The sequence below is a fragment of the Luteibacter sp. 1214 genome, assembly GCF_031455395.1.
Classification (GTDB): domain Bacteria; phylum Pseudomonadota; class Gammaproteobacteria; order Xanthomonadales; family Rhodanobacteraceae; genus Luteibacter; species Luteibacter mycovicinus.
Genome location: NZ_JAVDSQ010000009.1, coordinates 57672 through 114674, shown reverse-complemented (window position 1 = coordinate 114674; position 57003 = coordinate 57672). Strand labels below are relative to the sequence as shown.

Sequence of the window (57003 nt, the reverse complement as noted above, 5' to 3'; positions counted from 1 at the left end):
TCCAGGGCGGCGCGGTCGATCTGGCCGGCCAGCGCGGGCTCGCGCATCAGTGCTGTCAGATGCTGGCCGATGGCGGTCCGTGGGCCGACTTCGAGGAATTCGCCGAGAGCCGGGTTGATCCATGCCACGTGGCCGTCGATGGAAACGACCGCCAGGCCGGTGCCCAGGAGGGTTAAGAGGTCTGCCTGATCGGGTGCATGCATTGCACCAATGTAGGGAGAGGCGGAGGTTGGTGCAATGGGATAAATTCCGGGGGTCGACGGAATCCGCAAGGCCAATCCCTAATGAACATGTCGCTCAACGATGAACAACTCCTGCGACGCATCGACGAAGTTCTGCACTACCGCTGGGACCCACTCGGCGTCTCCGATAGTCCCGAGGCCAGAGACGAATACGAAAGCTACGTCCCCCGGACCTTCCAGCTACTCAAAGCCACCACCGATGGCAGCGATGTTGCCGACTACCTGCACTGGTTGAATACCGAACAGATGGGCGTAGGCGCCAACCGAAAGCACGATGCGGAAATCGTCGATTTGCTTCTGCGTTGGCGCGACCAGCTGTCGGACTAGCGTTACACCGGTGGCAGCGACGCAAGCCCGTGCCGTCGCCGCTGCCACCGCTTTGTCTCCGACGCCTTACCTCGACGGCAGGCGCTTTGCCATCTTCAGGTGATGCTGGAGCGTCGGGAGGGTCGTCGTCGCGAAAGATCGGATCGCCCCGGCCCGCTCAGTTGAAGGTGCCGCGGAATTCCTGGGCGGCATCCGCGCGGGTGGTGAATTCGACCATCACCCCGCCCGGCGCGCGCAGGAAGAAGCGCGATCCGCGATCGTTGTGTACATGGTGTGAACGATGACTTGTATAGATGGCGCCACGACACCCGCGCTCGGTCGCAACAGTCAATAGACCGAAATCAGGAGACGGCCTCACCGAAGCACGGTTTCAGCGAGGCCTCTTACTACTGAACCGTGCTATCCGTCGGCAAGGGCACAGGATGTGCCGACACCCAAATACATCATCCTGGCCCGGTACTATCGTGGTGTGGCGTCGTAACTCACGCCTCCGGAAGGCGTCTTCATCCCAAAGGCGAGGCGCAGCCATGCGAACCTTCGCACGCATCCTTCGTACAGGACGAAGGATGCGCCCATGCTTAAGGCCACGATGGCGAAGTACTTTGTCCAGGGCATCCACGCGTACTGGACGACGTAATACCCAACGCCGACGATGACCGTCTGATGCAGGATGTAAATAGGATAACTGGCCTCCCTCGCCCAGATGAGCAGCGGATTGGCAAAAGAAAGGTAACGATAGCCATAGCCAAGGAACACCATGACCCATAACCACGTAAAGATATTAGCTCCGAGGTGATCGGCGATCGAATCATGGCTGATGACTCCGGTATTGAAGCCGGAGATAAGCAGGACGAACACCGCCATCCCCATAACTAATGACCACCGCCGAAACTGACATAGCCACTTCCACATATCCGGCGTCGAGGCCATAAGGTATCCGTAGGTAGTCAGTAGCAGGTAGTGATTGAAGATGTACCAGTCACCGACTAGGTTATGTGTTTCCGGAAACAGTGGTTTCAGGAGGTGCTCGTTGATGCCGAGGGGCGCCCCTAGGAGGAAAAGCCAGGTTCCTGGTGCTCTATGTCGCGCCGTCCGCTTCCACCAGAGCGTCAACGGAAGCAGCAACAGGCTGTAGACGTAGAGATAAAGGATGAACCAGAGGTGGTGCCAGCTCAGATTCCACTGTCCCTGAAGCCGCCATTCGTAGTAGACCTGCGGCGGCAAGACAAGGGACGCGCCCGCTATGAGAGGCAGGACCAGTTTCTTTGTCCGCTCCCGCAGGAATTGCTCCGTGGTGCGTCGTCTGAGTGCAAACCACATGCCGGCGCCGGCGATGACGAACAGAAGTGGCATGCGCAGCCGGTGAGTGATGTCCATAGGCCATTGCAGGGAGGGAATAGTCTCGTCGTTGACGATGTGCCAGCCCCAGCCGACAAAAATCATTCCCGCATGAAAGAAGAACAACACGGAGATGGCGATGACACGCAGCCAGTCCAGGAAGTCGTATCGGTCGCGCAAATCGTCGGTAGCAACCATGGCTCGCGTCTCCTGTCTCGATGATGAGAAGGAGCCTGACCGACGGATCGCTGGCTGGCAGCAGATGAGGGGCGGATAGCGACGGTGGCGGGGTGAGGTGGGGTTACCGGCCCATGAGTGCGAAGAAGGCTTCGCGATATCGCCGGCTGAGCCGGAGAGCAGGACCGTTGCGAAGATGAATCTCGTAGTCACCCTTGAAGAGCGGCGAGAGCGATCCGATCGCCCCAAGATTCACCGCTGTCGACCTGTGGATTCGCACGAATCGCGTTTCGCCCAATTGCGACAACAGGTCCTGCAGCGTCCTGCGCAGCAAGTAGGTGCGCGTCGTGGTGTGTACACGGACGTAGTTATCGTCGGCCTCGAGCCACTCGACGGATGTAGCATCGACCAGCTGAAGTCGTTCACCATCCGGCACAAGCAGACGCTCGCACGGGGCCCGTGCCCGTCCGATCGCCACGGCTGTTGAGCCGGACTCGCGGGAGTGCAGTCGCTCGCGGACACGCTGCACGGTGCGCGCCAGGCGGCCCCTATCGTAAGGCTTGAGCAGGTAGTCGATGGCGTTAAGATCATAGGCCCTCACGGCATGCTCGTCGAAGGCCGTGACAAAGACGATCAGCGGCGCGCTCGCGAGCTCGAGCTGCGCGGCCACTTCGAGCCCCGACAGCGTTGGCATCTGAACATCCAGAAAGGCCACATCGGGGCGGAGCTGCTCGATACACCGCGCCGCAGATAGCCCATCCTCCGCCGATCCGACAACGGTCATGTCCGGTTGCTCCGCCAGCCAGCGTTCGAGCTTCTCGCGGGCGGGTGCTTCGTCATCGGCGACCAAGGCGCGAATCACGGCATGACCCCCGCCAGCGGTATCGCGATGCGCGCGGCAACGCAATCGCCCTCGTTGCGGATAACCAGGGACGCAGCAGCGCCATATATGATGCTCAGCCGCTCCCGGCAGTTGCGCAGTCCCACCCCGTCCTGCTGATCCTCCGCGAGGAGGGTGCCCGAGTTGCTTACGACGATTTGCAGCAGGCTGCCTGCGCGCCGGGCACCAACTTCGATATGGACGGGCGTCGTCGTGCGCTCGACGCCGTGCTTGAAAGCGTTCTCAAGCAGAGGTTGGAGCAACAGTGCGGGCACAGCGACACTTAGAATCGTATCGTCGGTCTGCCAGCTGAGTGTCACGCGGTGACGGAACCGCTCGCGCATGATCTCCGCGTAAAGCGCTAGCGTGCGGAGCTCCTCGGTGAGCAGCGTCATCTCATTCCCGTGAGTCCTCAGACTTATGCGAAGCAGGTCGCCGAGCGTCGTGACCAGCCGGTCCGCCCTTGCCACGTCGGTGTGCATCAGCGAGGAGACAGTGTTGAGTGCGTTGAACAGGAAGTGCGGTCGCAGCTGGCCTTGAAGTTGTGCGAGCTGTGCTTCGGCCAGCGCCCTCTGGGTTTGCAGCAAGCGGTGCCGTTGGACCCGCCATTGCGCATAGGAGTCGACGCCAAAGAGCACGCCTAACCAAAGACCCGTGAAGATCGTCAGCTTGACGCTTTCATACACCACAACGAAGCCCCAGCCGGGATGCTGGTAGCTAAGACCCATCATGGCGTAGACGCCCGTTCGTATCGCGTAAGCCATCGCGATCCACGTGACGACAACCACTGGGAGCCATCGCAGGTAAGCACCAAACCATCGGAGGGGCTTCGCTAAATACGGGGCATAGCGCCCGCGCACGCGAATCGCGAGCAACATCCAATTCGTCGCGATCAGCGCCGAACTCCCCTCCCAAAGGACGGGTTCCCACCAGTGGGTCGCTGGATTCCGGAGCGCATCCTGGAGGGAGGCGCTGATCATGAGCAGCCAGAAGGCCGCCCAGAACGCGGCGAAGGTTTTCGCGGGGAATGTCGTGCCGTTCGTCATGGGTGAGAGTGTAGCCATCCCCGGGGGGCGGGGTGTCGACTATGGGGTGAGCGGGACGCCGCCTGCACGCCACGGGACACGACGCCTTCTCCGCTACCGTTGGGACCCACCCGGCGTCCCGTCCATGCGACTTCAATCACCACGCGCTCGTATCTACATTCTTCGTGCATCCAACAGCGGAACGTCGACTCTAGCCCGTGCGGTCGGTAGCAAATGGCAAGGACCCGTCACCCATCTCGACCGTCCTGCCATCTTCCGGGCAGATCACAGGAACTTTGCCGCCATGCCGGAGGCAGCCAGCGGCTCGACCGTTTGTCTGCACAGCGGCTGCATCGCCGTGATGGATCGCGCACATCGCCGCTGCTACTGCTGTCTCTCCCGATTCGGAGACATCATGGACATCGCCGCCCACCTTATGAGCCCGGAGCCGCTTGGCTGGCTCGCCTCCCTCATACTGCTCGGGACGATCGGGCGACAAATCTGGCGACAGGCGCACGCGCCCACCGTCGAGGGCGTTTCGAAATGGCTTTTCATCGGGCAGATGGCGGCTTCGCTGCTTTATCTCGTCTACAGCGTTCTCGTGAAGAACCCAGTGTTCATCGCGAGTAACGCTGCCTTGCTGATCGCCGGCATCACCGGTCAGATCATTTACCTCAAACGAAAGCACAGGGACGAAGCCGCCAGGGAGTGACTAAGCTTACTTCGACGGCAGCTGCTTTGCCATCTCGAGGTGATGCTGGAGCGTCGGGAGGGTCTTCGTCGCGAAGGCCTTCAGTTCGGGGTCTTTGCCGGTGCTGGACTCCGTCGTGAACAGCTTGATGACTTTTTCGTGGTCCGCGACCATTTTCGTTTTGAACGCCGCGTCGAAAGCCGCGCCGTCCTTCTTACCGATCGATGCGGCCGCTGTTGCGTCCGCGGGCATCGGCGCGGTCGATACAGGAATGGACTTGGCCGCGGCGATGGTCTTGAGTTCATCGCCCGCCTTTGTATGGTCGTCCACCATCGTCTGGCCGAATGTCTTGACGTCGCTGGACGCGCCCTTCTCCGCCCCGAGCTTTCCGAGGGTGACTTCAGCAAGCCCTGCCGCGCTGGCCTTCTTCACGAAGGCCGCATCCGGCGCTGTCGACGCTGCCGTGTCGGCAGGGGGTTGGGCGAACGCGGCCGCGCCGAATGAGATTGAAACAGCGGCAGCAAGAATGAGGACGCGCGAACGGGACTGGCTCATGATGAAACTCCGTCGGAAGGTGCATACGGTTTGGCACCTATGGCATGAAGTACCCGTGCACGAACGGTCGTGGCCTGTGACGCAGACGCTCGGCGAATAGCCACTCACACAAAGTGAGCCGGCGCAACCGTACCTTTACCTACCGTATTTCATCCATGTCCATGGCGCCGTCACGCGCGTCGTCCCGGTTGAACACACGGCATGGCGGACACTCGGTACTCAGTCAGCCAGCACACAGGTGCAAGCCAATGTTCAGTCACAACAAGCGACTTCAGTACACCGTTCGCGTTTCGGAATCCAATCCTGCACTTGCAAATCTGCTTCTCGAGCAGTTTGGCGGACCGCAGGGTGAGTTAGCCGCCGCTATGCGGTACTTCACGCAGGCTCTGGCTGAAGAAGATATGGGCCGGAAAGACATGTTGCTCGATATCGCCACCGAGGAACTGAGCCACCTCGAGGTGATTGGTTCGCTCGTCGCCATGCTCAACCGGGGCGCGAAAGGCAGGCTGGCAGAAGCGGTCGAATCGGAAGCCGAGCTTTTCCGCTCCCTGCAAGGCGCTGGCAATGACAGCCATGTCACCCAGGTGCTGTTCGGTGGCGGTCCCGCGCTGATCAACTCCGCCGGTGTGCCGTTCTCGGGTGCCTATGTCGACTCCATCGGTGAGCCGACCGCCGACCTGCGATCGAACATCGCTGCGGAAGCGAGGGCCAAGATCGTCTACGAGCGCCTGATCAATGTGACCGAAGACGTCGGCGTCAAGGATGCACTGACTTTTCTCATGACCCGCGAAATCGCGCATCAGAAATCGTTCGAAAAGGCGCTTTACTCCATGGACAAGAGCTTCCCGCCGGGTAAGTTGCCGGGCGATCCGCGCTTTACCAGCCTGTACGTCAACACGTCTACGGGTGAAGGCGACGCGGCGGGTCCCTGGAACCGCGGTGAGCAGTGGGAAGTGATGACGCCGGATGACACGAACATTCCCGTCGATGGTGGCAATGGGAAGGCGTCGGTTGACCTGTCGAGTGACGAGGAATCAGTGGTCGGGCTCTTCGCCACCCGCGGGGCGTCGGATCCGTCGCGGGATCCAGTGACGGGTGCCGATCTGGGCGTCCTTCAGCAGGAACCGAAAAAGTAAGCGCGCGTTCCTCACGTTTGCTTTAAGCGACAGCGCGAAAAAAAGGTGCCCGCGATATCGCGGGCACCTTTTTTACATGAGCTGTCCGATATCGACCGGTGAGCCGTCACTCGATGACGTAGTGGATGGGCTTGAACCGGAAGTTGTTCGACATGCCCGCCGAACATGCGGTCAGTCCGATGATGAGATCCATGTGCGCTCTGAAGCGCGTCTTATCGCCTGGTTTACTCAACGGCGGCTCGACAGTAAGCGTACCTGTCTCGCCGTTGACGGGAACATTCATGAAGACGTTGAAGGCCGTCGGAATCTGATCTCCGACGATGCCGTGTGGCTCAAGTGCGGCGCGCAGATTGCCGAAGCAGCCACGATGAGGCTCGGTGTGTCCGTAAAGCTTCCGGAACATCTCCGCCGAGCATGGCGCAAGCAAGAAGTCGTGACGCCCCACGTCGTCCTCGGTGATTTCCAGCATCACCGAGCTGCGGTTGGAATAGAGAAGATCGCCGGTGGACAGGTAGATCTTGCTCGCATAATCGAGCGTCCGACCCGATGACAGGACCTCGGCTTTATCCGCCAGGGCAAAGGCGATGAGGTCCGCCACCTGCTCACCCTCGGGATCGATGACGGTCAGCGTCTGTCCGGCCCTCAACACGAAGGCGACACCGCTCTGAGGTTCGATCACCGTCGTCATTGCTTGCTCCCCACTGGCTTAAACGGGCACTCCCATGACCCCTCGATGTGGCGGCCGCTGTATTGCAGGGCCTCGGAGCTCTCGCCATGGACAGCGAGCATGGGGTTTGCGGAGCCATTCAGTTCCACGTCTCGCTCGATGATGGCTTCGCGTAGCCTGTCGTAGCGTCCCTGCTGGCGCAGGAATTCAAATTGAGCGTGCAGATTGAACACCATGGCCGGATGCGCCAGGCGCCGCGCCGCACGACTGGCGCCCGGGTGAAGACCGATCACGTAGAAACTCTTGCCGCCGACGCTCATGGAAAACTTCTCGGAGGTGGGATCGGCACTGACCGTCTCGTCCCACGCGAAGCGCTTGCTGTCGACCTCATGAATACCCTGGAGGCGCGCGAACAAGTGCGTTTCGAAGGCTTCTTCGTCGAGCGACGGCGTCCGGGGGAAATGCACCACCAGGCTATGAAACACGTGCTCGGGCTTGCGACGCGTGGCAAAGTCCTCGATCGCGGCGGCGATGGCCGCATCGTCTTTGCCGCAGCGCAGGTCGGTCGCCTCGAAGTGAGTGACCTGATCGCGGGCATGTGCCGTTTTTGCGGCAAGACACGGGAACTGCTGGCTGGAAAGGTGCGCTGCGAATACTGAAGTTACTGATGAGACCGACATGAGTGCGCCCGCTTCTGTAAGGCTCTCATGGTCAGGCTGTGCCCGTGAAATGGCGGGCGGCTCGTCGTGAGCGCCTCGCGATCAATGTGGTCGCACGCTTTCATCAGGGGCACGCGCTGTTCACATGGGCCGATGCTCTGAGCCGCGCCCGCGTTGCCTCCTCGCGCCCCGGGCAGCATGCACTTCTCCGCCCGTCACGGCCACGGCTGAACAAGCAACCTAGTCTTCTTCCGCCGCCTCACGTCCCTGCTGGCGGATCAGCGCCTCTTCCCGGGCGTCATTGATCGACTGCCGGATACTGTCGAGATCGACTTCGCTTTCGTCCGGCTCGAAATGGCCCGTCAGCTCGGTATCGGGCCGGAGCTCGCCAGCCTGGAACAAAGCCCACATCTCCTCGCCGTACCATGTTTCCAGCAACTCCGGCGCCGAACGTCCAAGGTAGGCCGTGAGATTGTTGACGTCACGCAGGAGCATCGTGCGCGCCGCATTGTTACCCGCCGCACTGACGACCTGCGGAAAATCGATGACGACCGGGCCATCCGGCCCGATCAGAACGTTGTACGCGGAGAGATCGCCGTGGATCAGTCCGGAGCACAGCATCAACACGACCTGCCGGACCAGAATCCGGTGATATTCCAGGGCATCCGCGGTGCTGAGATCGACCTCGCCCAGGCGGGGCGCTGACAAGCCATCGGCGTCCGTAACCAGCTCCATCACCAGCACGCCGTGGAAATACCCAAACGGTTCGGGGACGCGAACGCCTGCGTCGCGCAACTGGTAGAGCGCGTCGACCTCGGCGTTCTTCCAGGCGACTTCCTGCTGCTTGCGGCCGTACTTGCTGCCCTTACCGATGGCGCGCGCCTCGCGGCTGCTGCTTACCTTGCGGCCTTCCTGATACTGGACACGCTGCTGAAAGCTGCGGTGCGCCATGTCCTTATAGACCTTGGCGCAGCGCACGTCGTCGCCACTACGGACGACGTACACCGCCGCCTCCTTGCCACTTTTGAGGGGCCGGAGCACGTCGTCGATGATGCCGTCGTCGATCAACGGCTGCAGGCCTTGGGGGATCTTCAATTTATTTACGGGTCGGTGGCATGGCGGAGACTGCCATTAACCCTTAATTCTCACATTTTCCTGTACTTAGCGCCAATTCACCTCGCAGTGGTGGCGCGGCGCCCAATCAGCCGTTCAAGGCGTCCCTTGGGGGAGCGGCGCTGGCCAGCGAAGAGAGCAGGCAGGTTACGACCAGGACAACCCGGCGGTATCGGCGACAAAACGGCATACTTCCGACCTTGATCTGGCGGTGCGTTGAGCGCGGCTATCGCGCAAATCAGGCGAATCATGCGAACGCGGGTAAATCTCGACATCGATGTGCTACGGACGTTCGTCACCGGCATGGAGCTGGGAAGCTTCGCGCGGGCTGCAACCCGACTGGGCCGGTCGCCATCGGCGATCAGCGCCCAGCTGCGCAAGCTGGAGGACCAGATCGGCCTCCCGCTGGTACAGCGATCCGGCCGGGGACTGGTCCTGACGGAGCCGGGCCATGCCTTGCTGAGCTACGCAAAACGGCTCGTCGAGCTGAACGATGATGCGGTGCGTGCGGTGCGCGCGCCGGACCTAGAGGGCTCGGTCCGGCTTGGCTTACCCGCGGACTTCGCGGAGCGATGGTTGCCTTCGGTGCTCCATCGTTTCGGAAAGACGTATCCACGCGTCAAAGTCGAGGTGCACATCGAACAGAGTGCATCGCTGATAGAGCGGATAAGCCATGGAACGCTCGACGTGGCGCTCGCATGGAGCAGCCACCCGACCTCGAAGCACGCGCGACAGATCGCGGACGTGGATCTGTCATGGGTGGGTCCGACGAGCGGCACGCCCTCGCGGGGCGGCCACTCGGAGCCGGTGCTGCTGGTGGTCGCCGATGGACCATGCGCGATCCGCGCGACCGCGACGTCCCTTCTCGACGACGCGGGCATCCCCTGGCGCATCGCCGTCGCGACGCCGAGCCTTGCGGGCGTCTGGGCGTCCGTGGAAGCCGGCCTTGGGATCACGTTGCGCGCCACGATGAGCGTACCTGCGCATCTCAGCGTCATCGACCCCACACCTGCCGGCCTGCCTCACGCCCGGACGCTTCCTCTCTTTCTTCACGTCGCCGACGGGCAGCTGCACGATGCGGCGGAAGGGCTCACCGAGATGGCGGTCGATGAGGCGCTGCGACTGGTGCGTCCGCAAGGCGCCGCGGTACCGCGCGATCCATGAATCCGAGAACATACCCGGCGATCTCGGCATTCGCCTCCTCCCACGGCCAGTGGCCCGCATCCAGAAGGTGAATCTCGGCTTTGGGCACGTCGCGTGCGAAGGCCTGGGCGCCTGCCGCGACGAAAGACGGGTCGTTTTTCCCCCACACCACGAGTGTCGGCGGCTGGTATCGCCGAAGCCACGCCTGCCATGCCGAATAGCCCGCGACGTTGGTGCGGTAATCGAATAAAAGGCTCGCCTGAATCGCGCGCTGACCAGGCAAGGAGAGATGAGTGTACTCGTCGGTCCATGCGTCGGGATCGTATCGCTCCGGATGACGCGTTCCCAATGTGTGACGCTCCCGCGTGGCCTTTTCCGAGAGGAATGCGTCGACCACGTCCTCGTTCGCGTCCGGACGTTCCCAGAACTGAGCAATGCGCTCCCATTTCTTGCCGAGGCCCTCGGTGTAGGCATTCGCATTCGAGACGATGAGTGCCTCGACACGGTCGGGATGGGCTTTCATCAGGCGGAAGCCCACGGGCCCGCCGTAGTCATGGAGGTAGAGCGAGTAGCGAGACAGGCCCAGCTGCTCCAGCAGACCGTCCATGGTCTCCGCGAGATGATCGAAGGTGTATGCGTAGTTCGCGGGGTCTGGCGTATCGCTTTGCCCGAATGACGGATAGTCGGGGGCGATCAGGTGATAACGGGGGGCCAATAACGGCATCAACGCACTGAACTGCCGCGAAGACGAAGGAAAGCCGTGCAGCAGGACAATCGTCGGGTTCGATGGCGAGCCGGCTTCACGATAGAAGATGCCGACGCCGCCGACCACCGCTCGATGATAGGTAATGCGCGTGCTTTCTTCGCTTACCGCATGGGGCGACGCGATCATCGCCGCGGCAAGGATTAGTGTGGAAAGCATGGAGTTCACCAGCGTCGTGAATGGGCACCGTCAATGATGACCCCATCTGCTCATCGATAAAATTCGAAAGTATCGGACGAACACTTCAAAAAATTGGAAGCCCGGATTCAAGGCGCAGGCGACTGGTGGCGAGTGCCTTTACTGTCATGGCTGTGTCCGTCAATAAGAAGGATGGGAGGGGTTAACGCACCACGACAACCTTGCCGATCATGCTTCCGGCTTCGACGAGGGCATGTGCCTTGATCAGACCCGCGGCATCGAAACCGTCAATGCGCTGCGTGAGCGTGTGCACCAGGTCACCGCGATCGACGAGCTCGGCGACACGGCGAAGCAACGCATGTTGTCGCGCGATGGTTCGGGTGGTGAAGATCGGCCGGGTATACATGAGTTCCCAATGGATCGAGATGGACTTGTTCTTGAACGGTCCGATATCCAGGGCCTTGGGATCGTCGATCAGCGCAAACTTGCCTTCCGGGCGCATGACGGCGGCAATCTGCGGGACGTAGACGGCGCTGGCATTCAGACCGGCGACGTAGTCGACGCTCTCGATACCCAGCGCTTTGAGCTGGTCTTCCCACGGCTGGCTGTGATCGATGACGTGATGCGCGCCATGCTGCAGAACCCAATCGCGTGTTTCAGCGCGGGACGCCGTACCGATCACCGTCACACCGGTCAGCCGACGCGCAAGCTGGGTCAGGATCGAACCGACACCACCGGCGGCTCCGGTCACCAGCAGCACCTGATTCTCGGTGGGGTCGGCCTCGTGGATACGCAGGCGGTCGAACAGCAATTCCCATGCGGTGATCGCGGTCAGCGGAAGCGAGGCCGCCTCGGCGAAGTCCAATGACGTCGGCATCGGGCCGACGACGCGCTCGTCGACGGCCTGCAACTCGCTGTTGCTCCCCGGACGCGTGATATCGCCCGCATACCAAACCCGGTCGCCCGGCTTGAAGCGTGTGGCCAACGGTCCGGTCGCGCGAACGATGCCTGCCGCGTCCCAGCCGATGATGCGCGCGCCGTCCGCGGGGATGTCGCCATGCTTGCGGACCTTGGTATCGACCGGATTGACCGACACGGCCCGCACCTCGACGAGGATGTCGTGGTCACGCAGCGTCGGCTCGGGGACCTCGATGTCCTGGAGCGCTTGCGGATGGTCGATGGCCTGATTGCTGTAAAAGCCGATGGCTTTCATGGGTGCACCCTTCTGTTAGCGAGGAGCACATTGTGTCTTTACGTGGATTCAGGAAAAATCCCTAAACATCGTTAACACTTTCTGCGAAATCACGATAATGATCCGGCTCGATGATGTGCAGATATTCGTTCAGACTGTGGACGCGGGCAGCTTCTCCGAGGCCGCCCGGCAACTCAATATCGCGCCGGGCCTGGCGAGCGTGGCGGTGCAGCGGCTGGAAAAGGCCATCGAGGCCCGGCTCTTCACCCGCTCGACCCGCAGCATGCAGCTCTCCGAAGACGGCGAACGCTATCTCCCGCATGCCCGGGCGATGCTCGAAGCGCAGCTTCAGGGCAAGCAGGCCCTGGCGCACGCGCAGGAGGCGCTGTCGGGAACGCTGCGTCTGTCCGTCTCATCCGATCTGGGCCGCAATCTGCTGCTGGGCTGGCTGGACATCTTCCAGCACAGGCACCCCGGCCTGTCGTTGCATGTGCGCCTGAGCGACCGACTCGCCGACCTCGTGAAGCATCCTGTCGACGCCGCCGTGCGCTACGGCCCGTTATCGGACTCGTCGCTGGTGGCCATGCCGCTGATCGAGAACAATCGGCGGGCGCTCTGCGCCTCGCCCGCTTACCTGGAACGTCACGGCACACCCTCGGGCGTGGACGACCTGCGCAGGCACAACTGCCTGCGTTTCGTCTGGAGCGAGCAGGTCCACGAACGCTGGCGTTTCACCCTGCCTGGCGGCGATAAGACGGTGACCGTAACGGGCAACCGCGTCAGCGATGACGCGGATGCCGTAAGACGCTGGGCCGTGGCGGGTGAAGGCCTGCTCTATAAGTCGCGACTGGACTTGATCAATGACATTGCACATGGTCGTCTGCGCGAGATATTCCCGCATGCCCACTGCGAGCCGTCACCGCTCAATCTCGTATGTGCGCACCGATCGCGACTGACCCCGGCGATCACGCAGTTGAGGGATTTTCTGCGTGATCGATGTGAGGAGCTGGCGGCTAGCCTTTCTCCTGCTGTCTAGTCGGAGTCGCGAGTCAGAGGTGCCGGACACCCCCGACCCGCTAACCGTTACCCATTCAAGCACAGTTGCTCATACATCGAGCGAGGATGTTGGCTGCGCAGCATTCGCCTGTCGCAGCGCCGGCAGCATGTCCTGCGGGTCCGGACGACGCGTGTAATCCGGATTTACCTCGGCATACAGGATCGTTCCGTCGCGGTCGATGACGTAACGTGCCGGCATGGGCAGCGTCCAGCTCGGATCGCCGTTGAACGCGGGGAGGTCATTCTTGAGACCCCGGTACAGCTCGATCAGATAGTCCGGCATCTGGAAGCGCAGGCCGAACGCATCCGCCACATCGTTATGGCCGTCCGACAGAATCGGGAAACTCAGCTCGTTCTGCCGCGACGATTTCCGGCTGCTGGCAGGAAGCTGCGGCGAGATGGCGACCAGTTTCGCGCCCAACGCCGCGAACTCCGGCAGCGCGGCCTGCAGCGCCTGCAATTCCATATTGCAGTACGGGCACCACACGCCCCGGTAAAAGCTGATCACCAGCGGCCCGGTACGAAGGAGGTCGTCCGAGGACACCGGCCTGCCATCGGGATCGGGAAGGGTGAAGGCCGGCGCTTTGTCGCCCGCCTTCAGCGCGCGGGTGGCTGCGCCGGATGCGATCAGCTCGGCGGTGGCGCGATGCATGGTTTCAATGACCGTATAGGGGACGCTATACGGCGGCTTGCCGGCTTCGAAGTCGGCCTTGAAGGCGTCGAGTCGTTCTTGCAGGGACATGGCGTTGTTCTCCTTAAGCCTGAGTCATCGAACGGGCGACTTCCGCCGCGCTGATACCTTCCAGTGCCAGGCCGTAGCCCGCACCTTCATCGACGATGCGGCGCAGTTTCTGGGTCAGCGCGATGCGGGTATAACGCGCGGTCAGTGGCGGCAGCGCGGCCAGCGACTCGGCGATTTCACGTGCACGCGGCAGAAGGTCGGCGGCGGGGACCACCTCGTTCACCGCACCCCATTCCTTCGCGGTCTTCGCGTCGAGCACCTGGCGGGTGAGCACGAAGTAGCGGCCGCGCACGCTCCCGATCACTTCGGGCCAGAGCAGGTTCACGCCGTCGCCCGGGACGATACCGAAATCGAAATGCGGTTTGTCCTGGAAAACGGTCTCGGGCGTTGCCAGTACGATGTCGGCGAGCAGCGCGTATTCGGAGTGCAACAGCACCGGACCATTGAGTGCGGCGATCAGCGGCACCTCGATGTCGAGGATGTTCATCAGGACCTTTTTCCCCTCACGGAAAATCTTGTCGTACCCGAGCGGGGTGAAGAAGTCGAAACCCTCCGGGCTGATCGCGTCCATGAAGGCATCGCCACTGCCGGTAAGAATGACCACGCGGTTCTCCGGATCGGAACCGATGTCGTGGAAGAGATCGACGAACTGCTCATGGGTGTGACCGTTGAACACCAGTTTGTCGCCATCGGTGTGCAATGCGATTTCGAGGACGCCGGTGTCGGAGCGGGTCAGGCGAGCATTGGCGTAGCGGTTGCGGTACGAATCGAAGCGGGACATGTCAGCGTTTCCTGTGGTGTGTGAGTCGGGAGAGTTCAGGCGGAAGGCACGAGGGCGTTGATCTTCGCGATGGCGCGCTGAGTAGCGGGTCGGCTTGCAACGGCGTCGTACCAGCGGGCTACGTGTGGCGTGGTGTCGAATGAGACACCGGCGAATTCGCGGCGCCAGAGCCAGCCGAAGTGCGCGATGTCGGCAATGGAGTAGTCGTCACCGGCGACGAAGGGGCGCAGCGCGAGCACGCTGTCGAGCATGCCCAGCGTGCGCTGCGCTTCTTTGCTGAAGCGCTCGATAGCGAGGGGCTGCGGCTCGGCCGCCTGGCGCTGGAAGAAACCACTCTGACCGAAGGCCGGGCCGAGACCGGATGCGTGGAAGAACAGCTGCTCGAAGACGCGGGCTCGTGCTTCGCCCGTCGCCGGGAGAAGCTTGCCCTCACGTTCGGCGAGGTAAACCAGGATGGCGGCAGACTCGGTCAGCACCAGCGTCTCTCCGGCGCTGGTGTCGATCAGCACCGGCACCTTGCCGTTCGGATTGAGGGCGAGGAAGGCGGGAGCGCGCTGCTCGCCCTGTTTGACGTTGACGCCGTGCAGTTCGTAGTCCAGCCCGAGTTCCTCAAGGGCGACAGGCACCTTGATGCTGTTGGGGGTGGCGAAGGCGTGGACGTGAAACATGCGATGGGCTCCTCGGAGGGTTCTGAGCGGCATCTGTTTGCCGCCGGATGACCACATGGTGGCCCTGCGCCCATCGACACGGCAGATGGCGCGAAGCGATAATGCTCATTCCTTTGAGGAATACCCATGGATCGCTTTCAGGCCATGACCGCCTTCGTCCGGGTAGTCGACACCGGCTCGTTTTCCGCCGCGGCGCGCCTGCTGCATGTCGGCCAGCCCGCTGTGTCCAAGACGGTGGCGCAGCTGGAAGACCGGCTCGGCGTCCGCCTGTTGAACCGCTCGACCCACGGCCTCAGCCCGACCGAGGCGGGCCTTCGCTTTTACGAACGGGCTACCGCCTCGCTGCAGGAGGCTGACGAGGCGGAACTGGCGGCGCGCGACGCGAGCCTCGGGCTGTCGGGCCGGTTGCGCGTTTCAGCGGCGACGACGTTCGCCCGTCTGCATGTCGTGCCTCACCTGCCCCGTTTCCTCGCGGACCATCCGGAACTGCAGGTCGACATGATTCTCGACGACCGCGTCATTGACCTCGTGGCGGAGGGCGTGGATCTGTCGCTGCGCATGGGTACGCTGAACGACTCCGGCGCCGTCGCACAGAAGCTGGCGACGGGTGGACGCTCGCTCCTCGCGACACCGGCTTACCTCAAACGTGCGGGCGAGCCGAAGCGACCGGCCGACCTGGCGGACCATCAGGTCATCGCTGGCAGCCAGTTCGTTGGGGCATGGGCATTCACGCGTGACGGTACCGAAGTTTCCGTTCAAGTCAGCGGTCGCGCGCGCTTCAGCGCCGCCGAAGGTATCCGCGCTGCCGTGCTCGCGGGCATGGGGCTGACCATCGCCTCGGACTGGATGTTTGCCGACGAGATCGCCAGCGACGTGGTCAAACGCGTGCTGACCGACTGGACGCTGCCATCCATCGATCTGTGGGCCGTCTATCCGTCGGGCCGGCTGGCCAGCGCGAAAGCCAGGCAGTTCGCTTCGTTCGTGCAGGGAGCACTGGCTGGCCATTAACGAAAGCGCGTGCGATCCTTCGCCCACGAAGACCGCGAAAAACGGCTGCCACGTCCCGATCGGGGCAGCCGAATACACGTCACCCCGCTTTCGCGTGGTCGGCCAGCGTTCCCACCGATATCCGTCGGCCTCAGGAGCGCGCCATGACTATCCAGCACACCTCACGCATCGCCATTGTCGGCGCCGGCCTCGGCGGTCTCACCCTCGCGCGCGTGCTGCACATCAACGGCATTGCTTCGACCATCGTCGAAGCCGAAACATCGGCGACGGCGAGAGCTCAGGGCGGCTTGCTCGACATCCACGCGTACAACGGTCAGATCGGCCTGAAGGCGGCCGGTCTCTACGAGGCGTTTCTCGCGCTCGCCCTCCCGGGAGAGGATGCGAAGCGCATCGTCGACAGGAACGGCGAGGTTCTGCTCGATAAACCGGGATCGCCCGACACCGCTCGGCCCGAGGTCGATCGTGGCGCGCTGCGCCAGCTGCTGATCGATTCCTTGCCGGACGACACCATCCAGTGGGGCCGCAAGCTGACGCGGGCGAGCCGCCTTGGCGATGGCCAGCACGAGCTCGTCTTCGCGGACGGTTCGACCATGACCACCAACCTGTTGGTCGGTGCCGATGGCGCCTGGTCGAAGGTCCGGCCACTGCTGTCTTCCGCCAGGCCCGCGTACGTCGGTACCACCTTCGTCGAGTTACGCCTGTTCGCTGGGGATACGACACACAGAGTCAGCGCCGAGGCCATCGGCAACGGTACGCTGATGGCGGTTCAACCAGGCAAGGGCATCCTCGCGCACCGATATGCCGACGGAACGCTGCATACCTATGTCGCGTTGAACCGGCCGGAAACATGGATCGACGCTCTCGACTTCACCGAGCCAAAGGATGCGCTCCGCCGTGTGGCGGAAGCCTTCGAAGGTTGGGCGCCGTCGCTGAGAGCTCTCGTCACCGACAGCGACACGCTTCCCATCGTGCGCGCGATCCACGCGTTGCCGATCGATCACCGCTGGGCGCGCCTCGAAGGCGTGACCTTGCTGGGCGATGCCGCCCACCTGATGTCGCCCTTCGCGGGCGAAGGCGCGAACCTCGCCATTCTCGACGGCGCCGAGCTGGCTCTGGCGCTACGCGAGCATCCGGGTGACATCGAGGCCGCGCTCACCGCCTATGAAGCGGCGCTCTTCCCTCGCAGTGCGCACTTCGCCGCGCTGACGGCACACAACCATCGGCGCTTCTTCGGCGACGACGCACCACACAGCGTCGTCGAGCTGTTCAGCGCACACTGACCGCCTCAGAACGCGAGCGCCAGCGACGCCTGCGCCACGTTGTCGTTCAGCCCCTTACCCGAGTGTTCGTGGCGCACGTCGAGCCGAAGATGCAATCCGTTGAGGAACCGGGCCTCCGCGCCCACGGTATAGCGGCTGACGTTGCGCATCGCGCGCGTCGACAGACTCGTATCGTCCATGGCGATCCGCGGCGAGTGGTTGTTGTGGATACGGTCGTAACCCGCATACGGCATCCAGTGCGTATCGCCGATCTGTCGCAGGTCGCCCGCCACCTGCAGGCCCGCAAGCACCTGCGTGTTCGGACGGCTGTCGAACCGGACGCGCGTAGCGCCCGCCTCGACGTGCTGCTCGCGCTGCAGCCGGCTTTGGGCGGCGGCCATATGCGGACGGAACACGATCGCCTTGTCGCCGCCCATCGGCCAGCGACTGTCATAGGCACCCTCGACCGTGAGATCGGTGGAGGTGAGCCGGTAGCTCTCGGACGGCAGACCTTGTCCGTGCACTTCGTTGCGGTAACGTGCGCCCGAAAGTTCCGCCGTCGCCGAGAAGCCGGACAGGCCCTGCGGATTCTGTCGGTAATCCGCGTAGACGCCCAGCTGCGTCCCCCTGGTTTGACCTGTGGCGTGGAAGCCGGTCAGCGGCGAGCGCGTCGACGTATGAGTATCGCCGAAACCGATGCGAGCGCCGATCGCCAGATGGTCACCGACCATCGCACCCGCGCCCGCCTGGACGACATTGTCCTGTGCCGCGATCGTGCCGCCGTCGGCACTGGCCTCGTAACGACGGTCGCTATGCTGGTTTGTCATCCATACGGAGCCACGCATATCCCAGTCTTCCGGCATGGCACCGACCAGACGGTTGCCCAGCCAGCGACCCTCCTGAAACATCGATCGTGCGGCGACGGACTGGGCCAGGTAAATGTTGCCTTCGGGGCGGATCGCGTTGATCTCCGGGGGCTGCGGGGCATCCGTCGGCGATACGGGGGGCGTAGCCGGTGTGACGACAACCGGGGGCGGCGTCGCCGTGTCGCCGGGCGGCGTGGGCACTGCCGGTACATCCGGAGTCGAACCGGCGCCGGGATCGGGCGTCGCAGGCGGCGTGACCGGCGTCGTGGGCACCGGCGTCAGCGTGCTGCTCAGGTACCAGTTCTTACTGGCGGCCACACCATGGGTGGTACCACGCCGCACGAAGTAATCGTATGCGCCCGCGACGACGCGGCCTTCCTGCACGAACTCGCCGCCGGACGTACCGTCGACCTGCGCCAGCAGGTGGCCGTCCTGACTCGAAGGTGTACCCGCGATCAGTCCGCCCGGACCGCCCGCGTTCGCGATGGCGACGATGGACGTGCCCGTGGTGTTGCCGTGGACGTGCAGCACCGGCGTCCGGGTCGTCGTGTCGTCGCCCAGATAGGTGTTGATCAGCAGCAGGCTCAGATCGTGGCCGGTGTAATCGCCCATGACGTCGAACGTCGTGCCCACGTGCCGCAGTGCGAGTGTGCCCGCATTGTCCAGCGACCCGACCGACATGCCGACGGTGTTGTCGCCGGACTGGAGGATGGCCCTCTTGCTCACCGCGAACGCCGCGTTGTCGTTGCGCCCATTGACGACGACCATGCCGCCCAGCACGTTGCCCTTGCCGTGATAGGTGTTGTCGCCGTTGAGCACGAGCGTGCCGTCGCCGGACTTGTCGAAGCCGCCCGCGAGCGTCGTGCTGACGTTACCCAGCGTGGCGGCATCGTTGTTGTAGATGCCGGTGGTGACCGCGTCGGCGCGTTCGTCGCCGATATCGTTGTCGAAGTACGCCACCTGTCCCGCGGGAATGGCCAGCTTGCTCTGGCCCCAGGCGAACTGTTTGTAGCCGCCGATGGCGGCGTCACGATTGACCTCGCCCCAGCCGGTGTTCTCGTCGATATTGTCGGTACCCCGGGGATCGGCCGTCCCGAGGATCACTTCCGTGAGGTTGCGCGCCGTCATCCACGGATAGCGCTGCACGACTTCGGCGGTGACGCCGTTCGCGTTGGGGGCGGACCAGGACGTGCCGGCACCGTTGCTGTAGAGGTACCGTCCGTTGGCGGAGCGGATGGGGTTACCGTCCGCGTCGCGTTGCAAGGTGCCCTGAGGGGCCGCCACGCAGTAGTACTTCGCGCCGTGGCACGAGGTGAGGTTGGTCGAGAAATCACCCGTGTACTGATTGGTCCCGGTGACCGGGATGACGTGCCCGAAGTATTTGATGTCATAGCTCGGCGACATGCCGACAGGAACCGTGCTCGCCCACGATGGGTCGTTGCCGGCGGCAAGCAGCAGCAGGCCGTCGTTGGCCACGACCTTGTCGAGCGCGGCGATTTCCGACGGCTGGAGCGAGCCATACCAGACGAGTTCCGACGCGCTCATCACCCTTGCGTGATACCCGTTGGGATCGCTGGCGACGGCGAAGGTCTGCGCCCAGTTGCTGGTCCAGCCTGTCAGCAATGTCACACCCGGCGCCTGCTGGAGCAGGGTGTAGTTCATCCACGGGCCGTGATTGTTCTTCCTGGCGAGCGCGCCGTAGCCAATACCGCCGGGATCGCTGGTGCTGTCGTAAAGCCCGACGTAATTTCCGTCGACCTTGTAGACATTGTTCTTATAGCCGGACATGTCCGGGTAGTCGCCCTGCGAATCGACGACACCCGGCCCATTGAACGACAGCGGATTGATACCGCCGTCGTAATGAAACACGCGCACGCCGCTGCCATCGATATGCGAGCGCCCGGCATCGGAAGCCTGCTGGTAGATCGACGTCGTCGTCGCGCTCCAGGCGCTGGTCGGCACGGTCGTGGCGACCGCCGCCGTGACGACCAGGCACGCGCCGAGATTGACGGGGCGTCGTGGCGCCTCGGGCTCCTCGGGTGGCTCGCCCGGTACGTATTCGGTGATGACTTCCATGCGCCGCGTTTCGCGGTTCCACTCGATCCGACTGCTGATGTACATGTCGCCCCTGTCCCCTGCCCCTGGCGCCAGCCACCTTCGCGCCGGACAACAGCGGCGGGGGACTTTGCGCATTTTCGGCAAAGTTAGCAAAAACTTGCCAACCGGTACGTGACGGACTGGGCGAAATCGCAACCTGCCCGGACGGCTACGCCAACAGGGAGGCATCGGTGTCGGACATCAGGGTCTGCCGCCGACGCAGCCCAGGGAACCAGTGCATCCACAGCGCCGTAACCAGCAGGGTACCCACGCCGCCGACGATCACCGCGGGCACGGCACCCACCCACGCAGCGAGCATGCCCGACTCGAATGCGCCCAGCTGGTTCGATGTATTGACGAAGATCGAATTGATCGCGCCTACACGGCCGCGCATCGCGTCGGGGGTTTCGATCTGAACCAGTGCACTGCGAATCACCATGCTGACCATGTCGAAGCCGCCGAGCAGCACCAGCGCCAGTAAGGACATCCACAGTTGCGTGGACAAGGCAAACCCGATGGTGGACAGACCGAACCCTGCGACGCAGCCGAACATGAGGTGACCGATGCGCTTGTCGAGCGGATAACGCGCCAGCCACAGACCCACCGCTACCGCTCCGATGGATGGCGCCATGCGCAACATGCCCAGACCTAACGGACCGGTATGCAGGACGTCCTTCGCGAACACCGGCAGCAGGGCCGTCGCGCCACCGAGCAGCACCGCGAACAGATCCAGCGAAATGACACCGATGATGTCGGGACGAGCGCGGATGAAGTGCACGCCGGCGAAAAGGTCCTTGCGCGTGACCGGTATGCGTGGCGCCAGCGCCTGCTGGTAGGGAAGCCGTGTGACCAGCACCCCCGACACGATCGTCAACAGCGCGGCGATCGCGTAGACGGTCGCCGGCCCCGCGAGGTACAGCAGCCCGCCGAAGACGGGCCCCGCGATCGACGCGAACTCATTCACCGCCGCGCTTGCCGCACTGGCACGGGCCAGTCCGCTTGCGGGCACCAGGCCAGGCACCATGCTCTGAAACGCCGGGCCGCGGATCGCGGCGGCGATGCCACTGATATTGACCAGCGCGAGAACGTCGAGGCGGCTGACCGCACCCGTCGCCGAGCATGCCCACAACCCGGCCAACGCAAGGCAGGCGATCGCCTGTGCCGTCCCCACCAGCAGACGCCGGTCGTAACGGTCGGCCATATGCCCGGCGGGCAACACGAAAATCAGCGACGGAAGAAACCGCGCAAGGCCGATCAGCCCCAGGTCGGACGCACGGCCGGTGGTGGCGTAAAGCTGCCAGGCCACTGCGGTCGCGGCCATCTCGATGGCCACGCCCGAACAACAGAAGGCGATCAGGAAGGCGATCAGCCCTTGGCGGGCAGCCTGCGGAGGAAGGTCTCGGATCATCGGATCGACTCAATGGCGTGCTATCGACGCATCGTGAGGCGTGATGTTAGGGTGCCCTTTTCCAGCCTTCGCGCGGCAAATGGGCACTACCTATCGCAAAAAGGACATGGTCCAGTGCCAGCGGCAGCACTACCCTGCGGGAACGATGATTCCGGAGCATCGCCACGACTACCACCAGTTGCTATACGCAAAGGACGGCCTGCTGGTGGTGCATTCGCCCGTGGGCCGCTGGGTCGTTCCACCTACCCGCGCCATCTGGATGCCTGCGGGCACCACGCACTCCTCGCGCTGTGTGGGCGACGTCCAGCAACGTAACGTGTCGGTCGAGCTCGAGGCCGGATTCGAGCTGCCCTCCACGCCCTGCGCCGTCGAAGTGGGACCGCTGCTCCGGCAGCTGATGCAGGCGGCGGAGACGGTCACCTACCCTTATGACGAGGACTCCCGGGACGGCCGTGTCATGCGGCTGATCGTGGACGAACTGCAGACGCTGGCCGTACTTCCGCTGCACCTGCCCCATCCTACGGACGAGCGCCTCGCAGCGATCTGCGCGCACATCTCGGCGCACCCGGATGACACCGCGACACTCGAGCAGTGGGCCACGCATACGGCCCTGCATGTAAAAACGATTCAGCGCCTTTTTACCCGCGAGCTCGGTATGACCTTCGGGCAATGGCGGCAGCGATCCCGCCTGCTCGCCGGACTGGAGCGTCTGGCGCAGGGCCTGCCAGTGATCGACGTGGCGCTGGGCCTGGGCTATGACAGCCCGAGCGCGTTTTCAGCCATGTTCCGCAGGCACTTCGGGTTGTCGCCTAGTGCGTTTTTCAAACCGACCGGACGGCTTCGTTAGGCAACGGCCCTAGGCCGCGACAGGCGCCTCCACGCTGGCGGCGCGCTCGCCCCACTGGGTTTTCACCGCATGGGTACCCATAGAACGCTGATGCCACGTAGCCAGTCGTGGCCCCCAATCCAGCGGAGCACCATATCCATGAGTGACACTACACCGTACGTACCGCCCAAGGTCTGGACCATGCCGGACACCGGCGGCGGCGCGTTCGCCAACATCAACCGGCCGGTGGCCGGCGCCACGCATGAAGCGCCTCTGCCGGTCGGTGAGCATCCGTTGCAGCTCTACTCTCTGGCTACGCCCAACGGGCAGAAGGTCAGCATCATGCTCGAGGAGCTGCTGGCCCTGGGTCATGCCGGGGCCGAATACGATGCGTGGCTGATCCGCATCAACGAGGGCAACCAGTTCGGTTCCGGCTTCGTCGAGGTCAATCCCAACTCCAAGATCCCGGCACTGGTCGACCGCAGTACGCCCACGCCGACGCGCGTGTTCGAATCCGGCGCGATCCTGGTGTATCTGGCCGAGAAGTTCGGCGCCTTGCTGCCGACCGAACCGTCGGCCCGTGCCGAAACCATGAGCTGGTTGTTCTGGCAGATGGGGTCGGCACCGTTCGTCGGCGGCGGTTTCGGTCACTTCTATGCGTATGCGCCGGAAAAGCTGGAATACCCGATCAACCGTTATGCGATGGAGACCAAGCGCCAGCTCGACGTGCTCGATCGCCAGCTGGCGACGCATCGCTACGTGGCGGGCGACGACTACTCGATAGCGGATATCGCCATCTGGCCGTGGTACGGCGGCCTCGTGCTGGGGCAGTTGTACGGCGCCGCGGAGTTCCTCGATGTCGGCAAGTACGCCCATCTCCAGCGCTGGGCCAGGGAGGTGGCGTCGCGCCGCGCGGTGATCCGCGGCCGGAAAGTGAACCGCGTGATGGGCGATCCCGCCGGCCAGGTGCCCGAGCGGCACCAAGCCAGCGATCTGGACTGACGGTGCGGATGCGGACCCTTGGCCGACGACGGCGACGCCTTCACATAGTTTTCACCCATGTCAAAGTGGCACGTTTGATGTGGGAATGCCGGACTCTTTCGGGCAACATAAAGCGCTTAGCCGTTGACGCTGCATCAGCTGATTAAGGCCATCGCGGCGGGTGCCGCGTGGTCGGTGTTCTCCACGCGCAGGGCGTGAAGACGATCGGTGGCTGGAGTTTTTATGCAATCGCAAATCGCGACCGCACCGGCGCTGGACTTGTCCAACTGTGCTGACGAACCGATTCGCACCCCGGGCGCCGTGCAGCCGTACGGTGTCGTGCTGGTCATCGACCCCGAAACGCTCACGGTCAGTGAGTGTGCCGTCACTGACGCCCGCATCGTGGAGGCGTTCGGCGAGCCGCTGGGCGCGGCGCTGGACAGCGTGCTGGGCGGCCACCTGTCCGGGTGGTCGGAGTCGATCACCGCACTGGACGTCGGCACGTCGAGCTATCTGGGCATGGTGGCCCTGGGCAGCCATGGCCAGCATCACGCTCTCGCGCATCGCACCGATGCCGATCTGCTGATCGTCGAACTCGAGCAGTCACTGCCGGGTGAGTCCGGCTCGCTCGAGGCGTTGTATCCCGTTATCCGCCGTTTCATGAGTGAGATCGAGCAGGCGTCCAGCATCGGTAAGCTTTGCGAACTGGGTGCGCAGTACGTGCGCCAGCTGACGCATTTCGATCGCACGCTCGTTTACCGCTTCGACGAGGAGTGGAACGGGTCGGTCATCGCCGAAGAGCGCAACGACGTACTGCCGTCCTATATGGACCTGCGCTTCCCGGAATCGGATATTCCGGCACAGGCCCGGGAGCTTTACCGGCGCAACCGCGTCCGCCTGATCGCGGACAACAACTACCGGAGCACCCCGCTCGTTCGCGCGCCACAGTACCGGGCCGCGCCGCCCACGGACCTCAGCCCGTGCGTGCTTCGCAGCGTGTCTCCCATGCACCTGGAATACATGCGCAACATGGGCACGGGCGCTTCCATGTCGATATCCCTGCTGCATGACAGCCACCTGTGGGGTCTGATCTCCTGCCACAACGAGGCGACGAAGCGTGTTCCGTACCATGTCCGTACCGCATGCGAGCTGATCGGGCAGATCCTCTCGCTGCAGATCGCGGAGAAGGAACGCGTCGGCAACGTCGAGGAGCGCGCCATGCGCCGCGCCTCACAGATGCACCTGCTGGGTCGCATGTCGGGTGAACAGGACTTCATTCTTGCGCTCAAGCGCGACCAGAAGAGCTTCCTCGCCGTGACCGGCGCGTCCGGCGCCGCCATCGTGCAGAACGATGAATGCATCCTCATCGGCGAATGCCCCACCGACGAAGAAGTGCGCGCGCTGATTCCCTGGCTCACCGAACGCCGGGGCAACGACGATGTCTTCAGCACGGACCGTCTGCCGACCGAATGGCCGGCGGCCGAAGCGTATGCCGAGCGCGCCAGCGGCGTGCTGGCGATTACCATCTCGCAGTTGCACGACAGTTATCTGATCTGGTTCCGGCCGGAGGTCATCCGGACGGTACGCTGGGGCGGCGAGCCACGCAAAGTCATTTCTGGCGAGAAGATTTCGCCGCGACTGTCGTTTGAAGCATGGAAAGAGACGGTGCGACTTCGTTCGCTGCCATGGACCGATGTCGATCGCGACGCGGCCATGGATCTGCGCGTCGCCATCGTCGACATCGTGCTGCGCAAAGCCGAGGAAATGGCGCTCCTCAACGAGAAGCTCACACGCAGCAACAAAGAGCTGGAAGCCTTCTCGTATTCGGTGAGCCACGACCTGCGGGCACCCTTCCGTCATATCGTCGGCTACTCGGAATTGCTGGCCTCGGCCGCGAACGACCGGCTGGACGACACGGAGCGACGCTTCCTCGACACCATCGTGGATTCCGCCAAATCGGCGGGTCGGCTGGTTGACGATTTGCTGAGCTTCTCGCAGCTGGGCCGTTCGACCATGGGCACCATGACGATCAACATGGGCACTCTGGTCGAGGACGTCAGGGAACGTCTTGAGATGGAGGCGCTCGGCCGCAACATCCGATGGACCATCGCGACGCTGCCATCGGTCAAGGCCGACCCGGCCATGCTGCGACTGGTATGGCAGAACCTCATCTCCAATGCCCTGAAGTTCACACGGGACAGTCCCGAGCCAGCCATCGAAGTGGGCCACGAGCGTGGCGACGAGGAGTCGATCTTTTTCGTGCGCGACAATGGTTGCGGCTTCGACATGCGCTACGTCGACAAACTTTTCGGCGTCTTTCAGCGCCTGCATCACGTAGAAGAATACGAAGGAACAGGCATCGGTCTGGCGCATGTGCGTCGGATCGTCAGCCGTCATGGAGGCAGGACCTGGGCGGAGAGCGTACTCGGCCAGGGAGCGACCATTTATTTTTCCATTCCCGATTCAGTAAGAGGCCATTCGTGAGGGATCTCAGACCCATTCTTCTCGTTGAAGACAGCCCCAAGGACGCGGAGCTCACCCTGGCCGCCTTGTCCCGCTGCCAGCTGCTCAACGAAGTCACTCATGTGCGCGACGGTGTCGAAGCGCTCGAATACCTCCGCAGCGAAGGCAAGTATGTGGACGCCACCCACGGCGGTCCCGTCGTCGTTCTTCTCGATCTGAAGCTGCCCAAGCTCACCGGCCTGGAAGTCCTTGAGGAGGTGCGTCGCGATCCCAAGCTGAGCAGCACGCCGATCGTGATGCTCACCTCGTCCCGCGAGGAACAGGACCTGGTGGCCAGCTACAAGCTGGGCGTAAACGCTTTCGTCGTAAAGCCGGTGGACTTCAAGGAATTCTTCGAGGCCATTCAGGGACTCGGCATGTTCTGGGGCATCACCAACCAGCCGCCGCCGCCCATCCGTCCCATTCTCCCCTCGAGCCGCGACGCATGATCGAAGCGGTACCCGGCACGCCGATACGTATCCTGCTGCTGGAAGACAGCGCGCTCGATGCGGAACTGATCACGGCCCAGCTGCGCCTCGCCAGGCTCAGCGTCGCCATCCACAGGGTGTGGACGCTCGACACGTTCCTTGCGGCGCTGTTCGAACGTCGTTTCGATGTCATCCTCTCGGATCACCTGTTGCCCGGCTTCGATGGAGACAGCGCGCTCGTGCTGGCGCGCGAACACGCGCCCGAGCTGCCCTTCATCTTTGTGTCCGGCACCCTGACCGAGGAACTCGCGGTCCAGGCACTGAAACGCGGCGCCCGCGACTACGTGGTGAAGCAACGGCTCCAGCGATTGCCCGATGCCATCCTGCGCGGTCTTCGCGAAAACGAAGAGCTGAACAAGCTTCGCCTCGCAGAGGAAAATCTGCGACTGAGCCAGGAACGCCTGCAGTCGATCGCGGATGCGCTGCCCGCCCTGATCGGACACCTCGATGCCGGACATCGCTATCTGTTCGCCAATGACGCGCACAGGCACTGGGTAGGCCTCGCGCCTGACCGGCTGGTCGGCATGCATGCCGGCGACGTCTTCGGAAGAGACTGGTTCGCCGGCGCCGAGCCGTTCCTCGTACGCGCTATCGCAGGCGAACGCACCACCTTCGAGATCGAGCTGCCCGGACATGCTGGTGAAGCCGCCCGGCACGCACAGATCGACTGCGTGGCCGAAATCGCATCCGACGGCACGATTGCCGGCTATTACATGCTCGCGCGCGATATCAGTGAGCTCAAGCGTGCCGAGCTCGCGCTCAAGGAAACCAACGGCTCGCTCGAGCGCCAGGTGATCGATCACTCCGTGGCCTTGCAGGGCAGTGAGAGCCGGCTGGAGGCCATCTTCGAGTCCAGCTTTCAGCTGCAGATCCTGCTCGCGCCCGACGGCACGATTATCGATGCGAATGTTGCCTCGCTCGCCGCGGTACTGCTGGAAAAGCGCGAAGTGCGCGGCCAGCGGCTGAGCGAGTCCGCCTGGTTCGCGTCGACACCCGGGTCGGCAAGCGTCGTGGAGACGGCCATTGCCGGCGCCGCGGACGGCAGATCGTCGCGTCAGGAGTTCGAGCTGCAACTGGCGACCGGCTTGCGCAGTTTCGAGTTCTCCTTCCGTCCACTACGCGACCCCGCGGGCGCGATTACCGCCATGGTGGCCGAGGCTGTGGAAACCACCGCGCGCCGCGAGGCCGAGCGCGCACTGCAGCAGGCTCAGAAGATCGAGGCCATCGGCCAGCTCACCGGTGGCATTGCTCACGACTTCAACAACATCCTGACGATCATCACGGGCAACATCGAAGTCGTGAAGATGCTTCTCGACCGTCCGGACTCGGCGGAGAAGTCCGGGCGGGCGCTCGATAATGCGCTGAAGGGGGTATCCAACGCGGCAAGCCTCACACAGAGGCTGCTGGCCTTCGCTCGCAGGCAACCGCTGATCGCTCAGCCCGTCGACTGCCGGGCCCAGGTACTCGGCATGGGCGACATGCTGCGGCGTGCACTCGGCGAACTGGTCCAGCTGAAGATCGTTGCGCCGGAGGTGTGGTCCGTGGAACTCGACCCGGCCCAGTTCGAGGCGTCACTGCTGAATCTCGCGGTCAACGCGAGGGATGCGATGCCGTCGGGCGGCGCGCTCACCATCGAACTTGGCAACGCGCATCTGGGCGAAGGCGATACGGCCCGTCTTCCCGGTCTCGACCCGGGTCAATACGTCATGTTGCGCGTCAAGGACACGGGCGAAGGCATGTCCGCCGAGACCATGGCCCGCGTGTTCGAGCCGTTCTTCACGACCAAGGAAGTCGGCAAGGGAACGGGGCTGGGCTTGTCGATGGTGTACGGCTTCGTCCAGCAGTCGGGCGGGCAGGTGCTCCTCGAGTCGACAGTCGGTGTCGGCACCGTCGTCACCCTGATTTTCCCGCGCTCCATGAGCGCGCTGCCGGTGGCGCACGATGGCGGCATCGGCAGCGGTGAAAACGAGAAGCGGGAGGCGACCATCCTGGTGTCCGAGGACAACGACGATGTCCGTGCCTATGTCGTCGAGGTACTGCGGGATCTCGGGTATCGCGTGCTGGAAGCTCACGATGGCGAGTCGGCCATCAGGCTTCTCGAACGCCCCGACGTCACCGTGGACCTGCTGCTCTCCGACGTGGTGATGCCCGGCATGTCGGGATGGGAACTGGCGCAGCGGGCCCGGCGCATCAAGAGCGGACTGAAGGTGCTCTTCATGTCGGGCTACCCGCGAAACCTCGCCGCGAACGAAGACACGGTCAGGGACGCGGGTATTCTCGCCAAACCGTTCACGCGTTCCGATCTGGCGCATGCGGTAGGTCTCGCTGTCGACGGTGCGCAGGAAAAGGATTCACGGCGATCCCAGCAGAGGGACGCGCGCTGAGGAGCGCGCGCCCTGCGCCTTATGCGACGGTGACCGGCCGTGGCGATTTCCTGAAGGTCAGCCACAGCGCCGACAGCAGGAAGTAAAAACCGCCGAAGGCGGCGTACGGAGCGATCTGCGCCACGGACGGCGCGTTGTCGAAGGCCTTGAACACGAAGTGCACGCCCGCGAGTGCCGACTGGGCGCCGCTGATCATCATGAAGGCCTGGCCGCCCAGCTTGCGGCGACGGATACCCACGGCCAGCTGGAACAGGCCGGCGAGCAGTGCCCACACGCCGAAGACCAGCACGCCACCCTCGTTGCCGCGCAACGTAAAGGCGACGGCCATGGCGACCGCCGTGATGATGCTGGTCAGCGCGTTGAACCGCTGGCCCGGATTGGCTGCGAGACCGCCGCTGCGCCGCGCGTCGATGACATTCGCGATCGCGTCCCACGCCGGGTAGATGACCAGCAGAGTGCCGGCGACCAGGGGAGGCGCCTTGGCGGCGGCAAAAACGATGGCGACCCAGGCAAAAGCCACGATGGCGCGGAGATAGTAAAAATTGCGAAGCGTATTCACGGGGAAGTCCATGGCGGAAGAGTCGCCACCCTACTAGTAGGATGGCTGGCCGTCAATGTGCCATGCCTGGACCAGCGCGCGCCACCTACCAGCTGGTAGACTTAGCCCATGACTACGCAGCAGAAACTCGTCGATTCCGCGCGCCAGCTGATCCAGATGCGGGGCTACAACGGCTTCAGCTACGCGGACGTGGCCGAACAGGTGCAGGTGAAGAAGGCCAGCATCCACCACCATTTCCCGTCCAAGTCCGATCTGGCGAAAGCCGTGGTCGAGCGGTCGCGCGGCATCATCGCCGAGCAGACCCGGTCGCTCGCCGCCGGGGCGTTCGATCCGGAAGAACAACTGGCGATGTACACCGGTTACTGGGAGAAGTGCATCGCCGATGCATCGGCGCCCTTCTGCGTGGCGGGCATGCTCGCCACCGAGCTGCCGACGCTGCCGGGCGATCTCGCCGACGCCGTACGCGCGCACTTCCGCGACCTGTCGAACTGGCTCGAGACGCTGTTGACCCGCGGCGCGCAGATGGGACGCTTCACGCTCCAGGGATCGGCTCGCCTGGAGGCCGAGTCATTCATGTCGCTCGTATACGGAGCGATGCTCACGGCCCGCGCGTACGGCGAGCCGAAGGTGTTCGCGGATATCGTCGACAACGGTCTCAGAAAGCTGCTGTTGCCCGACGCGGGGCGATAGCTCTACCCGAACGGCGTTCCAGCCATGGCCGCCTTGACACCGAGCGTGCCCTGATCGATCAGCGCGAGAAAGGTGGCTGCCGCCCTCGCCGCATCCTGATCGCGACGGTACCGGCGGTGTGACTGGATGAGTGCAACGGACCACGTCGCCAGCAGCATATCCGCCGCCAGGTGCGCGTCGGCGTCGTCCGCCTCCCGTCCCGCTCCCTCGGCCATGACCACCGCGATGAGCTGGGCGACCTCGTCGCGCAGGGCACGCACGCGTGCCTTCAGGGTCTCGCTGGCTTCGATCGTCTCCACCGAACGCTGGCCGCCGGGCGTAAAACGGATATACGGACTGCCTTCGGCGACCAGGTGATGAGCGAGCCTCCGCAACGCCTCGCCCGGGCTGACGTCAGGAGCGCGCTCGCGGAGAATGGCGCGAAGAAGTTCACGGCCCTGTTCGTCGTGATCGAAAAACATGTCCTCCTTGCGTGGGAAGTGATTGAACACCGTCATGCGGCCGACTTCGGCACCGGCGGCGATCTCTTCCACCGTGACGTGGTCGAAACCCCGCTCGAGAAAAAGGCGGTTGGCAACGCGGGAAATGGTGTTCCGGATGACGAGCCGTCGGCGAGCACGGAGGTCCATGGTCGCGGAATCATTGGACGTAGACATAGGATATGGATATCACAAAATATGTACTAAGTACATAATGTTACGAAACCTTTCAGCGCACCTTCCGGCGAACGGCGCGGCCGGCGGCTAAAACAACTCGCTCTGCTGCGACACCAGCACGTCGAACCGGCCACCTACCTGCGGAAGGATCGCGTCGGCGATCGGCCTCAGCTGATGCTCGAGGTAGTGCTCGTAGTCGATGGAAGAGCGCCTCAATTCTACCGGCTCGGGACCGTTGAGCGTCATGACGTAACGGATCCAGCCACCGTTCTGGTACTGCTGCTGCCGACCTGTCCGCGCGTTGTGCTCGTCGGCCATGCGCGCCGCACGAACCTGCGGGGGCGTGGTGCGGTCGTACGAATCGAGTTTTCCGCGAAGACGCTTGCGGTAGACGAGTTGACCGTCCAGACGTCCTTCCCGCATGTCGCGAACGTAGGACTTGATGAAATCGTCGTACGGCTCGCCGCGGAAGATCCTGCGGAACAGATCCTGCTGAAAACGCTTCGCCAGCGGGGTCCAGTCGCTGCGTACGGTTTCGAGACCGCGGAAGACGAGCTCCTCCTTGCCGTCATCATCGACGACCAGCCCGGCGTACCGTTTCTTGCTCCCCATCTCGCTATTGCGGATGGTCGGCATGAAAAACCGCTGGTAGTGCGTGTCGAACTCGATCTCGAGGAACGAGTCGATGTCGAAGTCCGCTTTCAGCTTCGCGGCCCACGCGGCATTGATGCGTGACACCAGCCCATCGGCGATGGCTTGTGCGTCTGCTTCACCGTATCGGCGCCCCAGCCAGATGAAGATGGAATCGGTGTCACCATAGATCGCCTCGTAACCTTCGGCTTCAACCCATGCGCGCGTCTGCCGCATGATTTCGTGCCCACGCAGCGTGATCGCCGATATCAGCCGGGGATCGAAGAAGCGTGCGTCCGGCGAACCCAGCACGCCGGTGAACGCATTCATAAGCAGTTTGAATGCCTGCGACAACGGCGTGTTTCCATCCCGCTTCGCCTTGTCCCGACCCGTCCATAACTGGGCGATCAGGCCCGGCAGACAATGCGTCGTCCGCGAGAAGCGGGTATCGAGCGGACCGGGAATCGAGGCCTCCGGGTCGGTCGTCAACATGCCCTCGACGAGGCCGATGGGATCGACCAGAAACGTCCGGATGATCGACGGATAGAGACTTTTATAGTCCAGCACCAGGATCGAATCGTAGATGCCGGGACGGCTGTCCATCACGAAGCCACCCGGATAGGACTCACCGGTGGACCTGCCCATCCGCGGCGCCACGTAACCCTCGCGGTGCATGCGCGGCAGGTACAGGTACGTGAAGGCGGCGATCGAGCCACCCGAACGATCCACCTGCAGGCCGGTGACGTTGGCGCGCTCGAGAAGGAAGTCCATCAGGCGGGTCTTTTCGAAAATGCGCGTGACGAGTTCGCAGTCGTGCAGGTTGTAGCGGGCCAGTGCCACCTTGTCCTCATGGAACCGGCGCTCGATCTCCGCCATGCGACTGTACGGATCGTCGATGTCCTTGCCCTCGCCGAGCAGTTCCTGCGACACGGCTTCCAGGCTGAATGAGGCAAAGCTCCACGAGCCCGACCGCAAGGCTTCGATGCCATCGATGGGAACACGTCCGGGAATGGATGCGAAGACGTAGTTGTCGCGCCTGCGATGGTCACGCCAGTCGATCGGGGTGCCACCCCTGCCGAGCGTCAGTACGAGTCCGGAGCGGTCCGCACATGCCTGCAGCAGGCGCAGGTCGAACTGGATCAGGTTCCATCCAATGATGACGTCGGGGTCGTAGTGCCGGAACCAATTGTTCAGTGCGGTGATGAGCTGCGACCGGTCATCGACATACACCAGGTCGAAATCATCGGGCGCGGCATCGCCGTCCTGCGGACGGCCGAGCATATAGACCTGCCGCTGGCCGCAGCCTTCCAGCGCGATGGAGTAAACCTCGCCTTCGGCGCTGGTCTCGATATCCAGCGACACCCATTTCAACGTGGGACGGTATGTGTCGCCGGGGCGAAGACGCGGATTGACGAGCGTCGCCGCCTCGCCGTCTTCCGCCTCGATCGTCACCGCCGCGGTGATGAAGCGCTCCATCAGGTAGCGATCGTCCGGACGGATATCCGCTTCGTGCAGCGCGATACCCCGCTCGGCGAGCTGCTTTTCCAGCGCGAGCATCGTCCGGTAGCCTCGGGCGTAGACGCCGAGTACGGGATCCTGGCCGAAGGTTTTCAGCGGAAGGGGCGTCAGTTCCACCGATGCATCATTGCGCGCGACCGCTTCGATAGCGTCACGGGCTGACGCCGCCACGAAAGCGACGCTGCGTTGTCCGGTGATGACGATGCGACGCGCACCGGCCTCGGTGGCGACCCACAGTTCGACCTCGCTGCCGTCCTTGGTGTCACGCCAGTTGCGGGTGAGGATGTAGCCGTTCTGGAGGGGCGTGGTCACCGGAATAGTGTAGCGGTAGCATTTGCGGTTTCGGAAACGGAGTCGGTGCATGACCGACGGCGTAAAACTCCCGGAGCGGGTGGTGCCTTTCCCCCGGTCGATCAGCGAAGAGGCCCAGGCGGCGCTGCGGCGGCTGGTCGACGCACAGGGCGTGCCGGTGAATTCGCTGCATGTGATGCCAGCGCCTGAGGATCGCGACGCCTGGATGCAGGTCAAGGCGGCCGCCGACCGGCAATATGCGGCGGGCATGAAAGGTCTCGCCGGCACGCTCAAGGCCAGCGTAGAGACCCGTACCGTCGGCGATTCCACCGTACATGTGGCCACACCGGAAGACATGGCTTCCGCCGAGCGTGCCTATATCGACCTGCACGGCGGCGCCCTGGTATTCGGTGGCGGAGAGGCGTGCCGCGTCGGCGCGCAGATGCAGGCCGTCTTGCACCGTGTGCGCTGCTACGGAGTGGACTACCGCATGCCTCCGGAGCATCCCTATCCTGCCGCGCTGGACGACTGCATGGCGATCTATCGCCATGTACTGGAGCAATACGCGCCCCACGACATCGTTATCGGCGGACGCTCGGCGGGCGGCAACCTCGCCGCCGCCACCGTGCTCCGGGCGCGAGACGAAGGATTGCCGCTGCCGGCTGGCGTCGTACTCCTGTCGCCCGAGCTGGATCTCACCGAGTCGGGTGACAGCTTCGAGGTCAATCGCCTTGTCGACGTGATGCTGACCGGGTCGCTGATGCCGAACAACCTGCTGTATGCCGGCGGCGCCGACCTGACTCATCCTTACCTGTCGCCACTGTTCGGTGATTTCGGCCAAGGATTCCCTCCGGTATTTCTGCAGAGCGGGACGCGCGATCTGTTCCTGTCGACCGCGGTGCGTATGCATCGACTGTTGCGCCGTGCCAACGTGCCTGTGGAGTTGCATGTGTTCGAGGCTATGCCCCATGGGGGATTCATGGGGGCGCCGGAGGACCGGGAGCTGGCTGGGGAGGTTGCGCGGTTTGTGGGCGAACGCTGGGCGCCATCCCAGGAGGGCGATCTGGCGTCGTAGGTTGGTGGCCATCGCAAGTCGCACACAACTAAGTGGATGATTCAAAATGGACTTCGTTTCAGACCGGTAAGATTCCTAGGACACAACCAGGATCGACTCGGAACCAGATTCAGCAAATCGAAGGAACGGTCGGCAGCGGAACGTCCCAAATCGCGCAATTTCGTGTCACTTCTCCTGCCGAAATTTCGCCTACTATCACGGGATGAACACATCCCTAACGACACAGAACGAGAAACGCCGCGGCAGCATCGCCTGCGTCGGCATGGGTATCACGCTGGGCTCCCACCTGACGCCGCTGTCGCGGAGTCATATCGAGCAGGCGGATGTGGTGTTTGCAGCGTTGTCCGACCATGTGGTCGAGCTCTGGTTAAAGCGCCTAAACCCGGACGTCAGGAGCCTTCAGCCCTACTACAAGCCGGGCAAGTCGCGCATGCGGACTTACCGGGAATGGGTGCAGCTGATGATCGCGGAAGTCCGCGCGGGAAAGAGCGTCTGTGCCGTCTTCTATGGCCATCCCGGCATCTTCGCGTGGTCGACTCATAAGGTGGTCGAACTCGCGCGAGCCGAAGGATATAAGGCGCACATGGAGGCAGGTATTTCCGCGGAAGATTGTCTGTATGCCGATCTGGGGATCGATCCGGGTCGAGTAGGCTGCCACCATCTTGAAGCAAGCCAGCTTCTGTTCTTTGAACGCAACCTCGACACGACGAGCCATGTGATTCTTTGGCAGCTCGGTGTCGTCGGGGACCGATCGCTGGGTCGCTTCCGTACACCGGACGCGTACAGAGAGCTCCTTGTAGAACGCCTGCGGGACGATTACGCCGAAGACCATGAGGTGATCGTCTATCGTGCGCCCACGCTTCCCATTGAGAGCGCGCATGTTCAACGAATGCCGTTGAAAGACTTCGTCAATGCCCAGTTCACAGGTCAGGAGACACTTGTGTTGCCCCCGGCGGAGGCCCTCAAACCGAATGTCGTCATGCGGGCCAGGCTTGACGCGCTCGACGCGATCCACGGCACCGGGGCGGAAGTGTCGGTTCCTGCGTAAGCGCGTCAAGAAATTGCCGGTCCTGCCGCTAATGCGTACGGACGGCGAGGATCACCTCACCGGTACAACTGGTCGAGGAAAAGTGTGACCAACTATCAGGGGGAAAACATGCGCGACACTGTTGAACTATTGGAGGCGATTGGCCGGGACGCACGCCTCAGGCACGCATCGCCAGAAGAACTGGCCAAGGCACTCGAAGAGGCGAATGCCTCTGCCGGACTACGTGACCTCGTCGCCAGTGGTGATAGCAAAGCGCTCGCCGAAGAGCTCGGCATCGTGCAAATGCACGTCGAACACCAAAGCCAGACCAGCGGTCACGAGGGCGACGACGACGATCGCCGTCACCATCCGGATCACGACGACAAGGACGACAAGGACGACAAGGACGACAAGGACGACAAGGACGACAAGTCTACCGACGATTCCGACGACACGTCTCCAACCTGAGAGTACGGCAGTATGGAATTTCGCTGCCCGCGCATCATGCGGTTCTGGCCGGTGTTGGCAGGACTCATGCTGTGTGCGTCGGTCAACCCCGCTCACGCGGGCAGCGCACCCTCAGACGAAGCAGGTAAAAACCGCCTCGCACAAATCGATGCCATCCGCCTTTCGGATCATCCTCGCTTCGTAGAAGCACTTGCTGAGGTACATCAAACGTCGGCCAATCTATCGGCCCGCGAGAAATGGTATCTCCGTTATCTCGACGGCTGGGAGCTAAACTTCGAGGGCATATACCCGGAGGCGGAGTCTAATATCCGGGATGTGATTGCGCATGCCGACGACGATGCCCTGGTGACGCGCGCTACCGCCATGCTGATGAACAACCTCAGCGAGCAAGGCAAATACGCTGAGGCCTATGCTGTCGCGACTCGCGCCGCCGACACTTTGCCCACCGTAGCCGACCCGTTGGCTCGATTCATCCTGCTGGCCAATCTGGCACAGATGCTGACTTTCGCTGGACAACCCGAGCTAGGTCTGAAATATGCCGATATGATGTTGGCTGCCACGCCAGCCGGTCAGTCGCCTTGTCAAGCCATGGTCCAGCAAGTAACGGCGCTGGAAGGGGCGCGCTCCCTCACCTCCCGCAGCCCACAGCTGTTGAAGACCATCGACGTGTGCACGACAGACCATGAGCCGGTGTTTGCCGACACCATGGCACTGATACTCGTGGACCGGTTGCTCGACGAGCACAAACTCGAAGATGCAATGGCAACGATCGAACGTATTACCCCTGTCATTCAGACGACACGCTATTACCAGCACATTCTCAGCCTGGCAAGTCAACGGGCGCAGATCTTCGAACAGCTTGGCAAGACCAACGAGGCAAAGAAGGCGGCACTCGACGCCGTCGCAATGAGTCATCCAGGTGATATCAACGAGGCTCTTCGCTTCGCGTATCGAGTGCTCTACACAACAGAGAAGCGTCAGGGCCGGTATGCGGCAGCGCTGAACTACTACGAACACTACGTCATCCAGGACCAAGGCTACCTTCGTGACGCCAATGTCAGAAATGTAGCCTATGAAGCTGCGCGCCAGCACTTCCTGGCCGAGAAGCTCGAAACCGAGGGCCTCAGCAAGGAAAACCGCATTCTCCGCCTGCAGCAAGCCCTGGACGGCAAAGCCGTAGAAACCAGCCGCCTCTACATCGTGATGCTGGTGCTGGCCTTGCTGTCGATCGTCTTCTGGATGGTCCGCATCAAACGCTCTCAGCTGCGTTTCAAATGGCTGTCCGCCTGCGATGGCCTTACCGGCATCTTCCACCACCAGCACTTCATGACCGAGGCCGAACGTTCGCTTCGCATCCTGGAAAGGCGCCGTGGTCACGGATGCCTGGTCTCCTTCGACCTCGATCATTTCAAGCAAGTAAACGACACGCACGGCCATGCCGTAGGCGATGCGGTGCTCAAACACGCTGTAGCGATCACGAAGGCACATCTCCGTCGCGCCGACATATTCGGTCGTCTCGGTGGCGAAGAGTTCGGCATCCTGCTGGTGGATGCGCCCTGCCTGCAGGGCATGGTGATCGCAGAGCAGCTGCGCGCCGCGTTCGAGGCGTCGCCGCTGATCATGGATGACCTCGTCGTTCCGTTTTCCGCCAGCATGGGTCTGGCCAGCACAGAGACACTCGGCTATGAGTTGTCCCCGCTGTGCCGTGCCGCCGACGCGGCGCTTTACGAGGCGAAGCGCGCCGGCCGCAATCGCGTCGTAATCAACGGCGATACGGGCGACACGGCTACCCTTCCGCTTCCTCTTCCCTTCGGGCTGCCTGCTCGCCGCGGCACCGCATGACCGGTCGTTTGTGCTTTGTGCTGGTCGTTCTGTTGGCCTGTTCCGGCGTGGCTGTGGCCGCCGCCTCGCCAGGTGACATCGACACGCGCATGATGCAGGCGGAGAAGCTTCGACTGAAGGATCACGCCCGCTTCGTGACGCTGCTGGAGAAGCTCCACCACGATCTTCCGCAGATGGACGCGAAGCAGACGTGGCGACTGCGCTACAACGATGCCTGGGAAAGCATGTTCGAGGGGCACTATCCGGCCTCCGAAGCCGATTTCCGCGAGATCATCGCGCACTCGGGTGACGCCGCGCTTGTCGCCAAGTCGACGGCGTTGCTGATGGACAATCTCGCGCTTCAGGCGCGTTATGCCGATGCCTATGTCGAGGCGAATCGTGCGACAGACATGCTCCCTCGCGTCACGGATCCGCAGGCACGCTTCACCCTGCTGTCGCACCTTTCGCAGACGCTCAATTTCGCCGGACAGCAGGACCTCGCGCTGAAATACGCCGAGATGATGGTACCGGCGACACCGCCCGGCGAATCGCCCTGCCCGGCCCTGTACATGAAGACCGCCGCGCTGGAGGGCCTCAAGCGACTGACGTCGACGAGTCCCGAACTCGCGGAAGCCATCGCCAGCTGTACGGCGAATGGCGAGCCTGTGATCGGAAACGCGGCATCCCTCATCCTTGTCGACATGTACATCGCCGAGCGCGCGCCGACGAAGGCAATGGCGGTGCTCGACCGGATCGAACCGTCCATTCGGGCGAGCGGTTACTTTCCCGCGCTCGTGGCGATGACCAAGCATCGTGGTCAGGCGTACCAGCAGATGGGTAACCTCGCGGAAGCGCGAAGCTGGGCACTGCAAGCCGTCACCATGAGTCACCCTGGCGACTTCAACGAGTGGCTCAGGGATGCGTACCAGGTGCTCTACGAAGTGGAGAAGGCGTCCGGAAATGCCGCTGCGGCACTCCGGTACCACGAGCAATACGTCAGGCAGGAACAGAGCTTTCGCCACGATGTCAACGCACGGGCGATGGCCTATCAGGCGGCACGCCAGCGCGTGCTCGCACAGCGCATGCAGGCGGCGCAACTGATCGAGGAAAACGACATCCTGCGGCTGCAGGGCGAGCTGGACGAAAAGGCGCTGGAGATGAGCCGGCTGCATATCGCCCTGATGGTCATTGCGCTGTTGGCGCTCGGGCTCTGGATGGTCAGGCTGAGACGGTCGCAGCTTCGGTTCAAACGTCTCTCCGCCCATGATGGCCTGACAGGAATTTTCATCCAGCAGCACTTCATCGGCGAGATGGAGCGCATGCTCGGTAAGCTGAAGCGGCGACAGGCGACCGCCTGTTACGTCACGCTCGACCTCGATCACTTCAAGGTCGTCAACGATACCTACGGCCACACCGTGGGCGACGCGGCCCTGAAGCACGCCGTCGAGGTGTGCAAGGCGCAGCTTCGGCCGGTCGACCTGTTCGGGCGACTGGGCGGTGAGGAGTTCGGTATGGTGCTTCCGGCCACGTCACGCGAACAGGGCCGAGCCGTGGCCGAGCGCATGCGATCCTCCATCCATGGCAACCCTATGCCAACCGCGGAAGGTTCGGTCACGCTGGCCGCGAGCATCGGCGTCGCCTGCACCGATACCATCGGTTACGACGTGCAGCGCCTCTGCCGCGCGGCGGACACCGCGCTCTATCGTGCCAAGGGCGAGGGCAGAAACCGTGTCGTCGTCGACGGCGATCCCGAGCCAGACGACGGGTCGCCCTGAACGTGCGGCGCCATCAGACGAGGTCCGTGGCGAAGTATCCGAGATAGTCGAGTCCGGCGACCGCCATGCCGGCGGGCGACGCGTGCGATGCGCCGATCTCGGCCAGCGCATCATGGGTGGGCAGCCGGTTCGTCACCAGCTGCCATGACGTGTCGTCGCCCGGAAAGCGATCGCCATCGGCACCGAGCGTCGCGTTGAGCGCAGCGAGCAGCGCCTCGCGCGACGGCGAATGAATCACCATGCCCTCATTGGACAAGGCTGCCGTCGCGCAGCCGAGCATCGCGCACAGCTGCGGCTTGAGTGCCGCATCGTAGGCATCCGCATCGCGCGAACACACGATCGTCGACGCAAGGTCCGCATTGGCCCAGCGCCCGTCGTCCGCGATGATCGGCGTCTCGCCTTCCCAGGCCTCCGGTGGGCAGAGCTTGGCTCGAGGATCCAGCGCGATGAACGGATTCACCTCGGCGGGATAGATACGGCACGTCGCCGGCCGGCGGTCGTAGATACCGCAGCGCTTGTCCGGCAGCAAGTTGGGGCACGGCCCGTCGAACGACGCCATCAGCGTCACGATGACCCGGATCGGCAGGGAGCCGCTAATCGCCTCGAACGAACGTCGCCGTTTGTGCATGGCCGGAAGGTTGTCGTCGGACGGTTCCGACGGCCAGGGAATGGCTTCGCAGAAGAGCTGCACCTCGTGACCGTCGCGCAGCCAGCCGACGGCCTCCGCCAGGCTCAGTGGCAGGCGGAGGCCGTGGCAGCAGCGGCCACACATCGTGCAGTCGAACCGGACCATCGCTCGATCAGGACATCGCAGGGAGACTGTCGAGGAGTTTATCCAGCGTGACGGGGTATTCGCGAGTGCGTACGCCGGTGGCGTTGTGAACGGCGTTGGCGATCGCCGCTGCGACACCGCACAGACCCAGCTCGCCCACGCCCTTGGCCTTCATCGGTGACGAGATCGGATCGGCCTCGTCGAGGAAGACGACTTCCTGGTGCGGGATATCGGCATGCACCGGAACCTCGTAGCCCGCCAGATCGTGGTTGACGAAGAAACCCAGGCGCTTGTCGACGACCAGCTCTTCCATCAACGCCGCGCCCACGCCCATGGTCATCGCACCGATCACCTGGCTGCGCGCGGATTTGGGGTTAAGGATGCGCCCCGCCGCGCAGACGGCGAGCATGCGCCGCACACGGATCTCACCCGTCGCGGCGTCGACACCCACCTCGACGAAGTGCGAGCCGAAGGTCGACTGCTGGTACTTCTTGGCGAGGTCGCCGTATTCCATGGTGTCTTCCGCGACCAGTTCGCCGTCGCGCGTGGCCTGTGCCAGCGGCAGCGTGCGGCCGCCGGCGGCGACGTGGCCGTTCTCGAACACAGCGGTGGCGGGATCGAGACCCAGCTTTGCCGCGATGGCTTCGCGCAGCTTGACGCAGGCCGCATAGACGCCGGCCGTCGAGCTGTTCGCGCCCCACTGTCCGCCGGAACCGGACGATACGGGCAAGGACGAGTCACCAAGCGTGACGTTCACGGCGTCCAGAGGCAGCCCGAGCATCTCGGCCGCGGTCGCCGCGATGATCGTGTACGAGCCCGTGCCGATGTCAGTCATGTCGGTTTCGACGGTGGCCCGGCCGTCCTTCCCCAGACGAACGCGTGCGCCGGACTTCATCACCAGATTGTTGCGGATGGCGGCGGCGACGCCCATGCCCACGATCCAGCGGCCGTCACGTACGCTGCCCGGGGTCTGGCTCCGTTTGCTCCAGCCGAACCGTTGGGCACCGTCGCGCAGGCACTTGACCAGCTGCCGCTGGGAGAACGGGCGCTCCGGATGCTCGGGGTCGACCTGGGTATCGTTGAGGATGCGGAATTCGACCGGATCCATCTTCAGCTTCTCGGCCATCTCGTCCATGGCGATCTCGAGCGCCATCAGGCCGGACGCCTCGCCCGGCGCGCGCATGGCGTTACCCTCGGGGAGGTCGAGCACGGCGAGACGTGTCGCCGTCATGCGGTTGGCACCCGCGTAGAGCAGGCGCGTCTGCTGGACGGCCGTTTCGGGGCCACCACCGGGCAGATCGCCCGACCAGCCTTCATGGGCGATGGCCTGGATCTTCCCCGCCGTGTCCGTGCCGATGCGAATACGCTGGATCGTGGCGGGGCGATGCGTGGTGTTGTTGAACATGACCGGACGCGGCAGGGTGACCGCGACGGCACGCCGGGCCGCTCGCGCGCCCAGCGCGGCGAGCAGGGCGTCGGAACGGACGAACAGCTTGCCGCCGAAGCCACCGCCAATGTACGGAGAGATCAGACGCACGTTTTCCTTGGGGATGCCGAGCGTAAGCGCGACATCGCCCTTACCCCAGTTGATCATCTGGTTCGATGTCCACAGGGTGAGCTTATCGCCCTCCCACTTCGCGATGGAGGCATGGGGCTCCATCATCGCGTGCGCATGGTCGGGCGTGCGATAGGTCGCATCGAGCTTGACCGGCGACGCGGCGAACGCCCCGTCGAAATCGCCCCGCGAGGTGTCGGCGTCGGGATCGTCCGGTTTGATGGCACCGTCTTTCATCGCGGCCAGATCGAACTGTCCCGGCGTGCGCGCGTAATCGACATGCACTAGCGACGCGGCGGCGCGCGCCTGTTCGAAGGTCTCCGCGACCACGACGGCGATCGCCTGGTGGTAGTGCTGGATCTCCGGGCCACCCAGCAAGGTGGCCGTGTTGTATTTGCCCTTGCCAAGTTTTCCCGCGTCGGCCGCGGTGACGATGGCGAGCACGCCTGGCGCCCGTCGCGCGACGCTGGTGTCGATGTTGACGATGCGGCCGTGGGCGATCGCGGCGGGCACGATGTAACCGTAGGCGTGGTCCGGCGTGGCGGCATGCTGCTCGTAGGCGTAGGGTGCCGTGCCGGTCGTTTTCAACGGTCCGTCGATCCGGTCATGCGGCTGGCCGACGACCTTCATGCGATCGATCGGATTGGTCGTGGCGGGTTTATCGAATTTCATGGCTCAGCCCCTCGCCTCGGCCAGTACCGCGCTTAGTGTGCGCTCCACCAGCGGAATCTTGAACGCGTTCTCCCCGGTCGGTTGCGCGCCGGCAAGCAGCGTTGCAGTGACCGCCTTCGCGCCCTGCGGCATCGCCGCCTCGGCCGCCTCCACGCGCCATGGCTTGTGCGCCACACCGCCCAGCGCCACACGGCCGCTGCCATCCTTCTGCACCACGGCGGCGACGGAAATCAGCGCGAATGCGTACGACGCGCGATCGCGTACCTTGTGATAGATATGCGTGCCGCCTGGCGGCTTTGGCAGTGTCACCGCGGTGATCAGCTCGCCGGGCGCCAGCACGTTCTCGATGTGCGGTGTCGCACCGGGCAGCGTATGAAAGTCCGCGATGGGGATACGTCGTGTCTTGCCGTCCGGCTGAACGGTTTCGACGGTGGCATCGAGCGCCCGCATGGCGACCGCCATGTCGCTCGGATGGGTCGCTATGCAGGAGGTGCTGACACCGACGATGCCATGCGACCGGCTGAAGCCACCGATGGCGGCACAACCGCTGCCCGGCAGGCGCTTGTTGCATGCCTGATTGGTGTCGTAGAAATACGGGCAACGCGTCCGCTGCAGCAGATTGCCGGCCGTCGTAGCCTTGTTACGCAGCTGGCCCGACGCACCCGCGACGAGTGCGCGCGTCAGCAGACCATAGTCACGCCGCACGCGTGTATCGGCGGCAAGATCCGTATTGCGTACCAGTGCACCGATGCGCAGTCCACCTTCTTCGGTCGCCGCGATCGTATCCAGATCGAGACCGTTGACGTCGATGAGATGCTCGGGCTGCTCGATCTCGAGCTTCATTAGATCGAGCAGGTTAGTGCCGCCAGCGATGAATTTGGTATTGCGCTGGCGAGCCGCGGCGGCAGCGGCGGAGGCGGGACTGGTGGCACGCTCGTACGTGAAGGGCTTCATGCCTTGCTCCCCGCGACTTCGGTGATCGCTTCCACGATGTTCGAGTACGCGCCGCAACGGCAGATATTGCCGCTCATGCGTTCGCGAATTTCGGTCGCACTGACCGTGGCCCGTGTGGTGAGGCTGCCGCTCACGTGACTGGGAATGTCATCGTGAATTTCGTCGAGTACGGCGACGGCGCTGCAGATCTGTCCGGGCGTGCAGTAGCCGCATTGGTAGCCGTCGTGTTTCACGAAGGCGGCCTGCATCGGGTGAAGCTTTTGCGGCGTGCCGAGGCCTTCGATGGTCGTGACCTTTGCGCCCTCGTGCATCACCGCCAGGGTCAGGCAGCTGTTGATGCGGCGTCCGTCCACGATGACCGTGCATGCGCCGCACTGACCATGGTCGCAGCCCTTCTTGGTACCGGTGAGGTGCAGATGCTCGCGCAAGGCGTCGAGCAGAGTGGTGCGCGTATCCAGCGTCAGCGATTGCGGCTTGCCGTTGACGTGCATCGACAGTGTTGCCGTGACCGGCTGCCGGGGCGGTGCCGGCGTCGCGGCCCTGGCGACGAGGGGAGGTACGGCGGTTGCGCTGGCGGTGGCCGCACCCAACTTGAGGAAGGTGCGGCGGGAAAGCTTTGGTGCGTTCACTGTGTCCACTTGGGTGGGCCTCTGTCAGTGTCGATGCGATCGACCGGGATGGCCTGCCTTACTCGCCTGATGTTAAGGCGTAAAATGTCCTGTGATTGATAACAAATTTCGAATGACGCGATGTATGGGTTTCATGAAAGCGGTGGCGCTTCTCGCGTGCCTGACGCTATGTAGCGCGTCATATAGCGCAAGGGCGACCGACGCCACGCGCACGCTCGCCCAGCTGCAGCACACCGCGTTGCGCGGCGAAGACGGCGCGCCCGCCGGCGCGACTGCCATGGCGCAGACCGAGGATGGCTGGCTGTGGCTCAGCACGCCGGCGGGGCTGTATCGCTACGACGGCTTCTCGTTCGAGAAAGTGCCGTTGCTGCCACCGATGTCCAACGAGACCAACGCGACGTGGAGCCTGTTCGCCGCGCCCGGCGGCGACCTCTGGGTCGGACTCGCCAATGGCGGCGTCGCGCGCCTCCGGCACGGCGCCGTCACGCTATACGACCAGGCGGATGGATTGCCGCACGGCGTCGTCGTGCTCGGTATGCGTTCGGCGAGTGACGGCGCGATATGGGGTGTGACCGAAGTCGGCTTGTTCCGCTTCGACGGCGTGCGCTGGAAGCACGTCGATGCTAGCTGGGGTGTGCCCGACAGGCCTAAGCAGCTGTTCGACGACGGTCGCGGCGGGCTGTGGATCGGCGCGCCGGCGGGCTTCTACCGGTTGGCACCGCATGCACGGCACTTCGAACGTATCGAGCTTTCGCCTCACGGCGGCGGCATGTTGTTGCGCGGACCGCAGGGCCGGATCGTGGTCATCGACCATGGCGGCGGTCAGGTACGTCTCGCGGAAGGCGACTGGGGCAAGTCCCATGCCGTCGACCAGGAGCGGCGCGCGAACAGCGATACGGTGACGTTCGACCGCGACGGCAACCTCTGGACCGTGGCCTGCGCCGCCGACCTCTGCCGTGGCAGCTGGCAGGACGTGCAGCGCGAGGGTATTCACGGATTCGACGCCTCGGTGCCGCAGACGTTCGGCGAATCGGCGGGCCTCAGCTCCGAGGCCACGATGACGCTGATGGAAGATCGCGACGGCGACGTGTGGGTCAGTACGAAGATGGGCGTCGACCGCTTCCGCGACAGCTGGCTCGCGCGTGTGCGGTTTCCCAGCACGGAGTCTTACTTCGCGCTGGTCGAGGATGGCGACGGCCGCGTGTTTACGGGGACATCAGCGCGTAGCGTTCACATGGATCGCCTCTGGGCACTGACGCCCGATCCGGTGGCGCTGTCCGGCTTCGGTGGCGCGGTGGTCAGTGCGTTTCGCGATACCGACGGCACGGTCTGGCTCGGTGGCACCGGCAAGCTGTGGCGCATGCGCGACGGGCGACCCGTGGCCGTCGACCTGCCACGCGGTGCCGCGGCGCGCGATGCCATCGTACAGGCGATCGCGCGGGACGGCGCCGGTCGCCTGTGGATCTCCATGCGCCTGATGGGTGTCTTCGCGCTGGACGACGACGGCTGGGTGCCGGCGGCGCAGATCGCCGCGTTCCCCGAACTGGCCCCCGCACTCATCCACGTGGACCGCCAGGGGCGACCGTGGTTCGGTTACCTGGACGGGTCGGTCGCCCTGCTGGACGGCACGAAGCTGACGCGGTACGGCGCCGACCAGGGCCTTGGACTGGGTCCGGTGACGGCGATCGCCAGTGTGGACGGCCATCTGGTGGTCGCAGCCGAGCACGCGCTTACCTTCCTGGACGGCGACCGGTTCGTGCGCGTCGTGCCCGACCGGGCGGGCGCGCTGGATTCCGCCACCGGCATCGTCGAGAGCAAGGACGGCGGCATCTGGATCTACGGTACGGCCGGTGTCACACACTTTACGCGCAGCGAGTGGCGGGCGGTGCTTGCTCATCCGGAGCGTCCCGCGCATGTCGACCCGCTGACGATGGAAGATGGTCTGGGCGGCCCCGCGCAACTCGTGCGTCCGCTGCCCACCGCCCTTGCGTCGCGTGACGGCCGCCTCTGGTTCGCCGGCGCGCAAGGCCTGGCCTGGCTCGATCCCACGCGGCAGCCAGCGCCACGGCCGCCGCCGCCCACGGTCATCCGTCGCATCGTGTCCGGCGGCAAGAGCTTCGATCCCGATGCCGTCGTCGTCATGAAACGGAGCCGCGACCTGGATGTGTCCTATACCGCCATCGCCCCGGGCTATCCCAATGGCGTGACGTTCCGCTACCGGCTGGACGGCGAAGACGCGGGCTGGCACGACGCCGGATCGCGTCGCGAGGCGTCCTACGGGCAATTACGGCCGGGACGCTATACGTTCATCGTCGAGGCCTCGTACGACCGCGTGCGCTGGAATCGCGCGGAGACGGTCGACATCGAAGTGCTGCCGCGTTTCATCGAATCCGTGTGGTTCAAGCTGCTGTGCGTGCTCGTGCTCGGCGCTTTCATATGGTCGGTGCATCGCTGGCGTGTCGGCGCGCTGACCAGCCAGCTGCGGCTGCGCCTCAACGAACGCCACAACGAACGGGAGCGCATCGCCCGCGAGCTGCACGACACGCTGCTGCAAGGCGCGCAAGGGCTGGTCCTTCGCTTCCAGGCGCTGGTCGACCGCCTGTCCGACGACGACGCATCGCGCGCGGCGCTGGAGCGGGCCATCGACCGCGCCGAGCATCTGCTCGTCGAAGGTCGCGATCGCGTACAGGGTCTGCGTTCGGGACGCACGTCGGGTGGCGAGCTCGCGGACCGTCTGGCCATGCTTGCCCGCGACATGGACGAGACCATCGTCGTGCACGTCTCAGGTAAGCCCCGCAACGTCAACGGCCTGGTCCAGGACGAGATCTACAGCATCGTGCGGGAAGCACTGGGTAATGCGATCCAGCACAGCCACGCGCGGATCATCGCGGTGTCGCTGCAGTTCTCGCGACGGGTGCTGCAGGTCGCGGTGAACGACGATGGCGTGGGCTTTCTGGAGAGCGTTGTCGTACCGCACGAGGACAAGCGCTTCGGTGTCATCGGGATGCGCGAACGCGCGGCGCACATCGGTGCCCGATTCACCCTGCGCACGGCGCCGCTTCGCGGCACCGAGATACGCCTCGCCGTGCCTGCACGGTTCGCGTACCTGCACGGCACTGCCGGCATCCTGCCGCGATGGCGGTCGTCTTGGCGGGCACGACGGGCACGGCGGCATCGCGATAGTTGAGCCTCGCCGCCGTCGTTCTACCCGGACAGAATATGCTCATGAGCCGAATAATCGGCCTATTCGGCTCATTTCGTGAGCCGAATAGGCCCTATAATCGGCTCATGACAGCGAACTCGCCCTGCTGGATCTGGCAGCAACCCGGATGGCCCACCTTCCACTGGGACGAACAGGCGCTGTCCACACCGCTGCGCGAATGCCATCTGCTGCAGGGGAAACTGCTCGGACTTGCAGGCACGGTGGCTGACGATGTCGAAGCCGCTGAAGAACTCGACAGCCTGCTCCGCAACGTCATCACCTCGTCCGCCATCGAGGGTGAGACGCTCAACGCGGCGTCGGTCCGCTCATCACTCGCGCGACGGCTCGGCGTGGTCACCGATACCAGGGGCGCGACGCCACGTAGTGAGGGCCTCGCCTCGTTGATGGTGGACGCAACGCACGGGTACGACTCCCCACTCGATATGGCTCGCTTGCTTCGCTGGCATGTCTGGCTCTTTCCGACGGGCGATTCGATGCTTCCGTCGCGTATTCATGTGGGTGAGCTGCGCGGCAAGGAGCCGATGCAGGTGGTCTCGGGCCGGATCGATCGCCCCATCGTTTACTTCGAGGCGCCGCCCCGCGATGGCCTCGAAGAGCAGCTCACCGCCTTTCTCGCCTGGTTCGATGCCAGCCGCGAGGACCGCACGCTGGATCCGCTGCTGCGTGCCGGCCTCGCGCATTTCTGGTTCGTCACCCTGCATCCTTTTGACGATGGCAACGGCCGCCTGACCCGCGCGCTCACCGATCTGGCACTCGCACAAGCCGGCCATGAGGCGATTCGTTTTCATGCCATGTCGGTGAGCATCTTGGCCGACAGGCAGGGCTATTACGATGTCCTCGAAGCGAGCCAGAAGGGCGGCCTGGACATCACCCCATGGCTGCTCTGGTTTCTGACCACGCTGAAGGACAGCCTGGAGCGTGCCCTCGCGCAGATCGACCGCGTGCTGGCGAAGGCCCGTTTCTGGAACCGGCATCGGGCCGACCATCTCTCAGCGGAGCAGATCAAGGTGCTCAACCGCCTGCTCGATGGCGGTGAGCGCGGATTCGCGCACGGCATCAGCGCGTCGCAGTACGGCGCGGTCGCCGGGGTTTCCAAAGCCACCGCCACGCGTCATCTCGCCGAGCTGCTCGATAAAGGCTGTCTCGTCCGTCTCCCGGGCGGTGGCCGCAGCACGCGCTACGCCGTCCCCTGACTCGGGTATAAGCAGAGCCATGAACATCACCCTCGACGAAATCCAGAACTTCATCGCAGTCGTCGATACCGGGTCGATCACCAGCGCCGCGCAGCAACTGGACCAGACCGTGTCCGCGGCGAGCCGCACGCTCGCACGGCTGGAGCAGAAGCTGAAGACCACGCTGTTGCGCCGGACCACACGGCGGCTGGAACTCACCGATGAGGGCGAGGCGTTTCTCGAACGTGCCCGCGAGATCGTCGCCGCCGTGGAAAACGCGGAAGAGCAGATGGCGACGCGACAGAGCCGACCGGCGGGCCGGCTGCGCGTCGATGCGGCCACGCCGTTCATGCTGCACGCGGTGGTACCGCTGATCGCGGGCTATCGCGAGCGGTTTCCCGACGTCGAGCTCGAACTGCTCAGCAGCGAAGGCTTTATCGACCTGCTCGAGCGACGCACCGACGTGGCCTTGCGCATCGGGCGTCTGAAGGACTCCACCCTGCACGCGCGACCGATCGGAACGAGTCAGATACGTTGTCTCGCCAGTCCGGCCTATCTCGCTCGCCATGGCGAGCCAGGCACGCCCGCGGATCTACCGAAGCACTCATTGCTCGGCTTCACCGAGCCCGAGTCGCTCAACGAGTGGCCGCTGCTCGACGAGAAGCACTTACCCGTACGCATCAAGCCGACCGTCCGTGCCGCGAGTGGCGAGACCCTTCGTCAGCTGGCGATCGAAGGCAACGGCATCGTCTGCCTCTCCGACTTCATGACGCATGCGGATCGCGTCGCAGGCCGGCTGGCCGAAGTACTGCCGCAACACCGTACCGAGTTTCGCCAGCCGATCAACGCCGTGTACTACCGCAATACCGCGATTTCGGCACGCATCGCTTCTTTCGTGACCTATCTCAGCGAAGCGATCGGCGAGAACGGATTCTGCGAATGACCACCCGAAGTGGGACGCGCATCCCACTTTCAGCACACGGGTGTCCCACGCACGTCATCTGACGTGGCAAGAATGACACCGCTCGCGAACAGGGGAAATCTCCAATCGCCTGGGGAATCAACATGCTCGATCGCTTCGCACGCGTACTCTGCGCCGTCGTCGTCTTCACCGTCGCCGGTGTGGTCCACGCCTCCGACACCGCTTGCCCACAGTTTTTTCAGGGGGAACAGGCGCCCGACCTCATCGACACGTCGCTCGCCGAACGCACCACCGTCGTCTGCAACGATGCCTATGCGTTGATCGCATCGGGCGTGACCAAGGGGCCGCTCTGGTCCGCCGAACACCTCACCGCCGCTCAGATCGCCGATGCGCAGAACACGCCGCGAAAGGACGCGTTCCACGCGGAAACCGCCATTCCCGACGAGGATCGCTCCCAACTGGCCGACTACAAGGGCAGTGGATACGACCGTGGCCACATGACACCGTCGGGCGATGAGCCCAACGCCACGGCGCAGAAGCAGAGCTTCTCGCTCGCGAACATGGTGCCGCAGAACCACACGCTCAACACGGGCAAGTGGGAGCGCATCGAGACCAGCCTGCGCACGCTGGTGACGGAAGACGGTGAGGCCTGGGTCGTGACGGGCCCCGCCTTCGATGGCCCCACGCCCGATACGATCGGCGCGGATGCCGTCATCGTGCCCAACTACACCTGGAAGGCGGTTTACATTCCGGCCGAAGGCGGCGCCGCCGTATGGCGCTGCTCCAACGTCGACGCCCCGGTCTGCGCGGTCGTGTCGGTCGACACGATCATCGACGAAACCGGTATCGATCCGTTCCCGACGCTGAGCGCCACAGTGAAGAGCAAGGCGATCTCGCTGCCGCTGCCCAACTGAAGCGCTTCGCGTCAGACGCCCGGCGGGTTCGAGTCGATCACCTCGACCTTCCCGCCGGTGCTCGCCGGCGACACGCTTTCGTCGGTCGCAAGCAACACGGAGCCGGGCGTCAACAGCGGCAGCAGTTTTTCCATGAATTCGCGCGGCACCGCGACGCGGTCGGCGAGGGCGTCATCCACGACCTTGCCCGCTTCGTCGCCGTGCCCGGGGATGCCGATGGTGATCCAGTTGGGCATCCGCAGGCCCGCGCGGCTCGGCGTATCGGCCATATAGCCCTGCCCGACGATGAAGGCGTGCGTACCGGTCAACGGGTCGTTGACTTCGACGCGGCTGCGACCGATCTCGATGCCATTGCGGAAGACCACGACACGGCCGTCCGGCACGCTGAGCACCATCGAGATGGGTCCCGTGGGTGAGGCATCGGGATTCCAGCGGTATGGCTCGCCCTCGGCCAGCGGTGGCAGATCGAGGTCCGCGCCGTTGCGCGGATCGATCGGGATCACCGCACTCGGGTGGACGACGGTCACGGGCGCGGTGCCTTCCTTCGCGACCACCACGGTCATGCCCATGTTGGTCGACTCGAACAGCAACCGCGCGAACTCCGTCGGCAGATGCACGCAGCCGTGCGATTCGGGATAACCCGGCAATCCGCCCGCGTGCAAGGCGACGCCGTCCCAGGTAAGGCGCTCCTGGTACGGCATCGGTGCGTTGTCGTACTTCTTGGAGTGGTGGTCCTTGTCCTTCTGCAGGATCGTGAACACGCCGGTGGGCGTCTCGTAGCCTTTTTTTCCAGTGCTCACGGTACTGACACCGATGAGGATGCCGTTGCGATACGCGTACGCGCGCTGCTCTGTCAGGCTCACGATCACTGCCATGGGCCCGGGTGAGGCACCTCGCCCACCCCATATCCATTCGCCCGGTTTCAGCTGCGACGGCGGCACATCGGCCGCGCTGGATTGCTTCGCACCCCACACCGGCACGGCCGCCGTGGCCGTCGAAGCGAGCGACAAGGACAACGCCATGGTCAGCAGCACACGTTTCATGCGAATTTCCGGTTTTCCGCGCCCCAGTGGCGGAATATATATCTAGCCCGAATGTAATGGCGACGGTTTGGTCCCGCTTGTAGCGGGTGACCGCCGCCGATGCCCCGCTTCGCCGGTGAGGATGCTGAGCATGGGCCGGCGAGCGCCGGGGGCCTTGCCCAGCGGACCGAAGCAGAGGTCGCGCCACCACGCGAGCACCGTGTAATCGGACTGGAACAGCGGGGTCAGCCAGCGGCTCATGCGCTGGTATATGCGGACATGCGCGTGGCGTTGGCCGCGGTACGCCTCGAGCGCTTGCCCGACATCGGCATGTTCATCCAGGCACTCGGCGAGGGCCGCCGCGTCCAGCAGCGCCATGTTGACGCCCTGCCCGAGTTGCGGACTCATGGCATGCGCCGCGTCGCCGATGACGACGAGGCGGCCGCGATGAGGCTGACGCAGCACCACGTCGCGATAGCGGGCACGATTGAGTTGTTCCGCCCGGTCCAGATGCGCGATGTGCGGTGTGAGCTCGGGCCACAGCGTGGCGACCTGCGCCTTCAGCCCATCGATGGCACCATCGTCGAACCGTTCGACCGCGTCTCCGGGAAGGCTGTAGTAGAACGTGACCCAGCGCCCCTCGTGCCCTGGCCGTTCACCCACGGGGAGCATGCCGATCATGCATTTCGTGCCCGCGTAGCGCTGCAGCAGGTGTGTGGGCGCATGCCAGTCGTCGATACGCAGGAGGCACCACACAGCGCCCCATGGATACATGCGTTCGCGGCGAACGTTGCCTTCGCAGTGTGTTCGCAAGGCGGAATGCGCGCCATCCGCTGCGATCACCAGGTCATAGGGGCCGTGTACCGCGCCGGCCTCGTCGCGGATCGTCCCCGCCGTCGGGTCGTACGCAACGATACGATGTCCCGTGCGTACCTGAGCTGCGCCGACATGCGCCTCGCGCAGCAATTCGAAGAGCGCGCCGCGCGTCATACCCAGGCCGAAGCATTCCGCACGACGATCGGCATAGCGCATGGCCATGACCGCCCGCCCGCGTGGCGTGGCGCCGTGGAGTTCGTCGATACGCTGACCCAGCGCGAGCGCGCGTGGGAGCAGGCCCATCCGTTCCAGTACGGCGAGGCCCGTCGGCTGCAACAGAAATCCCGCGCCCACGGGACCCAGCGACGGACTCTTTTCGAAAACGGTCACGTCGTGCCCGCGTTCCGATAAGAGGATGGCGCTGGCCTGCCCCGCCGTTCCGTAGCCCACGATGCCGATCTTCATGCGTCCCTTCCTTCCGATGACGTGAGGATACACGACGAAATGTCCACACTGGACTCGATGTATTGCCGCGGGCGATGATCCGCGCATGTCCGATTTTCTTGCCGCCTTCGTCCCCGTCGCCGATGCGATCGCCACCGTGCTGCGTCCACATGCCGAGGTCGTGATCCACGATCTCGGTACGGGAACCATTCGTCACATCGCCAACCGTCTGTCGCCGCGTCATCCGGGCGATGACTCGCTGACGGAACTGGACGATATCGAATCGCTGGACGAAGCGGTGATCGGCCCGTATTCCAAGACGAACTGGGACGGACGCCGACTGAAGTCGATCACCGCCGTGCTTCGCGACGGGCGCCGACGCGCCGTGGGACTTCTGTGCATCAACGTCGACGTCAGCATGTTCGAGTCGATGCAGGCCATGGCGAAGGACTTCCTGCGGTTCGGTGAAACCGAGGCAAAGCCCTCCGCGCTCTTTCGCAACGACTGGCGCGAGGAGGTCAACGATCTCGTCGGACAGTTCCTCACGGATCACGGCACGACGCTGGCGGTGATGGCGATCGAGCAGCGCGAGGCCCTCGTGCGACTGCTCGAGAGCCGCGGCCTGTTCGACGTGCGCAACGCCGCTTCCTATGTTGCGCCGCTGCTGGGGCTGTCGCGCGCGACGTTGTACAAGACCCTGAAAGCGGTCCGCGAGACCGTCTGACGGACCACCTTGTAAGGTTGCAACGGCCAGCAGGCAGGAGCCGGCCGCGCGTCGGGCGTCCATGCCCGCGGGATGGTGAGCGAGCGTTACGCCGCCTCGCTTTCCAGCACGAAGTAGGCGACCTCGCGGCGAAGGATTTCCGCGCTCTCGCGCATCGCGTGACTGGCCGAGGCCGCCTGCTGCACGAGCGCCGCGTTCTCGCGTGTCGTCTCATCGATGCCACGAATGGCCCCACCGATGCGTGCGATGCCTTCGCTCTGTCCACGGGTGGCGTCCATCACCGAGGCGACGAGACCGCTGAGGGTCACCACGCGGTCCGCGATGCTGTGCAGCACCTGGCCCGCGCGATCCACCGACACGACGCCGGCTTGCACCGCCTCATCGCTGGCCGCGACCAGGGCACGAATGTCCCTGGCGGTTGCGCCGCAGCGTTGCGCCAGTGCGCGGACCTCGGAAGCGACCACAGCGAAGCCACGGCCATGTTCGCCCGCCCGCGCCGCCTCGACCGCCGCATTCAGTGCGAGCAGGTTGGTCTGGAAGGCGATCTGCTCCACCAGATCCAGCATCTCGCTCATCTGCTCGCTGGTGCGCTGGATCTCGCGCATGTTGCCGACCGCATCCTGAGCCACACGGTGGCCCTCGTCCGTCATCTCACGGGTGTCGATGACGGCACGGCTGGCGGCGGTCGCATGGCCCAGGCCGTCCGAGACCGCGCCAGCCATCTCGCTCATCGAGGCCGTGGTGAGGTCGACGTGCGCGGACTGCGTGCGCGTGCGCTCGTTCAACGCCTCGTTACCCCGGGCGATGCCGGTGGCTGCGTGAGCGACGTGGTCGGCGCGGTCGCGCACCTGGGTCACCACGTTGCCGAGCTGGGCATCCATCGCCGCCAGCGACGACAGCAGCTTGCCGATCTCATCGTCTCGACCGATCTCGACGCGTGTGCCCAGGGTACCACCGGCGATGGAGGCTGCCACGTCCGCCGCCTGGCGCAGGCGCCGGCCAAGCGAGCGGATGATCGCGACATCCATGACGCTGGCGATCAGCAACGCGATACCGAGCAATACGGCGGAGAAAACGCCACCCTTCGCAATGTCGGCGCGCTGTGCCGCGGCTTCGGCCTTGCCGTTGTCCAGCGCCAGCGCGAAGAGGTTGGAGAAGTCGCTCTTCAGGGGGCCGACGGCCGACTGGACGTCGTTTGAAAGCTGTAGCTGCGCCAGATCGAACTGCTCCGTCTTGAGCAGCTCGATGACGTCGTCGACCGCCTTATCGGCCGCCTTGCGGTGTTCGGCAGCCAGGGTGACCAGCTTGGCCTGCGCCTTGCCCAGGCCGCTGGCCGTGAGCGACTTCCACTGTTTGTCGATGTCATGGCGGTTGCTGCCGATCACGGTGACCGCGTCGTCGACGGCGGAGGGCAACCGCATCAGCGTCGCATGCACCAGCGCATCGAGCAGGTCGTTGTAATCGTTCTGGATGTGACCGACATCGGCGACGGGCGCCAGCGTGTCTGTCACCACGGACTGCAGGCGGTCGTCGGCGGTGCGAAGCTGCACCCCGCCGACGATCCAGAGCGCCAGCAGCAAAAAGATCGTGCCGGCGAGACGAAGCGAAAGACGTGCACGCAGGGTGAGCGTCGGCAGGGCGAAGCGAGGAAAGGGCATGACACACTCGGGGAGAGCGGGGGTGCCTCCCTATCGGCTCCGTGTGCCGGGACTTTAGCGAAAATCCGAATATTATGGTTTTATTTCAATGACTTGAAGATGTCATGACAGCACCCGGCGGTGGCTCTTTCTGGCAGTCGTCACGTTCACGCCGTTACGTCGTCGTCGGCGTCGTATGCGCCACGTTTCTGCGTGCGAAGTTCCTCGAGGCGCGCGCTGAGTCCGGCCTCGACGTGGTCGTAGGCGTCGCCGCCCAGCACCAGCCGGCGTGGTGGCTTGTCCAGGTCCACGGTTTCGATCATCGCGCGCGCCATCTTTTCGGGATTGCCACGGATGACGAAGGCGCCTGACACGATGCCGCGGCGAAGCTCGCCCACCGGGGTGTCGTCGTAGATGGCCATCGGCTCAGGCGTCACCAGGCCTTTGCCGAAGTCGGTCTTCGACGGACCCGGTTCGACGATGAGGAAATCGATGCCGAACGATGCGACCTCCTGCAGCACCGCTTCAACGAAGCCCTCGATGCCCCACTTCGAGGCGTGGTACAGGCTGAAGTTGGGATAGGCGATCTGGCCGCCTTCGGACGACACCTGCACGATACGGCCACCACCCTGCTCACGCAGCCGGGGGATGGCGGCACGGATGACCTGGATGGATCCGATGAGATTGGTATCGATGATGCGCTGGATCTGCTCGTCGGTGACTTCTTCCGCCGCACCGAAGAGCCCATAGCCCGCGTTGTTGACAACGATATCGACGCGACCTCCGTCGAAGGCTTTCTGGACGGCTTCGCGGATCGACGCTGTGTCCGTCAGGTCCATGATGACGACATCGAGCGCGTCGCCATACCGCGTCTTGAGATCGGCGAGGGCGCCGGGTTGGCGCAGCGTGCCGACGACACGGTCACCGCGCGCCAGCAGCATTTCGGTCAGAAGGCGGCCGAAGCCGGAGGACGTGCCGGTAATGAACCAGGTCTTGCTCATGGTGCCCACCTCGGAGTGCGTCGTCGCGATGCGCGACGGGTCGACTACCAAGCTAGGGGTGGAAGCGAATGAAGACTATCCGACGAGATGCGGATGAGACGATGCAGGATCCGGGATAATCAGGCCGTCGCGACCTCGACCGGACTGATGTTCCACCGGTCGACGATGAACCCGTCGGAGTTCACCCCCAGCGGCGTGTATCCGCAATTGCCATGCCGGTAACTCGCGTACTCGCCACCGTTCAGAAGCGCACCCAGCGTCGCCGTCATGCAATGCCCGTGCGTCACCACCGCCACGCGCCGGTAAGGCAACGCACCGATATCCGCCAGCGCGTCAAGCACACGTGACGCCACCTCATGCAGCGACTCGCCGCCCACGGCGGCGACGGCGGGATCGTGGCCACGCAGCACCGCGACCATCGCCGGATCTTCCTCGAACACGTCCGCGACCGAACGGCCCTCCAACACCCCGAAGGCCCGCTCGACCAGACGCGCGTCCACGGTGATGGTGCAACCGACGATGCCCGCGGCGACTTCACCCGTGTGCATGGCCCGCCCCAGCGTGGATGTCACGATGTGCTCCACGCCCCGCGCGGCGAGCACGCGTCCCAGCGACCGTGCCTGTTCGATGCCCGCCGCGGTAAGTGGGCTGTCCGCGCGGCCTTGTGCGCGTCCGGCCACATTCCATTCGGTTTCGCCGTGACGGGCGAGGATCAGGTGTTCGAGCATGCGCATGGCTGCCGGTACTGCAGGGGAGCCCGCGATTGTACCGGGCGCGGTCAACGCAGCTGACTATCCTTGCTGCCGCGGCGGTTGTAGCCGCTGAAGCTGGCTTCCTCGCGATCGGCCTCTTCCTGGCAGGCCACGCACAGGCGTACGCCAGGCACCGCTTTGCGGCGCGCGTCCGGGATCGGTTTGTCGCACG

The 57003-nt window shown here is 64.1% G+C and carries 51 protein-coding genes (2 of these 51 running past the window's edge); 23 read left to right on the top strand and 28 right to left on the bottom strand.

What is annotated here, in order from left to right; translation table 11 throughout:
- Positions 1-203, bottom strand: partial view of an ATP-binding protein gene (locus tag J2X57_RS17645; RefSeq protein WP_309869095.1) — the 5' portion only. The gene continues 814 nt to the left of window position 1, outside the view; only the first 203 of its 1017 coding nucleotides appear in the window; the start codon lies at positions 201-203; its stop codon lies off the left edge, out of view.
- A gap of 81 nt (positions 204-284) precedes the next feature.
- Here J2X57_RS17645 and J2X57_RS17640 point away from each other — a divergent pair, with 81 nt between their 5' ends.
- Positions 285-569 carry a hypothetical protein gene (locus J2X57_RS17640; RefSeq protein WP_309869094.1) on the top strand — a complete coding sequence of 95 codons (285 nt, stop codon included), beginning with the start codon at positions 285-287 and terminating at the stop codon, positions 567-569.
- 459 nt (positions 570-1028) lie between these two features.
- Here the strand turns inward: J2X57_RS17640 and J2X57_RS17635 are convergent, their stop codons facing one another.
- The 3 genes from J2X57_RS17635 to J2X57_RS17625 form a co-directional block, all read right to left on the bottom strand.
- On the bottom strand, positions 1029-2105 hold the full coding sequence (locus tag J2X57_RS17635; RefSeq protein WP_309869093.1) for an acyltransferase family protein: 1077 nt from the start codon (positions 2103-2105) through the stop codon (positions 1029-1031).
- Between the two features lie 103 nt (positions 2106-2208).
- Positions 2209-2946, bottom strand: a complete 738-nt coding sequence (locus J2X57_RS17630; RefSeq protein WP_309869092.1) for a LytTR family DNA-binding domain-containing protein — start codon at positions 2944-2946, stop codon at positions 2209-2211.
- Entirely contained in the window at positions 2943-4010 is a 1068-nt protein-coding gene (locus J2X57_RS17625) for a histidine kinase (RefSeq protein WP_309869090.1), read from the bottom strand. The genes J2X57_RS17630 and J2X57_RS17625 overlap by 4 nt, the downstream gene beginning before the upstream one ends.
- A gap of 283 nt (positions 4011-4293) precedes the next feature.
- On the opposite strand from J2X57_RS17625, the gene J2X57_RS17620 reads away from it, so the two are divergent.
- Positions 4294-4701 carry a hypothetical protein gene (locus J2X57_RS17620; RefSeq protein ID WP_239739918.1) on the top strand — a complete coding sequence of 136 codons (408 nt, stop codon included), beginning with the start codon at positions 4294-4296 and terminating at the stop codon, positions 4699-4701.
- 6 nt (positions 4702-4707) lie between these two features.
- On the opposite strand, the gene J2X57_RS17615 is transcribed toward J2X57_RS17620, so the two are convergent.
- The gene (locus tag J2X57_RS17615) at positions 4708-5235 is read right to left on the bottom strand and encodes a DUF4142 domain-containing protein (protein ID WP_043691625.1); all 528 of its coding nucleotides are present in this window, start codon (positions 5233-5235) and stop codon (positions 4708-4710) included.
- 248 nt (positions 5236-5483) lie between these two features.
- On the opposite strand from J2X57_RS17615, the gene J2X57_RS17610 reads away from it, so the two are divergent.
- Positions 5484-6371, top strand: coding sequence for a manganese catalase family protein (locus tag J2X57_RS17610; RefSeq protein ID WP_036116702.1), 888 nt, complete (start codon positions 5484-5486; stop codon positions 6369-6371).
- Positions 6372-6477: 106 nt separating this feature from the next.
- On the opposite strand, the gene J2X57_RS17605 is transcribed toward J2X57_RS17610, so the two are convergent.
- The 3 genes from J2X57_RS17605 to J2X57_RS17595 form a co-directional block, all read right to left on the bottom strand.
- Complete coding sequence (locus J2X57_RS17605; RefSeq protein WP_036116704.1) at positions 6478-7059, bottom strand: urea carboxylase-associated family protein; 582 nt, start codon at positions 7057-7059, stop codon at positions 6478-6480.
- Positions 7056-7769: a guanitoxin biosynthesis heme-dependent pre-guanitoxin N-hydroxylase GntA gene (gene gntA / locus J2X57_RS17600; protein ID WP_308845980.1), complete on the bottom strand. Its 714-nt coding sequence runs from the start codon at positions 7767-7769 to the stop codon at positions 7056-7058. Before gntA ends, J2X57_RS17605 begins: the two co-directional genes overlap by 4 nt.
- Positions 7770-7937: 168 nt before the next feature.
- On the bottom strand, positions 7938-8792 hold the full coding sequence (locus tag J2X57_RS17595) for a PA4780 family RIO1-like protein kinase (protein WP_043691619.1): 855 nt from the start codon (positions 8790-8792) through the stop codon (positions 7938-7940).
- A 267-nt stretch (positions 8793-9059) separates the two neighbouring features.
- Here J2X57_RS17595 and J2X57_RS17590 point away from each other — a divergent pair, with 267 nt between their 5' ends.
- Positions 9060-9974: a LysR substrate-binding domain-containing protein gene (locus J2X57_RS17590; protein WP_309869085.1), complete on the top strand. Its 915-nt coding sequence runs from the start codon at positions 9060-9062 to the stop codon at positions 9972-9974.
- On the opposite strand, the gene J2X57_RS17585 is transcribed toward J2X57_RS17590, so the two are convergent.
- On the bottom strand, positions 9901-10875 hold the full coding sequence (locus J2X57_RS17585) for an alpha/beta hydrolase (protein ID WP_309869084.1): 975 nt from the start codon (positions 10873-10875) through the stop codon (positions 9901-9903). The two genes, J2X57_RS17590 and J2X57_RS17585, sit on opposite strands and share 74 nt — an antisense overlap.
- Positions 10876-11056: 181 nt before the next feature.
- The gene (locus J2X57_RS17580; protein ID WP_309869083.1) at positions 11057-12067 is read right to left on the bottom strand and encodes a zinc-binding alcohol dehydrogenase family protein; all 1011 of its coding nucleotides are present in this window, start codon (positions 12065-12067) and stop codon (positions 11057-11059) included.
- Between the two features lie 97 nt (positions 12068-12164).
- Here J2X57_RS17580 and J2X57_RS17575 point away from each other — a divergent pair, with 97 nt between their 5' ends.
- Positions 12165-13082, top strand: a complete 918-nt coding sequence (locus J2X57_RS17575) for a LysR family transcriptional regulator (RefSeq protein ID WP_308845889.1) — start codon at positions 12165-12167, stop codon at positions 13080-13082.
- 69 nt (positions 13083-13151) lie between these two features.
- On the opposite strand, the gene J2X57_RS17570 is transcribed toward J2X57_RS17575, so the two are convergent.
- From J2X57_RS17570 to J2X57_RS17560, 3 genes are read right to left on the bottom strand one after another with little or no spacing between them, the layout of a single operon-like run.
- Positions 13152-13844, bottom strand: coding sequence for a peroxiredoxin-like family protein (locus J2X57_RS17570; RefSeq protein WP_036116717.1), 693 nt, complete (start codon positions 13842-13844; stop codon positions 13152-13154).
- A gap of 13 nt (positions 13845-13857) precedes the next feature.
- Positions 13858-14625, bottom strand: a complete 768-nt coding sequence (locus tag J2X57_RS17565; RefSeq protein WP_309869079.1) for an enoyl-CoA hydratase/isomerase family protein — start codon at positions 14623-14625, stop codon at positions 13858-13860.
- Positions 14626-14660: 35 nt separating this feature from the next.
- Complete coding sequence (locus J2X57_RS17560) at positions 14661-15293, bottom strand: glutathione S-transferase N-terminal domain-containing protein (protein WP_309869078.1); 633 nt, start codon at positions 15291-15293, stop codon at positions 14661-14663.
- Between the two features lie 126 nt (positions 15294-15419).
- Here J2X57_RS17560 and J2X57_RS17555 point away from each other — a divergent pair, with 126 nt between their 5' ends.
- The gene (locus J2X57_RS17555; RefSeq protein WP_309869076.1) at positions 15420-16301 is read left to right on the top strand and encodes a LysR family transcriptional regulator; all 882 of its coding nucleotides are present in this window, start codon (positions 15420-15422) and stop codon (positions 16299-16301) included.
- 143 nt (positions 16302-16444) lie between these two features.
- The gene (locus J2X57_RS17550; RefSeq protein WP_309869074.1) at positions 16445-17581 is read left to right on the top strand and encodes an NAD(P)/FAD-dependent oxidoreductase; all 1137 of its coding nucleotides are present in this window, start codon (positions 16445-16447) and stop codon (positions 17579-17581) included.
- Between the two features lie 5 nt (positions 17582-17586).
- Here the strand turns inward: J2X57_RS17550 and J2X57_RS17545 are convergent, their stop codons facing one another.
- Complete coding sequence (locus tag J2X57_RS17545; protein ID WP_309869072.1) at positions 17587-20547, bottom strand: autotransporter outer membrane beta-barrel domain-containing protein; 2961 nt, start codon at positions 20545-20547, stop codon at positions 17587-17589.
- A gap of 145 nt (positions 20548-20692) precedes the next feature.
- A complete protein-coding gene (locus J2X57_RS17540; RefSeq protein ID WP_309869070.1) occupies positions 20693-21931 on the bottom strand; it encodes an MFS transporter in 1239 nt (412 codons plus the stop codon).
- 106 nt (positions 21932-22037) lie between these two features.
- On the opposite strand from J2X57_RS17540, the gene J2X57_RS17535 reads away from it, so the two are divergent.
- The 5 genes from J2X57_RS17535 (at position 22038) to J2X57_RS17515 (ending at position 29112) form a co-directional block, all read left to right on the top strand.
- Complete coding sequence (locus J2X57_RS17535) at positions 22038-22778, top strand: helix-turn-helix transcriptional regulator (protein WP_309869068.1); 741 nt, start codon at positions 22038-22040, stop codon at positions 22776-22778.
- A gap of 138 nt (positions 22779-22916) precedes the next feature.
- Entirely contained in the window at positions 22917-23759 is an 843-nt protein-coding gene (yghU, locus tag J2X57_RS17530) for a glutathione-dependent disulfide-bond oxidoreductase (RefSeq protein ID WP_309869066.1), read from the top strand.
- A 222-nt stretch (positions 23760-23981) separates the two neighbouring features.
- A complete protein-coding gene (locus J2X57_RS17525) occupies positions 23982-26222 on the top strand; it encodes an ATP-binding protein (protein ID WP_309869064.1) in 2241 nt (746 codons plus the stop codon).
- Positions 26219-26689: a response regulator gene (locus J2X57_RS17520; RefSeq protein WP_036116735.1), complete on the top strand. Its 471-nt coding sequence runs from the start codon at positions 26219-26221 to the stop codon at positions 26687-26689. The genes J2X57_RS17525 and J2X57_RS17520 overlap by 4 nt, the downstream gene beginning before the upstream one ends.
- Positions 26686-29112, top strand: coding sequence for a response regulator (locus J2X57_RS17515; protein WP_309869062.1), 2427 nt, complete (start codon positions 26686-26688; stop codon positions 29110-29112). Before J2X57_RS17520 ends, J2X57_RS17515 begins: the two co-directional genes overlap by 4 nt.
- A gap of 19 nt (positions 29113-29131) precedes the next feature.
- On the opposite strand, the gene J2X57_RS17510 is transcribed toward J2X57_RS17515, so the two are convergent.
- Positions 29132-29671, bottom strand: coding sequence for a hypothetical protein (locus J2X57_RS17510; protein WP_309869060.1), 540 nt, complete (start codon positions 29669-29671; stop codon positions 29132-29134).
- 108 nt (positions 29672-29779) lie between these two features.
- Here J2X57_RS17510 and J2X57_RS17505 point away from each other — a divergent pair, with 108 nt between their 5' ends.
- Positions 29780-30361 (top strand): TetR/AcrR family transcriptional regulator, encoded by a 582-nt coding sequence (locus J2X57_RS17505; RefSeq protein ID WP_309869058.1) that lies wholly within the window; start codon positions 29780-29782, stop codon positions 30359-30361.
- A gap of 2 nt (positions 30362-30363) precedes the next feature.
- Here J2X57_RS17505 and J2X57_RS17500 read toward each other — a convergent pair whose 3' ends face one another.
- On the bottom strand, positions 30364-30990 hold the full coding sequence (locus tag J2X57_RS17500; RefSeq protein ID WP_308845897.1) for a TetR/AcrR family transcriptional regulator: 627 nt from the start codon (positions 30988-30990) through the stop codon (positions 30364-30366).
- A gap of 114 nt (positions 30991-31104) precedes the next feature.
- Entirely contained in the window at positions 31105-33477 is a 2373-nt protein-coding gene (locus J2X57_RS17495; protein ID WP_309869055.1) for a DNA polymerase II, read from the bottom strand.
- A 49-nt stretch (positions 33478-33526) separates the two neighbouring features.
- Here J2X57_RS17495 and J2X57_RS17490 point away from each other — a divergent pair, with 49 nt between their 5' ends.
- The 5 genes from J2X57_RS17490 to J2X57_RS17470 all read left to right on the top strand — a co-directional run bounded on the left by J2X57_RS17490 (position 33527) and on the right by J2X57_RS17470 (position 39622).
- Positions 33527-34531, top strand: coding sequence for an alpha/beta hydrolase (locus J2X57_RS17490; RefSeq protein WP_309869053.1), 1005 nt, complete (start codon positions 33527-33529; stop codon positions 34529-34531).
- Positions 34532-34733: 202 nt separating this feature from the next.
- On the top strand, positions 34734-35579 hold the full coding sequence (locus tag J2X57_RS17485) for an SAM-dependent methyltransferase (protein WP_309869051.1): 846 nt from the start codon (positions 34734-34736) through the stop codon (positions 35577-35579).
- Positions 35580-35663: 84 nt separating this feature from the next.
- Positions 35664-36026, top strand: a complete 363-nt coding sequence (locus J2X57_RS17480; RefSeq protein ID WP_309869050.1) for a hypothetical protein — start codon at positions 35664-35666, stop codon at positions 36024-36026.
- A gap of 12 nt (positions 36027-36038) precedes the next feature.
- Positions 36039-37868, top strand: coding sequence for a GGDEF domain-containing protein (locus tag J2X57_RS17475; protein WP_309869048.1), 1830 nt, complete (start codon positions 36039-36041; stop codon positions 37866-37868).
- A complete protein-coding gene (locus J2X57_RS17470; protein ID WP_309869046.1) occupies positions 37865-39622 on the top strand; it encodes a diguanylate cyclase in 1758 nt (585 codons plus the stop codon). Before J2X57_RS17475 ends, J2X57_RS17470 begins: the two co-directional genes overlap by 4 nt.
- Positions 39623-39635: 13 nt before the next feature.
- Here the strand turns inward: J2X57_RS17470 and J2X57_RS17465 are convergent, their stop codons facing one another.
- The 4 genes from J2X57_RS17465 to paoA are packed head-to-tail and all read right to left on the bottom strand — an operon-like array spanning position 39636 to position 44204.
- Positions 39636-40415, bottom strand: coding sequence for a YkgJ family cysteine cluster protein (locus J2X57_RS17465; protein ID WP_036116745.1), 780 nt, complete (start codon positions 40413-40415; stop codon positions 39636-39638).
- A gap of 7 nt (positions 40416-40422) precedes the next feature.
- Positions 40423-42621 (bottom strand): aldehyde oxidoreductase molybdenum-binding subunit PaoC, encoded by a 2199-nt coding sequence (paoC, locus tag J2X57_RS17460; protein ID WP_036116747.1) that lies wholly within the window; start codon positions 42619-42621, stop codon positions 40423-40425.
- A gap of 3 nt (positions 42622-42624) precedes the next feature.
- On the bottom strand, positions 42625-43575 hold the full coding sequence (locus tag J2X57_RS17455; RefSeq protein WP_036116749.1) for a xanthine dehydrogenase family protein subunit M: 951 nt from the start codon (positions 43573-43575) through the stop codon (positions 42625-42627).
- Positions 43572-44204 (bottom strand): aldehyde dehydrogenase iron-sulfur subunit PaoA, encoded by a 633-nt coding sequence (gene paoA, locus J2X57_RS17450; protein ID WP_197056525.1) that lies wholly within the window; start codon positions 44202-44204, stop codon positions 43572-43574. The genes J2X57_RS17455 and paoA overlap by 4 nt, the downstream gene beginning before the upstream one ends.
- A 124-nt stretch (positions 44205-44328) precedes the next feature.
- Between paoA and J2X57_RS17445 the strand changes: the two genes are divergently transcribed.
- From J2X57_RS17445 to J2X57_RS17430, 4 genes are all read left to right on the top strand, one after another.
- The gene (locus J2X57_RS17445; protein ID WP_309869042.1) at positions 44329-47391 is read left to right on the top strand and encodes a triple tyrosine motif-containing protein; all 3063 of its coding nucleotides are present in this window, start codon (positions 44329-44331) and stop codon (positions 47389-47391) included.
- A 101-nt stretch (positions 47392-47492) separates the two neighbouring features.
- The gene (locus J2X57_RS17440) at positions 47493-48620 is read left to right on the top strand and encodes a Fic family protein (protein ID WP_309869040.1); all 1128 of its coding nucleotides are present in this window, start codon (positions 47493-47495) and stop codon (positions 48618-48620) included.
- A gap of 19 nt (positions 48621-48639) precedes the next feature.
- Positions 48640-49542 carry a LysR family transcriptional regulator gene (locus J2X57_RS17435; RefSeq protein ID WP_309869038.1) on the top strand — a complete coding sequence of 301 codons (903 nt, stop codon included), beginning with the start codon at positions 48640-48642 and terminating at the stop codon, positions 49540-49542.
- A gap of 122 nt (positions 49543-49664) precedes the next feature.
- Entirely contained in the window at positions 49665-50435 is a 771-nt protein-coding gene (locus J2X57_RS17430; protein ID WP_309869036.1) for a DNA/RNA non-specific endonuclease, read from the top strand.
- 11 nt (positions 50436-50446) lie between these two features.
- Here J2X57_RS17430 and J2X57_RS17425 read toward each other — a convergent pair whose 3' ends face one another.
- Both J2X57_RS17425 and J2X57_RS17420 read right to left on the bottom strand, forming a co-directional pair.
- A complete protein-coding gene (locus J2X57_RS17425) occupies positions 50447-51478 on the bottom strand; it encodes a L,D-transpeptidase (RefSeq protein ID WP_309869035.1) in 1032 nt (343 codons plus the stop codon).
- A 42-nt stretch (positions 51479-51520) separates the two neighbouring features.
- Positions 51521-52738 carry an NAD(P)/FAD-dependent oxidoreductase gene (locus J2X57_RS17420; protein ID WP_309869033.1) on the bottom strand — a complete coding sequence of 406 codons (1218 nt, stop codon included), beginning with the start codon at positions 52736-52738 and terminating at the stop codon, positions 51521-51523.
- An 85-nt stretch (positions 52739-52823) separates the two neighbouring features.
- On the opposite strand from J2X57_RS17420, the gene J2X57_RS17415 reads away from it, so the two are divergent.
- Positions 52824-53441, top strand: coding sequence for a PAS domain-containing protein (locus J2X57_RS17415; RefSeq protein ID WP_036116757.1), 618 nt, complete (start codon positions 52824-52826; stop codon positions 53439-53441).
- 86 nt (positions 53442-53527) lie between these two features.
- Here the strand turns inward: J2X57_RS17415 and J2X57_RS17410 are convergent, their stop codons facing one another.
- The 4 genes from J2X57_RS17410 to J2X57_RS17395 all read right to left on the bottom strand — a co-directional run.
- Entirely contained in the window at positions 53528-55099 is a 1572-nt protein-coding gene (locus J2X57_RS17410; RefSeq protein ID WP_309869031.1) for a methyl-accepting chemotaxis protein, read from the bottom strand.
- A gap of 146 nt (positions 55100-55245) precedes the next feature.
- Positions 55246-56079: an SDR family oxidoreductase gene (locus J2X57_RS17405; protein WP_309869029.1), complete on the bottom strand. Its 834-nt coding sequence runs from the start codon at positions 56077-56079 to the stop codon at positions 55246-55248.
- A 119-nt stretch (positions 56080-56198) separates the two neighbouring features.
- Complete coding sequence (locus J2X57_RS17400) at positions 56199-56813, bottom strand: histidine phosphatase family protein (protein ID WP_309869027.1); 615 nt, start codon at positions 56811-56813, stop codon at positions 56199-56201.
- A gap of 44 nt (positions 56814-56857) precedes the next feature.
- Positions 56858-57003: the 3' portion of a DksA/TraR family C4-type zinc finger protein gene (locus J2X57_RS17395; protein ID WP_309869025.1), read on the bottom strand. 121 nt of this gene lie beyond the right edge of the window; the window shows 146 of its 267 coding nt (coding positions 122-267); the start codon falls outside the window, past its right edge; the stop codon is at positions 56858-56860.

Bases quoted from the DNA above. Each gene is read 5' to 3' on its own strand.
- J2X57_RS17525 (WP_309869064.1), top strand. From the start codon at position 23,982: ATGCAATCGCAAATCGCGACCGCACCGGCGCTGGACTTGTCCAACTGT.
- J2X57_RS17440 (WP_309869040.1), top strand. From the start codon at position 47,493: ATGACAGCGAACTCGCCCTGCTGGATCTGGCAGCAACCCGGATGGCCC.
- J2X57_RS17455 (WP_036116749.1), bottom strand. From the start codon at position 43,575: ATGAAGCCCTTCACGTACGAGCGTGCCACCAGTCCCGCCTCCGCCGCT.
- J2X57_RS17445 (WP_309869042.1), top strand. From the start codon at position 44,329: ATGGGTTTCATGAAAGCGGTGGCGCTTCTCGCGTGCCTGACGCTATGT.
- J2X57_RS17435 (WP_309869038.1), top strand. From the start codon at position 48,640: ATGAACATCACCCTCGACGAAATCCAGAACTTCATCGCAGTCGTCGAT.
- J2X57_RS17400 (WP_309869027.1), bottom strand. From the start codon at position 56,813: ATGCGCATGCTCGAACACCTGATCCTCGCCCGTCACGGCGAAACCGAA.
- J2X57_RS17575 (WP_308845889.1), top strand. From the start codon at position 12,165: ATGATCCGGCTCGATGATGTGCAGATATTCGTTCAGACTGTGGACGCG.
- J2X57_RS17425 (WP_309869035.1), bottom strand. From the start codon at position 51,478: ATGAAACGTGTGCTGCTGACCATGGCGTTGTCCTTGTCGCTCGCTTCG.
- J2X57_RS17580 (WP_309869083.1), bottom strand. From the start codon at position 12,067: ATGAAAGCCATCGGCTTTTACAGCAATCAGGCCATCGACCATCCGCAA.
- J2X57_RS17475 (WP_309869048.1), top strand. From the start codon at position 36,039: ATGGAATTTCGCTGCCCGCGCATCATGCGGTTCTGGCCGGTGTTGGCA.
- J2X57_RS17620 (WP_239739918.1), top strand. From the start codon at position 4,294: ATGCCGGAGGCAGCCAGCGGCTCGACCGTTTGTCTGCACAGCGGCTGC.
- J2X57_RS17430 (WP_309869036.1), top strand. From the start codon at position 49,665: ATGCTCGATCGCTTCGCACGCGTACTCTGCGCCGTCGTCGTCTTCACC.
- J2X57_RS17535 (WP_309869068.1), top strand. From the start codon at position 22,038: ATGGTCCAGTGCCAGCGGCAGCACTACCCTGCGGGAACGATGATTCCG.
- J2X57_RS17555 (WP_309869076.1), top strand. From the start codon at position 15,420: ATGGATCGCTTTCAGGCCATGACCGCCTTCGTCCGGGTAGTCGACACC.
- J2X57_RS17415 (WP_036116757.1), top strand. From the start codon at position 52,824: ATGTCCGATTTTCTTGCCGCCTTCGTCCCCGTCGCCGATGCGATCGCC.
- J2X57_RS17625 (WP_309869090.1), bottom strand. From the start codon at position 4,010: ATGACGAACGGCACGACATTCCCCGCGAAAACCTTCGCCGCGTTCTGG.
- J2X57_RS17490 (WP_309869053.1), top strand. From the start codon at position 33,527: ATGACCGACGGCGTAAAACTCCCGGAGCGGGTGGTGCCTTTCCCCCGG.
- J2X57_RS17500 (WP_308845897.1), bottom strand. From the start codon at position 30,990: ATGGACCTCCGTGCTCGCCGACGGCTCGTCATCCGGAACACCATTTCC.
- J2X57_RS17515 (WP_309869062.1), top strand. From the start codon at position 26,686: ATGATCGAAGCGGTACCCGGCACGCCGATACGTATCCTGCTGCTGGAA.
- J2X57_RS17590 (WP_309869085.1), top strand. From the start codon at position 9,060: ATGCGAACGCGGGTAAATCTCGACATCGATGTGCTACGGACGTTCGTC.
- J2X57_RS17570 (WP_036116717.1), bottom strand. From the start codon at position 13,844: ATGTCCCTGCAAGAACGACTCGACGCCTTCAAGGCCGACTTCGAAGCC.
- J2X57_RS17465 (WP_036116745.1), bottom strand. From the start codon at position 40,415: ATGGTCCGGTTCGACTGCACGATGTGTGGCCGCTGCTGCCACGGCCTC.
- paoC (WP_036116747.1), bottom strand. From the start codon at position 42,621: ATGAAATTCGATAAACCCGCCACGACCAATCCGATCGATCGCATGAAG.
- J2X57_RS17550 (WP_309869074.1), top strand. From the start codon at position 16,445: ATGACTATCCAGCACACCTCACGCATCGCCATTGTCGGCGCCGGCCTC.
- J2X57_RS17405 (WP_309869029.1), bottom strand. From the start codon at position 56,079: ATGAGCAAGACCTGGTTCATTACCGGCACGTCCTCCGGCTTCGGCCGC.
- J2X57_RS17545 (WP_309869072.1), bottom strand. From the start codon at position 20,547: ATGTACATCAGCAGTCGGATCGAGTGGAACCGCGAAACGCGGCGCATG.
- J2X57_RS17640 (WP_309869094.1), top strand. From the start codon at position 285: ATGAACATGTCGCTCAACGATGAACAACTCCTGCGACGCATCGACGAA.
- J2X57_RS17540 (WP_309869070.1), bottom strand. From the start codon at position 21,931: ATGATCCGAGACCTTCCTCCGCAGGCTGCCCGCCAAGGGCTGATCGCC.
- J2X57_RS17410 (WP_309869031.1), bottom strand. From the start codon at position 55,099: ATGCCCTTTCCTCGCTTCGCCCTGCCGACGCTCACCCTGCGTGCACGT.
- J2X57_RS17610 (WP_036116702.1), top strand. From the start codon at position 5,484: ATGTTCAGTCACAACAAGCGACTTCAGTACACCGTTCGCGTTTCGGAA.
- yghU (WP_309869066.1), top strand. From the start codon at position 22,917: ATGAGTGACACTACACCGTACGTACCGCCCAAGGTCTGGACCATGCCG.
- J2X57_RS17585 (WP_309869084.1), bottom strand. From the start codon at position 10,875: ATGCTTTCCACACTAATCCTTGCCGCGGCGATGATCGCGTCGCCCCAT.
- J2X57_RS17635 (WP_309869093.1), bottom strand. From the start codon at position 2,105: ATGGTTGCTACCGACGATTTGCGCGACCGATACGACTTCCTGGACTGG.
- J2X57_RS17565 (WP_309869079.1), bottom strand. From the start codon at position 14,625: ATGTCCCGCTTCGATTCGTACCGCAACCGCTACGCCAATGCTCGCCTG.
- J2X57_RS17615 (WP_043691625.1), bottom strand. From the start codon at position 5,235: ATGAGCCAGTCCCGTTCGCGCGTCCTCATTCTTGCTGCCGCTGTTTCA.
- J2X57_RS17560 (WP_309869078.1), bottom strand. From the start codon at position 15,293: ATGTTTCACGTCCACGCCTTCGCCACCCCCAACAGCATCAAGGTGCCT.
- J2X57_RS17485 (WP_309869051.1), top strand. From the start codon at position 34,734: ATGAACACATCCCTAACGACACAGAACGAGAAACGCCGCGGCAGCATC.
- J2X57_RS17605 (WP_036116704.1), bottom strand. From the start codon at position 7,059: ATGACGACGGTGATCGAACCTCAGAGCGGTGTCGCCTTCGTGTTGAGG.
- J2X57_RS17420 (WP_309869033.1), bottom strand. From the start codon at position 52,738: ATGAAGATCGGCATCGTGGGCTACGGAACGGCGGGGCAGGCCAGCGCC.
- J2X57_RS17470 (WP_309869046.1), top strand. From the start codon at position 37,865: ATGACCGGTCGTTTGTGCTTTGTGCTGGTCGTTCTGTTGGCCTGTTCC.
- J2X57_RS17505 (WP_309869058.1), top strand. From the start codon at position 29,780: ATGACTACGCAGCAGAAACTCGTCGATTCCGCGCGCCAGCTGATCCAG.